Genomic DNA, 53,473 nt, shown 5'->3' on the forward strand with positions numbered 1-53,473 from the left:
AAAAAATAGACCCAAATAATGACTATTATTACACAACTAATTCAACATATTTGTCCAATTAATAAGGGGTCGGTACACCTGTCTGAATTGGACAGAAGTTAGAATAAATTCGTGTGATGTTCGGTTTTACACAAATAAGTAGTAACTAACTGCCTCAATCACCCTAGTTAAAGTATTGAAGTGTCTTTTTTGCCATTAGCACATCAAAATTCGTCAAAGCATAGATATCCAAAGACGGTCAATCCCAAACTCCCAAGTATGGATTATAATTGCACTTTAACGGTTTGCCATACACTTCACATTCCTTGGTGTAGGTGTAATATACAAAACGATCTCAAAGTAATACAATATGTTTCTCTTAATTGTCTAATTTATTTTAAATTAGACAATCAAATTCAGATTTATATGAGAAAATTGTTGATGCTGTTTTTTATGATAATTCCACTTCAGATTTTTGCCGTCGAATTCTTTAAAGGCACTTATGCCGAAGCTTTACAGAAATGCAAAGGAGAGAATAAGTTGTTGTTTCTGGATTTTACAGCGGTATGGTGTGGCCCCTGTCATCAAATGGAGCGTGAAATTTTAAATGATGTAGATGTATCGGCTTTGCTTGATGAGAAATTTGTAGTCATTAAGATAGACATTGAAGAGCCCGAAAATTACTATTATACTGACAAATATATCCAATCAAATGGTATTCCAGATTATACCATTTTAAATGCTAATGAAGAACAAATAGGAAAACACCATGGAGCATGTGATAAGGAAGTCTTAATGCAATTTTTTAATGGAGTTTTAAATTTTGAGAAACCAAATGCTGTTAATATCAATACAAAAATTGAAAAGTATAAGTTGGCTTACGAAAAGGAAAAATCTTATGGAGCATTATATATCTATATAAACAATCTTTTGAAATATAAGCAAAACGATAAGCTAGCCTTCGAGTTGTATCGTAAGTATATTGCAAATGTGAAAAGCATCAAAAATTATGTCTTATTAATACCTTCATTATTTGCACAATATTATGGTCAAGAGAATAAAGCAGAAGCTTACGCTAACATGGTACGTTTCATTAAGCAAGTTGATAAAAATAATGAAATAGAAAACAAGTTAAATCTAATAGCCTATTTTTATTATTCATCAAGCAATGATTTACAAAACTCAAAAAAATATTTAACGAATTATCTAAATATAATAGAGAACCAAGATTGGATAGAAGCATCTACCAAAATTGGTTATATCAAAAAAAACACTTACCTGTACAAAGACTACAAATGGGGTATCAGTGCGTTAAAGGAATTTAGAGTTAATTACGCAAAAGCTTTTTCGAATAAAGAGAGGGTGCCAATAACTGGATATTATTACCAATTGGCAGTTATGAATTTTTTAGATGGTAATATTAAAAAAGCAAAGGAGATGGCTTCGCTATATGATGCTGAAAAGAACAAACAAAGTCATACAAGTATTTTTAAGACCGAAGATCAACAATGGTTAAAAAGGATTAGAGAGGCTGATTGAACAGATTTAGCCTATTAAAATTTTCTTTCATTCTCGGAGATTGAATTATGCATTTGGTGTCTTAAAGTCTAATTTAATAATTTAGAATGTGAAAATTATTATTCTTTTTCATTACAGTAATTGTTTGTTGATGTTAATTCCTCTCAGATTAATTACTCATTATCAACCAAATAACTTATATTTGATTAACAAAAAATTGTTCTTTCAAAACTAGTCAAATCATATCAAAATAACTGGTGCCCAATTTGGTGCCCACATTGAAATAATGATTATATAAATTTCACAACTTGCTCATTTAGTGCCGATTGGATTAATAAGTCATTATCCCAGCGGGATCACAGAAATTCAAAAACCATCTTTATTTAGTTTAAAGATGGTTTTCTGTTTTTAAGGTAATTTGCAATGTTGCTTAAAAACTAATTAAACAAAGATTTTGTGTTCGATGTCGGTAAGGTCGACCCTATGGGATAATAAAAAGTGAAACGTTGTGTGCCTAGCTTTATATTTTATTGATTAGTTTCAGTGTTTTCAAATCGTAAATTCCAATTTCGTTTTTATCTGTTTTGTCGTGTTTGCCATTATTGTTTGTGTCGTAATGGCCGGTAATAATGATAATTCCTGTCGTCTTATTAACTACCCAAGTGCTTACAAATAATTTACTGTCAGTTAGTTGTGTTTTTTGTTTTCCGTCTGTTGATAAAACTATAATTTGAATTGGGTCATCCCAGTCAATTCCTTTCTTTCCGTCTAGGTCAACAGTCTGTGCTGAAACAAGTAAACAATTAATTCCTAAGCTGTCAATTTTTATTTGTTCAACTTTCTGAAAATAACCTTCGTTTGGAAAGTCAACTTGGTTTGTCTGCCCATTTTTTGTGTCAATAAATAAAAGGTATCTACTTTTCAAGCCTTCCATTTTACCCCAATTTTCAATTCGAGCAATCACATATCCAGTTCCTTCAACTTCTGTCAGCTTGTTAAAACTTACATAGTTGTATTTGTCTTGTCCATACGTGGTCAAGGAGAAAGTTGTCAAGATAATTAAAAGTATGTGCTTCATTTTTTTAGTTTAAGTCTTTTATACTATTTTAAATATACAAAAGATAAATCCTGTCACTTTCGTTAAAGTGTTAAACATGGTAAAGAAAAAAGGTTTTATTTATATATAAGTGATAGACAGGACGCCCTTATAATATCCAGAGTAGTGAAATCACAAAAAACTCTACTAGAGAACTTTTATTACTTGTCATCTAATTCATCTACCAAATTAATTATACGTTTTAAATCTGACACAAAGTTGTGAAGAAAGTTAATAAATTAGATATTGGTCATAATACTCTTATCTGCAACTATTACACACAAAATTTTAGGTTTAAGTGACCGCTGAAGAGCGAACACTTAAACCAGATTGGGCTATAATCCTTAATATTCACTTACATCATCTAGAAGATGGGCTCAACTGAGGTGGTAATCTGCAGCACAATCCTCAATCTGCCAACACAACCGCCTATAAATGTATTTTAACCTCTAGATTTTATCCGTTCTTGCTCTTCAGTTTTTCCTTTCTCACTGCCCTGAGCCCTATTTTTTTTATTGCCAAAATTATAATTTAAACCAAGATATAAACCACGGCTTTCCCACTTTCTAGAATTACGTTGGTTAATTTGGCCGATTACAGCAACCTGTTCCCATTTCTGGGTATTGAAAATATCTCTCATGGCTAGGCTCAGATTTAACCTTTCGTTGAATACGGGTTTCTTCAAAGAAAAATCAACACTGTAAATGGCTTTTGTGCTGTAGATGGAAGAACGACTGGCATAATTAAACCAGGCACTTAATCCCGCTTTCCAGCTTTTTCCCAAATCAACTGTGTTGCTCAAATAGCCATTAAAACCTGCTCCACCTTGTTCAATACTCGCTAAACCTAAATATTTACTCAAATCTGCTTTATAAAACTGATAATAAGGTTCTGCCGAAAAATACCCAGTCCATGCCTTAAAAATTTTAAAAGGACTGTTAAAACTAACATTTAGAAAACTTCTCTTCCCAGCATTAACGGGCAACTCTAAAGTTTGATCACCTTGTTGGGTACGGATCACCTCGATTAAATCTGCAGTAGAATTATAACTAATTTTTAGTTGTCGCTGCCCATCAAAAGTGTAATCTAGCTCAAGGCTATTGGTAAATTGCGGTAACAAAAGTGGGTTCCCCCTCGATGCATAAAAGAAATCGGTACGGTACACATAAGGATTTTGATCTTGAAAGGACGGCATGTTGATCCTTTTACTGTAGGCAAACCCCAGACTATTTTTTTCGCTAACCTGATAGCGGATAAAGAGCGTTGGAAATAAATTTAGGTAGGCAGTATCTGGAAGCGCTGTTTTTAACCCGGTTTCATTAATCGAAAGCCCTTTCATTCGAGTATATTCACCGCGTAACCCCGCCTGTATATTTAATTTACCCACATTGCGTTCCAAACTCAGGTAGGCCGCTGCTATTTGTTCTGAATAGTCGAAATCGTTAGATTGATTGGCAACTGAAACATTGCCCCCGCTCTGTTTTGCCAAAAGTGAATTATCTGTTTTACTGGAAGAAAATTTCAGACCCGATTCTAGATTTACCTTTCCTAATTTTTGGCTGTAATCTGCCTTAGTTGAAAATAGATTGATCTTCGTGCTGGTGTTATTTTCAAACCCATTTACCAAGCCAGACGATGTAAAACGATTATCTACATAATTTCCAAGCCTGGAGCCATAATGCATCCAATTTGCCTCAAGCAAAAGCTTACTTTCTTTTTCTCCCACGTATTGATAGTTTACGTTGGCAGATAAACGATTCTCCGTTAAGTTTGCTTGTGTAAAGGTAGAGAGTAGATCTGGAAAATTGCCAGATACTTCCGTCTTTGCATCCGAAGGAAAATCATCCCATGTGCGCTGGTAAGTTAGTATCGTACCTATGCGGTGCTTTTTATTTAAATCGTAATCTAGGCCAGTACGAAACATCGAATTACTGTAACCCTGCCGTTCAACACCATTTTGATTCAACACTTTATCCAAAAGAATGCGGTTGCTCGTAACTTCGGTAAACTGCAGGCTGTTATCTAAATTTCCGTTAAAGAAAGCGTTAACCTTTTCTCCTTTGACATTTAAGTTTAGGGCTGTATTTTGCTTGTAATGTTCCATTTGCTGATAACCTGCAAGTAGATTTCCACTTATGCCGTGAGTAGTAGATTTTTTGAATACAAGATTGATGATTCCCGCATGGCCTGCAGCATCATATTTAGATGAAGGATTCGAAATGACTTCTATCGTTTTTAGACTGGCGCCGGAAGTGCCCTTTAAAAGTGTGCTCAGCTGTTGTGCACTTAAGGTTTGAATGCGGCCATCTACCAGCACTTGTACACCATTTTTACCACTGATCTTAACATTATCCTGCCCATCAACAGTAATCCCAGGTACCAAGCGCAGCAACTCAAGCGCATTTAAACCTACAGCAGTTGGCATAGCCTCTACATTGAGCAATATTTTTCCAGATTTAATCTGCACTACCGGCACAGTGCTTTTGATTTTTACCTCATTTAACTGATAGGTTTTTAAGGTATCTTTCCTTTTACGGATGGCAGAACTATCCTGTTGTTGCCCAAGAGCGGCCAAACTAAAAATCATCAGCAACAAAAAATTGAAATGGTGTTTCATAAACGGATTTTTTTCTTTCAAAACTCCGAATTATGAATGCTACAGTCGCCTCAGATTATAATTTGAGGCAACATTATGGGGTATCACATTATAATTTGCAACTCAGCTGGTAATATTCAGAAAATCTTTGGGATTTTTTCCGGTAAATTTTTTAAAGCTTCTGTTAAAAGTAGCTTTCGAATTAAATCCAGCATCAAATGCAATGGCCAATAAGGTCTGGTTCTTAAATTCCGGCATCGCCAGCCTTTTTACCACTGCATTTACCCGATATTGATTGATATAATCATTAAAATTAAGTTTAAATTGCTGGTTCACTGCTCTACTCAGAATCACCGAATTGGTATTTAGTTTTTTGGCAACTTCGCTCAAGGTCAAATCAGGCCGTTCAAACAATAGGCTATCTTCCATAAGTTTCATCAGTTCCTTTTTAAGCAGCAACATTTTTTCATCTATTACTACAGGTATTTGATCTTCCAATCCGAGGTTTAGAACCCCTATTTCAGCATCAGTTTCCAAGGTATCAAAGCCAACAAGCAAACTCGGGTTAAACTGTATTTTATGGAGGGGAAGATGTACCGCATGGAACGCATTAATTGCGATATAATAAACCACTATGGCAAAACCCAGATAATAATACCATGGCCCAAAATAGCGCATGCGTTCAAAAAAGTCGAAATTGGAAAGTGCCGTTCTGATGATGGGCATGATACTCAGCAGAAAAAAAGCATAAAGAAAATTTCTGAGCCATTTCAAACTGGCCTGGTCGGCAAAAGAAGTCGCAATAGCGGTATATTTTTTATACTGATTGTAATATCTAATCGATAAAAAAAGATAAATGAGCACACTCAGCATTGATAATATAGTGTACCAATTTGCAAAGTCGGGATCTTCAGATTCGTTGGTTAGATGATAGCGTTTGTAAATAAAAATATCAATCAAGCTTATCGCTACATTGACAATTAAATACACAAAGCCTGGCATTAAATGCACCCAGGCAAGGCCATCTATCCGGAAACTATAATTAAAGATAGATTTGGTATAAAAGCACAGCAGCGGACCAATAAAAAGGCTGTGCACAAATGGAACGAAAAATAGAATATCGCGGTAAGGCTGGTTATCGTACCACCCTGCGAAACCAACCATAAAAGGAATAATCAGCAAGGCGGCAACAATCAAAAACCAGCCCATTAATTTGTCTGCATAATTTTCCTGTTTAATACTTCTTCTAAAAAACAGAAAAGCATATACGAGGATATGGAAGAAAAAAATCAACAGCAGACAACTCTGCAGACCAAATTCGAAAAGCATACCGGAAAATTAGAAAAAAAATGCCGCTTTTCTATGGCGTCAACGGGATTTTACATACCCTATAATTTTTGATCACCTTTTGCTCGCTCTTTGTTATTCTAAACCGATAAATTATGTGTCGTGATGCCCTCGCCTATTGCTTCAACAAAACGTTCATCCAACTGATCCATTGTTCTCCATTGTACACCCCTTTCGCCTGCCTCTGCATAAATAACACCAATCTTTTCCCCTTTGTCGAGAATCCTATAAGTGCCATTTTCTTGTGGTTCTATTGTAAATTTACCATCTTGTGTATTAACCTCAAATGCTTCAAACTTATCGGCAACTTGGTGATCATTATCACGATTAGTTATTTGGTTAGTTCCTGAATGTTCAATGAGCTCATGAATGGTATTAATCTCTTCCTCACGATTATCGGAGGGAACTGTTTCATTATGCTCAGCAGTATGAGAATCTCTACTTGCAGATAATCTTCCGCGATCAAAATGATGGTGGTTATAGAATTCAGAAGGATCCATCTCCGAAATTTCTTCTTCAATCCTCAATGCAGCTGGGCTTCCAATAGCCGTCCTGATTTTCATTTCTGTTTCTCTGGTTATTTCTCCAATAATGTATTGAGGCAGGGCAGCATATTGGCTTTCATGCAAAACCGGAATCACGACTTCCTTTTTATCAATTCCAAGGTTGGCAAAACCAATAGGCATAAGCACAGCCTTATCTTCCGTTCCTACTATGCTCTCATCAAGATCAACGATGATATACCGAATCGCATTTTGTTCTGGATCAAATAACAAATCCCTTACCTTGCCAACCGTATTTTCGCTTTCATCTATCACTGGCCATCCTGTAATGTCGGTTTCGCCATCAATAATTTTGTAATCTCCTCGAGATAATTCCTCTAAATTTATGTACTCAATAATTCCTGTATTCATAATTTTTAATTTAAGGACGATTTGTCACGTCCTTATTTTAAACAAGAAGTAAATGAAATGGTTTTCTATTGTTATTAGAAAGAGGGAAATTGAGGCTGAACTAAATTGTTAAGAAATACACCAAAATCATTTATCGTTTTACGAAAAGATATTAGATGTATTTAAAGTTAGTTGAAAATTTAAATAAGTAAAACTTAGTTTTCGATTTTAGCTGGAGGGTATTCAAATGGCAACTGTTCGCCCATCCGCCTTTCTACCTGATAATTTAATAAAAATTAACGGCAAACCTATATGACTCAGAATGACTTTATTGTCGGTTTATTTTTTTAAAACCCTATTCTTCCAAATGAGGCTGTATCAAAAAGAAAAATCGTTATGTCAAAACAGAATAAAATTTTGTTTTGACAGCGACTTCTTAACCTCTCCCTATGGAAGTTTGTGGTTTTTATGTTGGCTCGCATCCCTCTCCTTGAAGAGAGGGAAACGGAAGACTGTTATTTGAACCCTTTGGGTTTCTCTCAAAGGCCATTAAATCCCTCTCTTCAAGGAGAGGGACAGAATAACACTAGCCAAAGCAAAAAACCTTAACAGGGTGAGGTAAAAATCAATTGAAAAATTTAATTTGGTAACTCTTCCTGAATTTTGATTTATGAGATAGTCTCCTAAATACTTTGTTTATAAATACAAACTGAAAATTTAATCGGTCTTTCTGAAAATGCTCACTATTTGAGTTTAGCTTTGATCCGTTTTGTCGTACATTTTTTCGTAATATTCATTGGCCATCCGTGTAGATTCGAATGCTGGAATAACGTCTTCAACCCCTTTTTTAATCATCTGGAACCATTTTGTTGGATTGTTATAATACGTAGGTAAAACCTTCTGCTCCAAAACATCCATTAGGTTGCTGTTTTCTTTGGCATCGCGATCAGCTTCTGGAAGATCATCAGAAGAGGGTTCTATAATAAAACAGTTTTCACCATCCACAGCAAACTCCGGAATCCAGCCATCAGGGATGGAAAGATTTACACCTCCATTCATTACAGCCGTCATACCACTTGTTCCAGAAGCTTCCCGATACATTTTAGGGTTGTTGAGCCATACATCTGTACCTTTTTTGAGCAGTTCTGATAAGCCAAGCTCATAACCAACCAATACCGCACAATTGGCAAAGGTTTTCGTTTTACTAATGATGCTGTTAAAAATTTTATTTGCTCCAGTATCTTCAGGATAGGGTTTTCCAGCCCAAATGATTTGTACAGGTTGTTCTGTATTCTTTAATAATTCAAGAAATCGATTCCAATCATGCATCAATAAATCTGCTCTTTTGTAAGCCGCAAAGCGCCTTGCCCAAACCAAGGTTAAAATATTTTCATCGAACAACTTTCCTGTTTGGTTCGCAACCTCTTTAAATAGTAAGATTTTCATCTCCTTTTTACGGACTTCTAAACCTTGCTGATCGTTTGCTTCGAGCTTTTCAGCGAAGTTTTCGTCTTGCCAGTAATGCTTATTTTGTGCATTGGTAATCGAAGTAATTTCGCAAATGCCTGCATAACCGCCCCACATATCTCGGGCAACTTCTCCATGTAATTTAGAAACGCCATTCGCTTTGCCAGAAAATTTCAGCGCAGCGAGTGTATAATTAAATTTATCACCCTCTAAGCCCAGTACAAATTTCACTTCGTGATCTTGCATGTGGTAGAAAAAAGACATTTCTTTTAAAAGCGCAAAATCGTGTTCTTCATTACCGGCAATTTCGGGCGTATGCGTGGTAAAAACCATTCTTTTCTTAATTTCTTCGAGATTTTTGAATTTAGAATACAGGTAAAAATTAAGCGGAACGGCATGGCCTTCATTCATGTGGTAGATATCTGGCGTAATGTTCAATTGCTCCAAAAGTAAGCCCCCACCAATACCCAAAATAATAGATTGTGCAATTCGAGTGGTCTCATTTGGATCGTAAAGGCGATGCGTAATGCTCTTGCTTACCTCGTCATTTTCGGGCAAATCCGTACTCAATAAGAATAAGGGCGCCGAACCAAAAGTTTCTGGTCTTAACAAATAGGCTTTAACCTGAACTGTTGTGCTGTGTACCGGCACCGAAAAAACAATCCCGGTATCTTCCAGAAAGGAATAATCCTTTTCAATAAAGGTGGCAACCATATTATTGTCGCGATCTCGAACCTGATCGTAATAGCCATACTTCCAAAGCATTCCAATCCCAATTAGGTTTTGTTTTAATTCGTAAGCACTCCGAAGGTGTGAGCCAGAAAGGAAGCCCAAACCACCACTGTAAATTTTAAGTGATTGATCGATGGCAAACTCCATAGAAAAATAAGCGACTGATGTACTGTATTTTGCGTCGGGCGTGTACCCAAGGAAATCTGTTGTAGTCATAAAAAGCGTGATATAGATTAAATGGATTGATCATTTAAATAACAGCTTAAGATACACAAAGTTTTATCCTTCGATAACAAATCAAAAATCACTGAAGATTATGATAGCCTAATCTTCTTACTTACAATCAATAGCGTGACCATAACCGCTTATATTTTTTGGGGATAAGAAAGGAATTCCCAAATCAGCCGAACGTAATATGAACAATAAACCCATAAAAAACATAAACCACGGCACAAGTTTATTGGTATTGAAATGGATATATTTTTTAAGAAAGATTCCGCCCAGGGAAATCATCATCATCAATGGTGCAGTACCCAAACCAAATAAAAACATAAATGTTGCACCAGATTTTACAGTACCTGTATTTAAGGCAGTTGCAAGTGCCAAGTAAACCATTCCGCATGGAATTATGCCGTTCAGCATCCCTGCAAACAAGCCCCACATAGGCAAATTGAAAACCTTACCCATCAGTTTGCTGATTGGATTCAAGACTTTAAACTGAAGTTTTAGAAATTGATTTTTATAACGTTTGCTAAACTCCAAAGCCGTAAATAAAACCAGAACAATTCCAATAACCAAACTTAATGTTTTCTGATTGCTGAATATTTTAATGCTATTGCCCAATGCACCCACAAGTATTCCCAAGAGCGTGTAAACCAATATCCGTCCGAATTGATAGAGCAAAAGCTGAAATCCCGAGGCTAAAAAGTTGCTTTTCTTAAAGGGCATTCCGAGCATAATCGGTCCGCACATTACCGCACAATGTAGGCTCCCGAAAAGCCCCATTAAGAAAGCTAGAGGTAAATAATCCATCACAGGGTGATATTATTTTTATATAGATAATCTTTGTTTCCAGAGCGCCACTGCAAGTTTAAGAACCACATTCCCTTGGGCATTTTTGTTTTATCAACCAGAATTAGGTTAGAGCTGCCAGTTGTTTTTCCTTTCAATTTAACATCATCCAAACTATTTGATGGACGCATTAAAACAAGTTCGTAATTGGCACTTTCTTTTATTTGAATGATCATTTGATTTTTGGTGATGGTAATTGTCGGTTTTGCATCATCCTTAAAAACGTTTTGTTTGGCGTTGTATTCGGCGTTGTAATTGATGCCTTTTTCGTAATAATTCTCTTCAATTAAAGCATCTCTTCCATGTACATGAAACATATAAGCCACCATGCAAACGATAAATAACATGAATGCGAGCATCCCAAGCACTATTTTTGTTCCCCAGTTCATATATTTTTAGATTTATACAGTTAATTTTATTTAAGCCATGCCATATTTCCTAGCTATGCCGTCCTTCCCGCGCAGGCGGGAATCTTAATGCAGAGCAAAAGCCGACCTAAGCATTAAGATTCCCATCCGATAGCTATCGGATCAAGCTGAGAATGACGGCGTTTTATACGTTTTGCCTAACCATGCCATATTTCCTAGCCATGCCGTCCTTCCCGCGTAGGCGGGAATCTTAATACAGAGCAAAATCCAGCCCAAGCATTAAGATTCCCATCCGATAGCTATCGGATCAAGCTGAGAATGATGGCCGTTTTAAAATGAAGACCGTTTGAAAACTCATTCCCCTTTTGGCGGTGCAAAAAAACTCGTTGTTGCCGTACTTAAAACCTCTCCATCAACTATGATTTCAAAAACTACATCGCTTTTATATTTCGCAATAGAGTTGTTTTTCTTAATCAAAAAGAACGTCAAATGAGCTGAGCCTTCCTTTGGTAAAACATTTGCCTTTTGGATAAAATCAATTTGATCATTCTGATCTTTAGACCTAAAGCTAAACTTAAGCTCTTTATTAGTTTTGTTCATCAGCTCAGCATTATATAGATTACTGGTTTGATCGATTCCTCTACTTTGATACAAAGTTCCACTGGCTCTTAATACCGTAGTTTGAATGTCTTCTCTTTTATAAATAAGCGAAGAAAAAACCATTAAAACCACAAACAAAACCGCAGCATAGCCGTAAGATTTTAATCCAATTTTGTAGGGTTTTCTTTCATTAATGAAATCCTGATTAAAGAAACCGATCAGATTTTTTGGTTTACCAATCTTGAGCATTACCTCATTGCAAGAATCGATACAGGCCGTACAGTTTACGCATTCGAGCTGTGTACCTTGTCTAATATCAATTCCTGTGGGGCAAACCTGTACACATAAATTACAATCTATACAATCGCCATTTTTTAATGATGAAGCTTCTTTTTGCAATCGGCCTCTAGGTTCTCCCCGGGTAAAATCGTAAGCTACAACTAAGCTTTGATTATCTAACAAAACACCTTGTAGCCTACCATATGGACAAATTACCGTACAAACCACTTCGCGGACGTAGGCAAAAACACCATAGAAAATGAGTGTAAAAAGCCAAATGGAAATAAATCCAGAAACATGACCAGCAATGGGTTCGATTATAATTTTAACCAATACGTCTGAACCAATCATATAAGCCAGAAAAGTATTGGCAATGGCAAAAGAAATGATCAGAAAAATTAAATGCTTAGCTCCTTTTTTAAATATTTTTTCAGCATTCCATTCGCCCTCATCTAATTTGCGCTGTTTGTTTGCATCGCCTTCAATCCAATATTCAATTCTTCGGAAAATCATTTCCATAAAAATGGTTTGTGGACAGGCCCAACCGCACCATAATCTACCCAGCACAACAGTAAAGCACACAATGAACATAATGAAAATGAGCATCGCAAGCGCAAAAAGGTAGAAATCCTGTGGAGTAAAAATCAATCCGAAGAATACAAATTTCCGCTCGATAAAATTTAAGAGCACCAATTGCTCTCCATTAAGTTTTAAAAATGGACAAGAAAACAAGAACAAAAGCAACACATAACTTACCCATTTCCGTTTGGTGTATAATTTGCCCGACGGTTTTTTGGGATAGAGAAAATTCCTGCCTCTATTCTTAGTTTCAGTTTTATTTTTTGGTAACATCATCTTTTTTCACCGTATCTTTCACCGTATTCATTTCGTTATCCTTTAAGCTCTTTTCTTCATATTTTTCACCCTGTGGCGCTTTTGCACCTGCCGGATTTGATCCTTTTAAAGAAAGTATGAAATTGGCTACAGCACTAATCTGTTTAGGATTTAAATTCTTTTCCCAACTGATCATCCCCTTTTCTGGAACGCCATATTTTATCGTTTTAAAAACATTGTTGATCCCGCCACCATGCAACCAATATTCATCCGTTAAATTAGGGCCGATAATCCCCTGCCCCTTATCGCCATGGCAAACCACACAATTTGTGGTAAAAACGGTTCTGCCCTCTTGTAAAACGGTTGGCGTATTATCAAACTTCACGGAGTTCTCATCAATGGTATTGGCAGATTTTTCTAAATAGGCCGCTTTCTCAACCTGTGCTTTTACCATTTCGTGTTCGTATTCCTGATCTTGCAAATCTCCATATCCACCAATGTGATAATAGAATAGATAACCAACTGCAAAAATCATCGTACCAAAAAAGAGCACATTAAACCAAGTAGGAACAGGATTGTTCAGTTCTTTAATCCCATCGTAAGCATGGTCAATAACTAAATCTCCCTCCTCTTCAATTGGTCTTAGGCTTAAAAGTTTAGTCCAAATGGAAGGCTTTTTAGGCTGAAGGCTCAACCATTTATCGTAATCCAAAACCGGTTCTTTTAGCTGCTTGATATATGGCGTTGGGTTAAGCTGTTCCGCATACATCACCTTAAATGCATTAAGAAGGGTTATGGAAACAAAAAGCAGAACCAATACGAAAAGCAATAAAATGGCCAGGAGCATTTCGGAACTTGTTAAACCCAAGCTTGGTTCTGCTGAAGCAACTACAGCCGAAACTTTTTCATCCGCAGCAAAAGCTGTAATAGATAAAAAAAGAGATAAAACAGTTAGATTAATCTTCTTCATTTTCTTGAGGATTATTTTCTTGAATGGGAAGTGCACTCATCACTTCGATATGCTTTTTGTTTAATTTAAATAGGTATAACCCAACTATTACAAAGAATACCATGAACATGAGCAATGAAGTGATTAGGTAAATTTCACCTCCAGCTAAATCTTTTATCTGATTGAACATATTTTATTGATTTGAAGGAATAGTTTCTTTATTGGCTTTTATATCGGTGCCCAAACGTTGCAGATAGGCGATGATGGCCACAATTTCTCTGTCGCTTTTAACCTTGATGTTGTTCTGTTTCAAATCCAAAGCAATTTTTTCCGCCTGAATTTTAAGGTCATTATTGGCTTGCTGATCATATCCCTTTTCATAAGGAACGCCCAAAGTTTGCATCGCCCTAATTTTACTTGCTGTGGTTGTGGTATCCAGTTTCTGCTCCACCAACCAAGGATAAGGAGGCATTATACTTCCCGGCGACATTGAAGTAGGATCCAGTAAGTGATTGTAATGCCAAGCATCAGAGTATTTTCCGCCAATGCGATGTAAATCTGGTCCGGTACGTTTACTTCCCCATAAAAAAGGATGGTCGTAAACAAATTCGCCAGCCTTGCTATACTCGCCATAGCGCTCCGTCTCTGATCGGAAAGGACGAACGGTTTGCGAGTGACAGTTTACACAACCCTCTCTAATGTATAAATCTCTTCCTTGAAGCTCTAACGCTGAATAAGGTTTTACGCTTGCAATGGTCGGAATATTGGATTGAATCGTAAAGGTTGGCATCATTTCCACCATCCCACCGATTAGGATAATAATTAAAGAAAGCACCATAAATTTCATTGGTTTTCTTTCTAAAACTCGGTGCCAAGCTTTATCGGCAGGGGAACTATCTACAATAATTTTGCTTAAAGGCATGGCTTCTGCAGGCTCATTTGCAACTAACTTGGCGCTTAACATCGTTTTGGCCAAGTTGTAAGTCATTGCAATTACGCCTGTTAAATAAAGTGCTCCACCAATAGAACGTAAAATATGCATTGGAATAATTTGCAAGGTGGTTGCCAAGAAGTTTGGATATTTCAACAAACCTTCAGGGGTAAATTCTTTCCACATTAAACCTTGGGTAAAACCTGCCCAATACATCGGCACAGCGTAGAACAAGATTCCCAAAGTGCCAATCCAAAAATGGAAACCAGCTAATTTTTTAGAGTACAATTCCGTTTTATAAATGCGTGGAATTAACCAGTATAACACCCCAAAGGTTAAGAAACCATTCCAGCCTAATGCGCCAACGTGTACGTGTGCCACAATCCAATCGGTAAAATGCGCAACGCCATTAATTTGTTTAAGCGATAATAGAGGCCCCTCGAAGGTTGCCATTCCATAGGCAGTAAGCGCAACCACCATAAATTTAAGGGTTACATCTTCTCTAACCTTATCCCAAGCACCACGCAGGGTTAACAAACCGTTAATCATCCCGCCCCAACTTGGTGCAATGAGCATAATGGAAAAGGCAACGCCTAAAGATTGCGCCCAACCCGGTAAGGAAGTGTACAATAAATGGTGTGGCCCAGCCCAGATGTAAATAAAAATTAGCGACCAAAAGTGAAGAATACTTAATTTGTAGGAATAAACGGGTCTGCCCGCCATTTTCGGCAAGAAGTAATACATCATCCCCAAATAAGGGGTAGTTAAGAAAAAGGCTACCGCATTGTGTCCGTACCACCATTGTACCAGCGCATCCTGAACTCCGGCATACACATAGTAACTTTTCATAAAGGATATTGGAAGCTCAAAGGAGTTTACAATATGTAAAACGGCGATGGTTACAAAAGTGGCGATGTAAAACCAAATGGCTACATATAAATGTCGTTCTCTTCTTTTAATAATTGTACCGAACATATTTACGCCGAATACTACCCAAATGATAGTAATGGCAATATCAATCGGCCATTCGAGTTCTGCATATTCATGAGAGGTGGTAAAACCTAACGGAAGTGTAATGACTGCCGAAACGATAATGAGTTGCCAGCCCCAAAAGTGGATTTTGCTCAGTACATCGCTAAACATTCTCGCTTTAAGCAAGCGCTGAAGCGAATAATACACACCCATAAAAATGGCATTGCCTACAAAAGCAAAAATTACTGCATTGGTGTGTAAAGGTCTAATCCGTCCGAAAGTAGTGTACTGATTGCCCAAGTTCATGGCTGGCTTAAACAGTTGCATCGCTATAAGCAAACCAACGGTCATGCCGATAATGCCCCAAACCAATGTGGCAATCCCAAAGTTGCGAACAATCTTGTTATCGTAGGTAAATTTTTCTAACTGCATAATAGAAAAGAGGTTTTGTTTGTTGTATGTCTCAAAGGTATCTTGAACAACTTGCGCAAAGGATGATGGTGGTTAACTGGAAAAGTGATCTTCTTCACTTTTTTCTTTTATAACTTCATCATCAAAAAGCATTCTTATTCCTGGCGTATGGGTATCATCATTCTGACCAGTTTTATAAGCCCATACAAAAGCACCAAGAAAAATGAGCGCCATTAAAACGCTACAGCCCACCAAGAAGTAAAGAATGTTCATATCAGTTTATTTTTACGGGCAAACCATCTGGTTGCCAATGTGGTAAAGGAAATAATCGTGATGGTGCTGATGGGCATTAACACCGCCGCAACTAATGGATAAAGCGTTCCTTGTACCGCAAAGTAAATCCCAATACAGTTGTAAGCAATTGCGATGGCAAAGCTGATTTTTATAATTTTCAGTCCATCTTTACTTAACTGAATAAAGTTTGGCAGAAGACTGAGCGAACTGCCCTTCAAAATGGCATCACAACCGGGTGTAAAGTTGTTGATGTTATCGGTAATTGCGATCCCGAAATCGCTTTGCTTTAAAGCTCCGGCATCGTTTAAACCATCACCAAGCATTATTACCTTGTTTCCTGCCTGCTGAAGTTCCAAAACACTGTTCAGTTTTTGATGCGGACTTTGCTTGAACCTGATTTTTGTGGAGTTAGAAAAAATGGTTTGAAGCATCCAAAAATCTTTATCGGTATCGCCAGATAAAACCTGTAAACTAAACTTTTGAAGTTTTAAAATAAGCTGCGTTAAACCCAATCTCCATTGTTGTTTAATTTCGAAATAACCTTTGTAAGATCGATCGATTAAAATGTGAACGCCAGTTTCGCTATCCGTATGGATTCCAACAGGAAGCATAGATAAATGACCTGCGTAAATGTTGTGGTTATTGATCACAGCGGTTAAACCTTTGCCAATTACCTCTTTGTAATCTGTAAGGGAATAATATTGATCTACATTTAAAGCTTTTAAAATATGCCTACTCAATGGGTGCGTAGAATTGCGCAATAAGGAAGCAACAATGATGCTTTCCTCCTGATTTAATGCCCCGCTAAATCGAATTTCTGCGTTTTCACTGCTGGTTAATGTTCCAGTTTTATCAAAGATGATGGTATCGCATTTGGCCAATTCCTCAACGGCATCGGTATTTTTTACATAAAAACCCTTTTTATCCATCACAGATAGAATGGCTGATAAAGTGAATGGTGTACTTAAAGCCAACACGCAAGGACAAGCCACAATAATTACAGCCGTAAATGCCGACCACGCTTTATGGCTATCGTTTTGAAACAACCAATAAGCCGTTGCAGAAAAGGCAATTATAAAGACACCGAGACTAAAATATTTGGCTACGCCATCGTTAAAGTTTTGTTTGCTATTGTTGCTTTTGTAATGTTCGTTGTTCCACAATCCGGTTAAATAACTTTGAGAAACTGGCTTAATTACTTCAAGTTCAATGGCCTCGCTCGTTTGCCTACCACCAGCATAAATAATTTCGCCCAAAACTTTGTGCACAGGTTCAGACTCTCCGGTAACAAAGCTCATATCCATCCAGGCATCGCCTTTCATTAAAATCGAATCTGCAGGAACCAGCTCACCATTTCGAATCCATAATCGATCACCCACATGTATCTCGTTAATAGAAACGGGTTTTTCCTTCCCATTTTGTAAAGTGGTTACCGCAATCGGGAAATACGAACGGTAATCTCGATCGAATGAAATGTGGTGGTAAGTGCGTTGCTTTAAATATTTACCCATCAAAAGCAAAAAGACCAATCCAGTTAAGGTATCGGCAAAACCGGGCCCAACACTAAAAATAACTTCAAAGGCTGTCCGTAAAAAGAGTACAGCGATAATCAGAGCCAATGGCGTATCCAGATTGACGTGTTTGTGTTTAATGCTTGTGATTGCTGAAGTAAAATAATCCTTACCACAATAAAAAGCTACGGGAATACTAAAAGCTAAATTTAACCAGCCAAAAAGCGACTGAAAAGCTTTCTCAAAACTCGAAAGGCCAAAATATTCAGGGAAGCTAAAAAGCATAACGTTGCCCATACAAAATCCAGCCACGGCAATTTTTAAAACCAATGCTTTATCTACCGAACTTTTATGTTCTTTTACAACATCCTGTAGACTGATTAAGGGTTCGTAGCCAATCTGATTTAGCGTTTCTACCAGTTTCCGCAGAGAAATCTCCTCATGATTGAAACTAATGGTAACCTGTTTTTTAAGAAAATCTATCCTCGAACTGAAAATTGACGGATTAATTTTATAAAGATGTTCTAACAACCAAATGCAAGAACTACAATGAATTGCTGGAATGTAAAAAGTAACGATACTCGAACTTTCATGCCGATAATCGAGCAATTGTGTAATGATTTTTGGTTCATCAAGGTATTCCAAATGGCTTTCACTTTTAAGTTGCTGACCAGGATTACTGTTGTAAACATAATAGTTGCAGAGATTATTTTCTGAAAGAATTTTAAAAACGCCCAAGCAACCTGCACAGCAAAATCCTTTATCATCCATCTGATAATTCACCTTGGGCAGATCTTCTCCACAGTGATAGCAAACGGCTTTTATCGTGGTTTTATGTTGATCTTCCATAATAAATAATTTAAACTGATGAACTGAAAAGTTGAGTTTGAGGTTGCTTAAGCCACAATTTTTCATCGAATGCCATACATACATTTCTCAAGAAAGACTTACCTCTAGTTGTGATTTTGATTTCCTTTTCATCAACAGTTATTAATTGGTCTGCCAATAAAGGTTTCAATCGTGCTTGTACTTGATCTGGAATTCCATCATGATAATTGGTTTGTTCTCTACACATAATATTTAAAATGTGCTTCCTAATTTCCAAGTCTTCATCCGTTAGTAAATGTCCTTTTTCTATGGGAAGCACTCCGCGTTCTATTTTATCGAGATAACCCTCTACAGTTTTTGGGTTTTGGGCAAAAGCAGTCCAACCATCGCTAATAGATGAAACCCCCAAACCAATTAGCAAATGCGTATGTTGATTGGTGTAACCCATAAAATTGCGGTGAAGTTTTTGTTCAGTCAAGGCCCGGAATAGAGCATCGCTTTGTAATGCAAAATGATCCATTCCAACATCTTCATAGCCAGCCTCAGCAAGTAAATGTCTGCCCATTTGGTAAAGCGCAAACTTCTCATCACCTATCGGTATATCTTTCTCCGTGTAATGTCTTTGTCCGGGTTTTAACCACGGCACATGCGCATAGCTGTAAAAAGCAATCCGATCGGGTTTCATTAAAATCGTTTCTTTAATGGTTTCGCTCAAACCAGAAAGCGTTTGCCCAGGCAAACCATAAATTAAATCGAAGTTGATAGAGATGTAACCAATTTCTCTGGCTTCTGTAGTCACTTTAGCCACTTGTTCTGGCGTTTGAAAACGGTTAATTAGAAATTGAACTTTTGAATCAAAATCCTGAATTCCAAGACTTAATCTGGTAAAACCAAGATTGTTCAAAATCTTCAAATGCTCTGATGTTGTATTGGCTGGATGCGCTTCAAAAGAAAGTTCAGCATCTTTGGTCAGCTCAGCATTTTGCAAAATCACACTAATTAACACTTCCAGATTTTCTGCACTGAAGAATGTAGGTGTTCCACCTCCGAGATGAAGTTCTTTAATTTTTGGCGTTTGGCCTAAAATAGCAACATACATTTTCCATTCCTTAAGCAAGGCATCTATATAAGGTTGCTCCACCTTATGGTTTTTGGTTATACGGGTATTGCAACCACAATATGTACAAAGGCTTTCGCAAAAAGGAAGATGGATGTATAAGCTTATGCCCTCTTTTTTATAATCTGAATATGTTTGAGCTACGATTTTTTGCCAGTCTATTACATTAAAATTTTCATTATCCCAATATGGAACCGTGGGGTAACTGGTATACCGTGGCGCAGCAACATTGTACTTTTTAAGGAGCGATGCAGTTTCCATTATTTTAATGTTTTAACTGCGGCGCAATCATTTTGGCAACAACATGCTTTACCTACGCATTTACCTGAAGCCCATTGATCCAGATTTTTAATTACCTGTTCCATCCGAAGTTTAGGATCTGTATTTCCAGCTTCTAACGGTACATTTGCAACTTTTATTCCTGCAAAACCCGCGGCCTCTAAATCTAGATGATCTGTTTCGAAAGAAGAAGTTGTAATGTATTTAATGCCCAGCGTTTTAAGCCCTTGGATCATGGCTTCGCTTAGGTAATCATTATTAAAAACCAAAAGTGCTTCTTTACCCACGGCAAATGAAAGTGTATCTGCAGTTAAGCTATTGGCAATTATGGTGATGTCGTGTTTTTTATAATTGGCAAGAACCAACCATTCCTTTTCATCGGGCTTAATGTTGTAAGCTATAGCTTTCATATACAGAATTTATATATACAAAACTATGGCGTTGGCGCTGAACAGTAGATGAGGATGCTTAGGCTAAAAAATGATTGTAGTTATATTTTGGAATTTTTACCACCATGGGAAACCCTTTTTATTCGCCATAAATATTAAATAAGCGGAATCTTAAAGTTTAAATGCATTACGATTCCCATCCGAAAGCTATTGGATTTAGTTGGGAATGACAACCAACGTAGCTGAACATATTAAGATTAATATTCGCAATAATTTGACTTTGAAGGATCTTGCTATTTAAAGCCAATCTCAAAATATTTCAGAATAGCTTTGTAATTATCCTGTGCAGTTAAGCAAGTATCAATTAAATATTCTCTAATTTTTGGCCACTCTTGTAAACCTCTATAATAAAAAAGCTTCAAATCTTCATCAATAATAAAGGGCACAACATTATTGTTTAAGCATTCTTTAAGTATAATTAATCTACCCACACGACCATTTCCATCTTGAAAGGGATGAATAATTTCAAATTGATAGTGAAAGGCGATAATATCTTCAATAGTTTTTTGCTCAATTTTATGATAGTTGGAAAGTAATTCTTTCATTTTCGAAGCAACATCTTTTGGTAGACAGGTTTCATTACCTCCAACTTCATTCGGAAGCTTTTTATATTCCCCCACGTTAAACCAATCTTTTCCACTATCCGATGTGCCTGATTTTAACAATAAATGCAATTCCTTAATAAAAGATTGCGTGAGCTTAAACTTTGCCTGGTCAATAATTAAATCTATACAGCGAAAGTGATTAGTTGTCTCAATAATGTCATCTACATTTATACTTTTATTTGTAGCGCCAATGGTATTGGTCTCAAAAATATATCGAGTTTGGTCGAGACTAAGTTTGCTTCCCTCTATTCTGTTAGAGTTGTAGGTTAAGTCGATTTGTGTTCTGTGATAGATTCCACCTTTCAGCTTCATATCCTTTTCTTCTTTCAGCTTATTAAGCAAAGTATTGTTGCTGAATTTTTTCTTGGTTTCTTTTCCAGCTAGTAAAGCATCTTCCGGAATATTCCATGTCTTGCCTGTAAGAAACGCACCTTTTATTATACCATTGGCACAATAGCTCCTAATAGTTCTATCTGGAATGCCATATTTTTTAGCGTACTCACTTACCGAAATATAATTCATAACATTTGTTATTTGCCTGTATCGGCAAAATATTGACAGAATTTGTATCTCAAAAATAGCATTTCTTGCCGATATCGGCAAAAGTTAGCTACTGTTTTATATTTTTCAGCCTTTCAATTGATAAAATATTAATGGCATTCCCGGTTTTATCAATCAGTTTTTCATCTTTAAAATCAGCGAGCATCCTACTTACGGTCTCGCTAGCGGTACCCACTAAGGAGGCGAGGTCATCTCTAGAAATTCGAATGGTACAGCTATCTAAAGTGTCATCACCAAATTTTGTTGCTACTTGTAATAATGCTTCAGCAACTCGCTTTCTTACCGATGAATAAGCAAGTTGAAGCATTTGTTTTCCTTTATCGCGAATATTGCCAGAGAGCAAACCAATAAAGGTTTTAGAAACTGCCTGATGATTGAGCAGATATTCCATAAAATCGATTTTTGCAATCTGAATAATCTCTGATTCGATTAAAGTTGAAGCATTATCTGCATAAATTTCGCCGTTGCATAAACTCTCATACCCAAAAAAATCACCATCATGGTACAAGCTATTAGAAAGTTCCCGCCCATCCTTAAAGCGCTTGTAGGTTTTTACCTGTCCTTTTATAACATAGTATAAATGAGTAGGTTCATCGCCTTCTACATAAATAATTTGTTTATTACCGATAGATTTTGATTTACCCTTGCTCCGAAGTTCTTCCAACACCGCTTCACTATTGGTTGCGTTCGTACTAAAACCAGCCGATTGTTGCTTTTTCTTGAACCTACTTTCTATAGCCTTAAACAATTCAAGATCATCAAAAGGTTTAGTTAGATAATCATCAGCACCCATTTCCATACCTTTTCTCATATCCGCTCGTTCGGTTTTCGCGGTAATGAAGATGAAAGGAATATTTGCGGTTTTAGGGTTTTTATTTAAGAGGTACAACACACCGTAACCATCCAGTTCGGGCATCATAATATCACAGAGAATAACATCTGGTAAGTGTTTCAAGGCCATTTCTACCCCAACTTTCCCATGTTTTGCAGTAAAGGTTTCGTAACCAGCCAAATCAAGAACTTCGGCTGTGCTTTCCCTTATGTCGTCGTTATCTTCTATAATTAAAACTTTCTTGTTCATGGGATGGGATGTTGATGGGTAAAATTAAGTGGCGAAATTAAAGGTCAAGGTAAAAACGGTTCCATGATGCTGTTCGCTTTTGCAAGCTACCGTTCCATTCATTAAGCCAACATACCGCTTTACAATATTGAGCCCCAATCCTGTTCCCGGAATATCGCCTGTATTGTGTGCCCTAAAAAACGGCTCGAATAAATTGTCTTGATCAGCCTCGGGAATACCAATTCCATTATCTTTTACTTCTACAACCAATTCTCCATTTTGCAATAAGGTATTAAATTGAATCAGCGTATCCTCTCCAGAATATTTTATCGCATTGGAAATCAGATTAATGATGCAGTTTTTTAACAAGTTGGCATCCAGAAAAACCTCAGCAATCGTCCCGGTATGTTCGTAAATAATATGCTGATTCTGCTTGGTCATCATCTGCATTTCTTCCGCAATTTCTTCAGCAAAGCTGATGATATTAAACGATTGCGCCGATGCTTCTACTTTGCCTGCCTCCAGTTTTTCTAATGAAAGAAAATCATTTAAAATGGTGGTGAGGTTATTAATTGAGTTTTTAATTTTTGAAGTATGTTTTTCTACACTTGCCACATCCTGCTTGGTGGTGTATTTATCAATCAACGAAGCAGAAAGCTGGATAGAGCTTAGAGGCGTTCTAAACTCATGCGAGGCCATAGAAACAAACCTCGTTTTTAGCTGATTCAGCTCTTTCTCTTTTTGAAAAAGTGCCTGCATATTTTCTTTGGCCATTTCCAGTTCCGAAACCAATTTTACCAAATCCCGAGTGCGCTCTTTTATCTTAACCTCCAATTTTTCGGTATAGGTTTTTATCTGCTCTTCGTTTGCTTTTTCCTTACTTAAATCGTGGATAAAACCCGTGTAAATTTTACGATCGCTAAACTTAATTTCGCTCACACCCAATCTAAAAGGAAAAATTGTGCCGTTTTTACGTTTGCCCGAAACCTCTCTACCAACCCCAATAATATTCTTTTTGCCAGTATTTTCGTACTTGGAAAGGTAGGCATCATGGCGAGAATGATCAGGCTCTGGCATAAGTACCGAAACGTTCTGCCCCACCAATTCTTCCCGATCATAGCCAAAAAGTTCCAGCGCAGCAGGATTTAAATGTTCTATAATCCCCTTATCATCAATGGTTATAATTCCATCAATGGCATTCTCGATAATTGCATCTAAAAATTTCGACCTATCCATTTAAATATTTATGTAGATTGGTAAATATAGAGATTTATCATCAGCACCATTTTTTATTCTATTACGATATTATCCAATTTCCCTTTTGAAATGGCCAGCTCTCGTAACTGAACAGAAGCCTGATCTGTAAGCTCGCTGAACAGGTTTTTATAATAACTTATGCCTTCAGAAAGCTGTAATTTGAAACCGTTTAACTGTTTTCTCTTCTTATCGCTAAAATTTTGAAACTGCTTTTTAATATCCTCTTGAAGATAATCGATGTACAGATTAAGTTCCTTAATAAAAAGATGTGGTCTTTCTACATGCTCTAAAAGATTAATTTTTCCGTAGATATGGCCAACCATTTCATCAAACGAATAGATATCAGAAAAATAGGCAAGATTTGGTCCGGGGCAAATGGCAACTGCCTTATTTTCTTTGGGCTTAGCCATATTGTATTTCAAATAAACCGATGAACATAATCCCTCACAGAGACAAACTTTTTCGGTAACCGAATTAATCTGTTTTTGATATTCCTCTACTGAAAGATTAGCATCCTTTAAACTTTTTATTTTTAAATGCTGATATGCTCTTGAAGCTGTACAAATGGCCTGCTCTGTAAATTCGGTGTTGTTGCATAAGTATTTCTTGGTGCAAGGACTTCCAGGTCTACCTTTTTCAATTCGTTCTATACGCTGAAGTTCTATGGTACTATTTTTAAAATTATTGAACTGGATGCCAAGTGGAGAAGCATTACTTAAATAAAAATCGCTGTGTTTCGCATTGGCTAAATTTGCTAAAGTTTCGGCATCAACATTAGTTACCTCAGGTACTAAGAGAAAAGGACTTCCCCATCCGGTTGCATCTAAGTTATAATATTTGAGCAAAAAGTTGTGTTCTTCTGCCGTACCAATCCCACCCTGCACACTAATTCGTTGCTTCGGTTTAGTTTCAATCGAAATGCCCTTTTGTGCTAAAGCGATTTGATACATTTCAAAAAGCTCAGCAAACATTTCATTTTTTCTGACTTTAAACTCTTCTAAAATAGGACCTAACAAATAGCCTTCAGTCGCAAATGCATGTCCGCCACAGTTTAAACCAGATTCTATCCTAAACTCTGTAACCCATAGTCCCTTTTTCGCCAAAAATTTTGCCTGAATTAAAGCCGATCTAAAATCGCTCACTTTTAAAATGATTTTCTTTTTCAGTTTTTCATGTTCATCAGGAAAGAAATCTTTAAAATTTTCCATGTAACTGTATAATTTTGGATTCATCCCTGCGGATAAAATTACCGAAGCACTTAAATTACTTTCAGCAAAACCACGTAAAGCGGATAATGCATCTGTATTTAAATCGCCAGAATACTCATCATTTATATAGTTCATTTTATCCACCTTCGCCATGATATTCACATCAATAGATCCTAATTTCATCGCATTGCGCAGTACATTTTGAAAGGCTTTCTTGCTTTCTCCTTCCGGATATTCGAGCATTAAATCGTAACCGTGTTTCAGTTTGGAAGTTTCTGGCAACAACTCAAAATAACGTGAAAGATCATTACCCTTTACAAATTCCTGATTTTTTAAGGTTTTAAATTGCGCATTAATCACTTCTTGCAGAAAGTTTAAATAGGCCCTAATTCTCTTTGAGCGATAATCAGCTACTGATTTTGAAATGGGCAGAAACTTATAAAAATTATTTTTCGAATGATATTCTCTCATCCGCTCAATCAATTCATCATCCACAATAGATAAAACGGACGAGATTCCATAGCGGGAAACTTTTAGAGGCGTATCAATAGAATATCCTAAACCTAAAACTGGGATGTGAAAAGTATGCGACATAAGGTTGATTATTTTCTAATCGCAAACCTATTCAAACTGCTTAATTCTGCTAGAAACTAAGGTTACATAAAAAAGTGATTGAAATCATTTTTGATCAATCGTTATTCTAAAATCAACTCTTTAGTTGGAAGATGTAACATCTAAAAGTATTAAACTAAAAATTCAATAGCCTAAAAAGATTTAGGATAAAATCTCTAGTGTTTTTATCTTTAACACATGAATGAGTTATACCTTTCAGAAATAAATATTTACCCGATAAAATCTCTTGGAGGTTTCCGTGTGCAGAAGGCTCAAATTGAAGAAAGAGGCTTACAATATGATCGCCGATGGATGCTAGTTGATGAGGAATGCATATTTATTACTCAACGTAAATATTTTGAACTGTCGCAATTACAGGTAAATATTGCCGAAGGTAGATTAACGGTTAGTCATAAAACAGATCTAGATCAACACATTTCTTTTGATTTAAACGAGCAAACAGGAGAAAACATTATCGTAAAAATCTGGGATGATGTTGCTGTTGGGTTAGAGGTAAGCAAACAAGTGAGCGATTGGTTTTCTAACTTCATGAAGATGAAAGTAAAATTAGTAAAAATGCCTCTTGATGAAAAAAGACTTGTCGACCCTAAGTATGCCTTAAATGAGGAAATTGTAAGCTTCGCCGATGGTTATCCATGTTTGATTATTGGTCAATCTTCCCTAAATGCGCTTAATAAAAAACTTGAAGAAAAGATTTTGATGGATCGTTTTCGCCCTAATTTTGTTTTTACTGGTGGAGAACCTCATATTGAAGATCGCTTTGGTACATTTAATTTGGGTGAAATTACTTTTACAGCTGTTAAGCCTTGTGCCAGATGTGTATTGATTACCATTAATCAACAAACTGGAATTAAAAGTAAAGAACCTTTAAAAACCTTGGCAACTTATAGAACTATAAATAAAAAAATCATGTTTGGCCAAAATCTAGTTCATAAAGGTTCTGGAGAAATCTCAGTTGGAGATGAACTAAATATTGTATCATGGAAAGAGGGCAATTAATACTTGGTAAATAAAAATTCAAGTCACAGCTATTCGCTACGACTTGAAGATTCTAAAATAAAACTAATTCATTACCACCTCATCAAAGCAGTTTAAATTGGAAATAAACTTGAAAAGTTTTTTTAAAAACGAAACTCCGTGATCTCCAATTTTTAGGTTGTAATCTAAAAAATCATCATCAATCTTGCTTTCCCAACCATGTGTAACCGCATACTTTGGATCTTTTTTCTCAGTTTTCTCGTTAATCTCTTGAATAAAATTATCAATCTCAACCAAATAACTTTCAGCATCAGCTAAACAGTTTGTTTTTATATGCATACGTATGTTAGCATCTAAATCCATACGGTTAACTTTTAATTCGTAAGTTAAATTTTTAAACTTAAAAGGGGTATCTATTTTTGGATATAGTGCTTGATAAACCTTTTCTACATTAAGGTTATCAAACCAAAACTCAATGTCATCGCAATCTATATCTTCATCTGCAATATCATAAATCCTACCCGATTTCGATTGCCACATAATATCCTGATGGTAGGCGAATATATTTTGGGCTATCCAAAAGTATAAAGCAATAGTTGATACTGTACCTTTTTGATATTGAAATTCGGGATAATTGCTAGTGGGTTTGCATTTTTCAAGATAATCTTCAAATGCCTCATCATCCAATTGCGGAAATAATCCCATACTCCGTTGTAATCTGACCATTTTATCCGATTCGGCTATCATTTCTGGAGTGATCGGATCAATTTTAGGTATGCTACCCAAAACTACTCTATTGCTTTTATTGATGGTAATACCTGTTTTTTCTTCAAAAATGGGCAGTAGCTGGCTATTCATGCATTCTACAAAAGGCACGGAAAAATCTACCGCCCAAACCTTTTTGTGCACATCTATAAAACCTGGTGTATAAACCAAACGGTGCCAATCTATTATAGGGTTTATCATTCTTAAACATTCTTCCTTATCCAAATTTTCAAACCAAAAGATTAAATCATCGCAGTCTATATCCTCATCGGCCATATCATAAACCCTGCCCGATTTTGATTGCCAAGTTATGCTAACATTCATGCGTCCATATAGCAAAGAAAGGATTGCATCTAGTTTTGATATTTTGCCTTTTTCATAATTAAATACACCACCATCAAGTGGGCCATACCAGTGCAAACGAATTGGGTAATTTGGGGTAACACCAACAGTTTCTTCAAAAAAATGCACCAATTGTTGGTTACCACAGTTCAAAAAATTTAAGCTGGCAGTAACATCAAAATCTTGTTTAAATAGAATAGACCATGTTGCACCATCCCAAAAAAACTCTGTGTTGATTTTATTCGCTTTTTTCATCATTACATATTTGCTATGGCACCAACCGTAGTTGCATTAGAAAGGATCCACATATTTCGGGCAATAACATAACAAGCCCAATCATCAGCTATACCTGCACCACTTGTAGCAAAATCTTCGGCAATGGTTGCAATTATAAGTGCTATGCCAGCGGCCTTCAAATAGTCTTTCACTCTTGGGTTATCAATTATAAATTGCTTTATTTGTATATCCATTGCAATTGCACCTTCGTACGTAGAAGAAACGCTCCCTGCTAACTGCCGAAAAAAATTGGCAATTTTTCTCGAAAATTCTCGATCCACTACAGGAGCATTTACAGGTGGGGTATATTTACCTGGGCCGTAAAGTACAATTCCTGGCATCTCGCTCAAATACGCTTCTACAGGATGTGGCGTAGGGAACAAAACGTGAAAACTCATTCTTCTAAAATTTTTCCCGTGACCCCAGCCACCCCCACAAAATTTTTTCGCTGATGCGACGTATTTATCTATTTCTGCCATAGCTTGTTGTTGAGGACCATTATACATTCCAATACCGGTAGAGTTAAAAATTTTTTCTGATTTTATTTCGAAAATTTCCTTTGTAGCTATATCTACCAGATCTGCATAGCCCGGACCACGAGGGTTCCAGATATTAGATGAGCTTTCTGGTATATAATATTCACGTCTATGGTTAGCTACATTTCGCATAATGTAGTCAAATTGTATCATCCAATGCTCCATAGTGCCTTGAAACCTAATGTTGCCTAACCTTGCTGTGCCATGACAAAGACTGTAACTATGATCTGCATCTGCCTTTTGATTTAAATACTCAAGCTCACGAATTATTTGCATATCATTACTTGTAAATGAGCTTGACAACGGAGCTGTACCCATTAACTTATCTTTCAATACTAATTCCGCATTCTTAGCAACAGGTGGTGGTATAACTTCTTTTTTACAACTGTTAGCGATAAGCATCCCACTCGCCAACAAGGTAATAAAGCCATGTTTAGGCGTAAATTTTAATTTTTTCATTTCTTATTAGTTTAGGTTTATTCCTAAAAGTAGTAAGAAAATTATTGATAATGAACAGAAATATAGATTTTATCTTACAATATTTATCAACATAGTTAGATAATATGAAAAGTTACACTACAAGATGAAATGAGATCTTTGGATAGAAATTGTAAGGTTTATAATATAGAAGTTGAATTTGATAAAAGAGATCGAGAAGAAAGTTTCAAATTATCAAGCTATAATTTTATGCTTGCTGGAACTGAAGGAACCATATTAATTTTAAAATAACGTTAAATAATCTCTCAAAAAAAATGCAGATACTACTAAAAGTACCTGCATTACAATATCTAGGGATGTGAAATAACAATTAGTCAAGCATTAATCTTAATGCATATCTGTTTTACTTAATAAAGTTAAAATCTAAAATCTTACCACCCTAACCTCAAAGCCTTAAAACAGATTTAGAATTTAACGTTATCTCGTCACCTGTTTAAATGTACATTAATTTATTGATAATCTGTTAATTAAAGTATTTCAGTTAAATAATTAATTATTACCTCTATTTTTATCCTCGTTATTTTTAACTACTGCAACAGTTACCATTAATTGACCAACGTGACGCATGGTGTGTTCGGCGGCGTGAAATAGCAATCCAATTACTGTTGAAGGCAAACCCGCCCGCCCGATTCCTCTAAAATCAGGCAAGGTAGATTCATCTGTATTTTTAATTTGCTCGATTGCTAAATCTACCTGATTGTTAAAGCGGTTAACCAGCGCATCTACCGAATACCCCTCTACTGAATCGCTCCCCTCTTCTTTTAACTGCTCAAACTGAAACTCTGAAAGGCTTTCTGCCCTAGCGTATGTGAAAACTCGATCGAGCACTCCGCTTAGGTGTTGCAAATGAAAACCTGTAGAAGCCATTCCAGCTGGCCTTTCCCAAAGCAAACTCGCCGGAAATTGATTCATATATTCATTAATCTCTTCTCTTGCCTGGAGCAACGCATGTGCTACAGGTTGTAATACGGGAATAATTTTGGGTAATGGTCCTCTTTGCCAAACTTCTAGTTTTTGCGACATACTTTATGCGTTTTAAATAATCTAAGGAAAATGATTTAATGATCAATACTAACAAACATAAAATTAAAATGCTATTAATTAAATGCCTGTCTAAAAGCCATTGGAGATTGATTGGTTTTACTTTTGAATAACTTGCTGAAGGATTGAGAATGTTCAAATCCCAATTCAAACGCAATTTCACTTATTGTTAAATCTGTTGTAGAAAGTCTTTCCTTTGCTTTTTCAATTAATTTATCGTGAATATGTTGTTGAGTACTTTGCCCGGTTAATGTTTTAAGTATGCCACTTAAATAGTTGGGTGAAACGTTCAAAGCATCAGAAACAAATTGTACTGTTGGCAATCCCCCATTTCCTAAAACATCACGATTAAAATAATCATTAAGAATTTCTTCTAAGCGATTTAGAATGGTATGATTAGTGATTTTACGAGTTAAAAACTGGCGATTGTAAAATCGTTCTGCATAAGTAAATAACAACTCCAATTGAGCAATAATAACATCTTGACTAAACTTATCTATTTTGGATTGATACTCCTGCTCAATATTAAACATAATCTGTTCAATTGCTTTCTCCTCTTTATCCGACAGAAATAAGGCTTCATGTACAGCATAACTGAAATACTCATACTGTTTTATTTTTTTTGCTAAAGGGGTATTCCATAAAAAATCGGGATGGATTAATAAAGACCATCCCGTATGTTTTATTTCTCCATCAGCCTCAATAGAAAAAACTTGTCCTGGTGCAATAAAAAGCATTACTCCCTCATCAAAATCATAGCTTTGTTGGCCATATTTCATTTTCGCATTAAAACTTCTTTTAAGCGAAATGGCATAAAAATCGTTCATGATGCTCCTCGGTTCCTCTTGGCGTAATCGGGTTACATTTTCAAAGTTGATTACACTAATAAGTGGATGTTCTGGTTTTGGAAGAAACCTAAACTGATGAAATTCACTAATCGTTTTAAGGCGATGAGGTTGTATGTTTGCCATATTACAAGGTAATTGTTTTTAATTAAATGCAGTTGCAAATTCTTTGGCAAAATCTTTAAGCTTTACCTTTCCCATAAGTTCTGGCTTGTGCTTATTATAATCTTCAGCTAATAAACCGCCGTATAAACTTGCATACATTTCTACTAAACCAGCCGAAATTTTCGGATTCATCCCTATTGAAATCAAGCCATTTAGTGTTTCTTCATCAGTAGTAATTACCCATTTTAAATCGGGTTTACCAATAGCTTCACCTAAAATTATGGCCGTTTCGTTGCCTGTTAGTTCTTCACTCGCCACATATCTAAATTTTCGGCCTACAAATGGTGTTTCAATTTCATCGGCAATTGCCGATGCAATATCCATTGGAGAAACCCATGGAATAATTCGGTCGGCTCCGTAGTTTGTAGCAATCATGCCAATATTTTTGATCATATCTACATAACTATACAAATTATAAAAGAAAGAAGTGGGGCGAATGTGTGTAATAGATACTTCTTCTGGCAGTTCGTTTAAAATTTTTTCTACGTTATGTGCACCAATCAAAATTCCCGATCCTTTTTCTAAATGCGCCCCAATTGTGCTTAAGTTAATAACCTTTTTAATACCAGAAGTTTGAATGGCTTTTGAATAATTTATTCCAAGCTGGCGGTAATAAGCTAAAAGATCTAGATCCTGATTAAAGTAATTATTTGGAGGTACCATCGTGTAAACTACATCAGCACCTTCAAATGTTTTTATAAGAAACTCCACATCTTCCAATGATCCGATTTTTGCTTTTGCACCCAATTCTTCTATTTCTTTTTGCTTTTCAGGTTTACTGCTTACTACTGTAACCTGATGTCCTTTTTGTACCAACTCTTTCGTTAGCGGTTTTCCAATATGTCCTAACGAACCTGTTACTATAATTTTCATGTTGAGTATTTTTTGTTTAACAAATATCCCATCTTCATAATAAACTGATGTAGCTAAATCTCTGATAGTTGTAGCCGTTTCCTCAGTGTGAGAAACATATAAAATCAAGCCATATTTGGAAAATTATTGTTAATTTAGTTAAACACCTAATTCTAAACGATATGGAATTCATCCTTCATTTACTATTCGTAGCCCTAACAACAAACTGGACAAAAGCTAAAAAGCTTGCAGAAACTTCATTAAAGAAATAAGTTTTTGAGTTTAGGTAATGAATATAAGTTCAGAGATTCAGGAAAAAGCCAGATTGCTAATTAAGGGCAATAGAAAAATTGAGGCCATTAAGCTAGTTAAAGATTATTCGAAATGTGGGTTAAAAGAAGCGAAGGATTATGTAGATCAACTTCCGCAACCCATTTCAACGTCAAAAATTTCTTCCGATAATCTGGATAATCAGCTATTGCAGTTTTTAGCCGAGGACAAAAAAATAAATGCTGTAAAATTTTACAAGGATGAAACCGGTTTGGGCTTGGCAGAAAGTTTAGCGTATGTTGATGGGCTAATCAATAATCAACATAAAGAAATAAAGCCTCAAAATATTCGTGAAACAGATATTCAGAATTTAGTTGAGCAGTCTGCTGAAGGCAATAACAGTAACTTAAAAAGTTTTCTTCTAAAACTTACTATGGGCTTGATCCTAGCCATTGCCCTGATTTATTTTATACTCAAATGATATTATGCAATATCGAAAAATTTAATTTCTCCCAATTTAATCGGGAGAAATTAACCAGATTTTAAACCACGCGAACGTTTACTGCGTTTGGTCCTTTTTTACCATCTTTTACTTCATACTCCACAGTATCATTCTCTCTAATCTCATCGATTAATCCTGATGCATGAACAAAAAGTTCTCCCCCATTGTCTTCCTTTATAAATCCAAAACCTTTTTCTGTGTTAAAAAATTTTACTGTACCGTTTTTCATTTTAATAGATAATTTTTAATTAGCGATTTTTTCAAGAAACTAAAATATAAAAATTGTTAATTAAAAAGAAGCATATGCCTAAAGAAGTTGATTTATTCCTTCAAGTTGTTTTTCACTAGATGTTTCTAATATCTAAAACAAATCGTTTCTATTTGATGTTAATCTGTCGATCTTAAACCGGATAATCATGAACGCACTCAACACTTACGAAGAATACAGGCTTACAATTGATAAAATTAATTCTTTATCACAAAGTGAAAATAGCGATTCGGTAAATCTAGAGATCGAAGCTTTACGTAATCTTGCTAGCACTTTTGAAAAGGCTAAATACGATCTTACCGGAAAAATATCAAATCAGCAAAATATTGGTTTAAGTCAGCCCTTTCAATATTTCCTATAGTCGATTACCTTAAAATTGTTAAGCTTCCTGATATTATTTTACGCTCATGTTTAGGGTTTTATTGTTCGTAATATGCCCGAGAAGCAAAACTAAATGCTAATCATTTCTATCAAACTTATATTTTCGCGGTATAATTTATATTGGTTTAAACAGCCATGCTCAGTTAGTTCATTTTTGATCTCTATCAAAAAACTTATTTCAATAGTAGAATTAAAATCTTTACCAGTTACAGAATTTCGATAGATGGTTTTACCCATTTATAATTTATATTTGGAACACACACAATCAAACCCGACCAAATGTTTCCATTTTTGAAATGCGCTGTATTTTCCCTTTGCCTTTTAGGATTATGTTTTTCTTCACCTCATCTTTTGGCTCAGAAAAAAAGCAAACCAAATGCTATTGATGATTTAAAGTTATGGGATGATCAGCCTGCCAAAACTTGGATGACGGAAGCTTATCCTATTGGAAATGGCAGAATTGGAGGAATGGTTTTCGGAGGCGTAGATCAAGAACATATTCAATTTAACGATAATTCTCTTTGGAGTGGAGATGAAAATGATCGTGGTGCTTACCAAGCTTTTGGCGATTTATTTATCGATTTTGACAATAAAGAGAGTTCATTTACAAACTACCGAAGAACACTTGATCTTGGCAAATCCGTTCAACAAATTTCCTTTACCAAAAACAATGTTGATTACAAGCGTGAATATTTTTGCAGTTTTCCAGATAAGGTTATGGTGTTGCGCTACACGGCTAGCAAAAAAGGTGCATTTTCTGGAATAGTTAGCCTGAAAGATCAGCATGGTTCGCGGGTTTCTGTAAGCGGAAATCAATTAATATTTAAAGGAACTTTGCCAAATGGATTAACTTATCAAGCTACTGCTTCTCTAAAAATAGAGAACGGAACAAGTAAAATAGTAACGGATGAAAAAGGTAATTCACAGTTAAAAATAGATCACGCAGACGTTGTAACTATTTTATTAACAGGCGCTACGAATTATTTAAACGTTAGAGAAAAGAATTGGAAGGGTGAAGAACCTGAATCTAGAATTCAAAAGATTTTAGCCGAGGTTTCTACTAAACCTTATTCAGTATTAATGGCTCGCCATATTGCCGATTACCAAAATCTATTCAATAGAGTTTCTCTAACTTTAGGATCAACGCCTAACTCAAACCGTTTATTACCCACTCATTTACGGCTAAAAAACTACAAAGACGCACCAGATCATGGCCTGGAGGCGCTTATCTTTCAATATGGGAGATATTTGTTAATCAGCTCTTCTAGAAAAGGTGGTTTACCTGCAAACCTTCAAGGACTTTGGAACGAGAGTAATAATCCACCTTGGGGAAGTGATTATCACTCCAACATCAACATTCAAATGAATTACTGGCTGGCCGAACCGACCAATCTTTCCGAGTGCCAAATCCCCTATTTGGATTACATCAACAGCATGCGTGAAGTAAGTAAAATTAGTACACAGAAACAATATCCCGGAGTTCGTGGCTGGACGGTTAAAACTGAAAATAACATCTTTGGCGGACAGAGTTTTTTATGGAATACTCCGGGAAGCGCTTGGTACGCACAAGCACTTTGGGAACACTATGCTTTTACTAAAGACACAAAATATTTAAGGAATTTTGCTTACCCAATAATTAAGGAAATTTCCGAATTTTGGGATGATCACTTAAAACGTAGACCAGACGGCACTTTGGTTTCGCCATTGGGCTGGTCGCCACAGCATGGACCAACCGAAGATGGTGTAACTCACGATCAGCAAATTGTTTATGATCTCTTTACAAATTACATCGAATCTGCCGATATATTGAAGATTGATAAAGCATACCGAGATCATATTCTTGATCTTAAAAACCATTTGTTAAAACCTAAAATCGGCAAATGGGGTCAATTACAAGAATGGGAAACCGATAGAGATGATCCAAAGGATAACCACAGGCATGTTTCTCACTTATTTGGTTTGCACCCTGGAAGAGAAATCAGCACGATAACTACCCCAGAATTGGCGAAAGCCGCTAAAGTAAGTCTTCTTGCCAGGGGTGATGCATCTACAGGTTGGTCTATGGCTTGGAAAATTAATTTCTGGGCGAGATTACAAGATGGCGATCACGCATACGTAATCTTGAAAAACTTTATGACTCCAGTTGGTGGATCCGGAATGGATTACAATAATGGAGGCGGTATTTATGCCAATTTATTTTGTGCACATCCTCCATTTCAAATTGATGGCAACTTTGGTTATACTGCTGGTGTTTCGGAAATGCTCTTTCAAAGCCAGACTGGAGAACTTCAATTTCTACCTGCCCTGCCCAAAGAATGGGCAAATGGAAATATTCAGGGATTAAAAGCCAGAGGCGATTTTGAAATTACGAATTTGGAATGGAAGAATGGCAAAATCGTAAAGCTTTCGATTAAATCATTATCTGGGGGCAATTGTACAATCAGAATTCCTAATAATTTAAAATCAATTCTTAAATTGAAAAACACGAATAACTCAGGTTCTGGTTATCGATATAGTTTTAAAACTGAGATTGGAAAAGTTTATAATTTTTCGGCCTAACTAACAAAGTCAAAATGCGAAGTCTCGAAAACCAAGAGTGTGTGGAAGAGACTTCGCAAGTTTAGAATTTAGATTTTACATAAAGGGTTACAAAACCCTAAAAATTCCTAAATTCGACTGCCCTGTGGAACATATCGAATAGCCAAAACTCGTAACAGGAATAATTCTAAACTAGAATCATATTCTTATAAGCGCCAACAATGTTTTAGTTTTGTATTCACAAACAAAACATTATGTCTAAAACAAAACTAACGATCAATAATAATGGATCGGTTAAAATAGAAGGCGATTTTGAAATCGTTGATAGAAATGGAAATGAATATGGATTACAGGGTAGAACTGTACTTTCTATCTGTCGCTGTGGACTTTCAAAAAATAAACCTTTTTGCGATGGTGCGCACAATGGCCACTTTGAACATGAAGCCATTGCATTTGATCTTCCTCCAAAAAAGGTTTAAGATTAAAAAACAAAATACATAAGCCTCACAAACGTGAGGTTTTTTGTTTTCATTAAAAACCTGCCAACAAAAAATCATAAATCTTTTTTTATTGTTGTTACAATCCCCGATGTAGATTAATTTGCATAAACTTTAGGCAATTTGTGGTTTGAGGGTAAGCTTTTTAATAATCGATTGAAAATCCCTCAAATATCTATTAATTATCATCATTCATCTATTCCATTCTATTTACCAGATTTTAATGCTTAGTTTAGATTAACAAAAAAATAAAATGAGTAGGCATAAAGGAATTGTAACGCTATTTGATGAAAAATTTGGAAGCGGTTTAATCACATCTTCCATCGGAGATAATATTTTGCTCAATAAAAAGTCTATAGTTGCAGGCAACACCATCCGTCCAGGAAAAATTGTGACTTTCTTGCTTAATGCTAAATCTCGTTATGCCTATAAAATATTGGTCGAACAATAACTTCATCTCTAAAATCGGTCTCTTTATTTTGATTAATTCCGCAAAAAATTAGATTTTAAAATCGTTTAAAAATAGTATTAAACCTATTTTTGAATCATGGCAAATACAAATAAGGAACTTATCGAACACAATTCAAAAGTTGTAATATTAGATTTTATAAATGCGCTTAACGCTGAAGATTTCGATTTGGCTAGGCTACAGCTTTGCGATGATATGACTTTTAAGGGCGTAATGGGCGAGCGCAATGGTGCAGATGTCTACATGGAGGATATGAAAAAAATGAAGCTTAAATACGATATCAAAAAAATCTTTACCGATAACCAAGAGGTTTGTCTCTTTTATGATATTGAAATGAGTGGAAAAAAGATTTTTTCTTGCGGTTGGTATGTAATTGAGGATGAAAAGATTAAAACATTTAAAGTAATTTTTGATCCCCGTCCGATTTTAGCTTAACAGATTTGCTTAAGTTTTCTGATCTCGATTTCTGATCCATTGCTTAAGCCAAATAAAAACATCAAGTATTCGTCTGTTTCCTGAATATTTATGACCGATACTTCGCCAGATTTACCTTCACCATTATCAATTTGATCAGTAACTTTGATTTCTAATAAAGTTGAGGTTGGAAGGTTTTTGTTTACGTTAATCATAGCACAAAGTTAGTATTCAATTCCTTAGATAATTATCTTTCTGTTGGAATACTTAATGTGAAACAGGTTTTCTCTGAATTAGAGGATACATTTAATGTACCACCGTGAGCATTTGCAATTTCGGAAGCGATGTACAAACCCAATCCCAAACCTTGTTTATTAGGTTCTACCTCACCTCGAGAAAATGGTTGAAAAAGGCGTTCGATTGTAGCATCAGGAATTTGTTTTCCAGAATTTGCTACACACAAATTAAATTCGGCTTCGTTACTCCCTGCGCTAATTTCGACAACAGAACCATTTGCACTGTAACTTAAAGCATTGCCGAGTAAATTAGAAAGTAATTGCGCTACTCGTTTTCCATCTGCATTAACTGGATAATCAAAGTTAAACGTCGTTTTTATAGCCCTATTTGGATACACAACCTTCATTTCTTCGATTACTTGTGTCAATACTTTTTCAAGATCCTCATCAGGTGTACGCGTAATTGTAATGCCCCCGCCTAAACGGCCACTTGCAAAATCAAGCATGTTTTCAATGAGGCCATTCATCCGAAAAGATGAATTTTTAATCACATCTACTAAACGCTGTACCCTTTCCTCTTGATCTAATCGGGCCAGCAGCTGCGAGCTATTTGAAATCGCGTTTAATGGATTACGTAAATCGTGACCCAAAATTGCAATAAATTGTTCTCGCAGCTGTGCAATTACCAATTCTTCTTGAAGCCTTTTTTCTGATTTGTTTACCTGATCCAAAGCATCCAAATGAAATGCAATAAGATCGGCAAACATGGTAAACATGCCAATAGTTTGTGGTGTGTCTACTTTATGCGGACTTGGATCTATTGCACATAGGGTACCAAAGAATTCACCGGATTTTAAAGTAATGGGAACCGAGATATAGCTCTGAAAACCATACATTAAAGGCGTGTGATGATGGGCAAATTTCTCACTTTCTGCAACATGATCAATAACTACTGCGTTTTGATGTTCTCTAATCTCGTTACAAATTGTAGTTTCTAAAACCAGTTCGCCCCCAGGAACTAAACCAAAATTAATTTGATCATGAGTGGCGCAGGCAACCCATTTTTCAGTGGTTACTCGAGCCACCGCCGAAAAACCCATTCCTGTAGATTGGCAAACAATTTCCAAAATATTGGCAACAGCAGGAATTTTGCTTATCGCATCAATATCTGATAGAATGTTTAATGGAGGATTTTTCAAGCGGATTAAATAATAAATTGTACTAATTTACATAATTCTAAATGAAAATAAGTCATTCACAACTATAAAATTACTAATACAAACTAATTAATCCTAAAGGAATAAGTTAAATTGAAATGAGGATTAAAATGTATTTCGGCATATTTTTAAATAACTCAATTAGTTAATAATTTACAGAAAAAAAATCGCCTTGATTCCTTTAAGAAACAAAGCGATTTGTAAAAATGAAGACTATAATTTCAATATAAACTATCAAATTGCTTGAAAAATGGCAATTTGGCTTCGCCTTTTGGTTGTACGTGGAGACACATACCACGGCTCGAGCTGATGCCTTGGTTCGTGTCTCCACGAACCAAAACAAATTAGTACCAGAATTTAAACACTTTCTAAGCTTTTAACAGAGCTGGTTTTTCGTGATAAGTCCTCCAAAGTAATTCTCCAAACAAAGTATTCGACCATGCGAACCAGGCTCTAGTAAAGTTGGCAGGATTATCTTTGTTAAAAGATTCATGCATAAAACCTTTGCCAGCATGGGTTTTCCGCAAAGTATCAATACAATATTTAATTTCGGCATCATCTTTCGATGTTAAAGCTCGCATGGTAATGCTCATTGGCCAAATCATATCCTGACCAGCATGTGGACCACCAATGCCTTCTGCTGCAGTTCCCTTAAAGAAATATGGATTATCTTTTGATAAGGCGAATTTTCTTGTATTGATGTAAATCGGATCATCCAATTTAATCGCACCCAAATAAGGTAAGCTCAATAAACTAGGCACATTAGAATCGTCCATTATATAAGAACTTCCAAAACCATCTACTTCAAAAGCATAGATTTTACCATATTTTGGATGGTTTACAATGGCATATTTTTGAATGGCTGCATTTACTTCATCTGCCAAATTAAGCAAACTGCTTTCCAAAGTTTTGTCGCTCTGCAAAGCCTTAATCATTTCTGCCGCTTGCCTTAAGCTCGTTACTGCAAAAAAGTTAGATGGGATTAAGAAAGGAAAAATTGTTGCATCATCACTAGGGCGGAAAGCCGAACAAATTAAGCCTACCGGATTTACCGGAAAGCCATATCCAGCCATTGGTTGGGTATCCGTTTGTTGGGTTGTTTCTCTTTGGAAATGATATGGCCCCTTATCTGTTTTACGTTGTTGCTCTTTAAAGGTTTTTAAAGTTGCTTCAATTCCTTTCTTCCAATCGGCATCGAATGGGGTCTTGTCTCCTGTTTTTTTCCAATAATGGTAAGCCAATCGAATTGGATAACATAAAGAATCTATTTCCCATTTACGCTCGTGAACGCCTGGTTGCATAGCCGTTTTATCAGTCTTCCATTCTCCTACTTTTGTTGGATCACCATAGAAAGCGTTGGCATAAGGATCTTTTAAAACACATTGAGTTTGATGAATAATTACGCCTGCAATTAGTTTTTTAAGTGGTTCATCTTCATTAACAAATTGCAAGTATGGCCAAACCTGTGCAGAACTATCACGTAACCACATGGCATCAATATCGCCAGTAATTACATAAGTATCTGGTCGGCCATTTTTTTCAGAATGATAAACCGTTGTATCTAAAGTATTCGGAAAACAGTTTTCGAACAACCAGCTCAATTCAGGATTTTTAACATTAGCTTGAAAGGTTTTTATCGCCGCATCAACAGCTTTACTTTCAAAATGTCTTTTACCAGCAGCAACTCTAACTACCGGAAATTCTGGAACTAAATCTGCAGCGAAAGAGAATTTCGATGCCACTACTCCGGCACCTAATAAACCCGTGTTTTGTATAAATTTTCTTCTTTTCATTATTTATGTGTATTTCAATTTGGTTAAATCTTGTGCCCAGCTTTTACACTGGAAAGTTTTGTTTATATTTTTACTAATCTAGCAACGTAGCCCCCGCCAGTTGTCATTTTAATGGTTAGCTTGGTATTTTTATCTACCTCAATGGTTTCTTGCTTAAAATCTTTGGCGTTCTTATCCGCATTTACACCGTCTTTCCATACCATCATTTTATATTTTCCATCGCCTAAAAAAGAAAGGTCAAGGTTTAAATCTCTTGCCGTCCAATCTGTCATTGCGCCAATATACCAATCATTGTTTTTAGCTTGGCGGGCAACAGCAACATAATCGCCAACTTTAGCCTGCAACGGCACTGTATTTTTCCAAACTGATGGCACTTCTTTTAAAAATTCCATCGCTTCTGGCTCTTTATAATAGTGTGTTGGAATATCGCACAACATTTGCAACGGACTTTCAAAAACTACATACATGGCCAATTGATTACAGCGTGTACCTAAAGTCATGGGTTCTGATGGAACACCTGCAAAAGCATTTTTTTGCACATTCAACATTCCGCCTGGTGTAAAATCCATCGGGCCAGCAGCCATTCTGATAAAAGGAATTGTTGTGGTATGATCTGGTGTGATGGAACCTACGAATTTGCTAATCTCATTACCTAGAACACCTTCTGAGGTCATAACATTTGGATAAGTTCTATTCCAACCTGTTGGTTTAAATGCACCATGAAAATCGACCATTAGTTTTCTCTTTGCTGCTGCTTTAGAAACTTTTTCATAATAGTTAACCATGTCCTGATCATCGCGTTGCATAAAATCTACTTTTATACCTTTAATGCCCCATTTCTCGAAAACATCTAAAGCTTGATCCAATTGTTTATCCAACACGAGCCAGCTTGTCCACAATAAAAGATCTACGTTTTTGCTTTTAGCATATCTTGCTAATTCTTCCACATCAATACCAGGCGATTGCTTCATTAAATCTCTCGTATCGCACCAACCTTCATCCAACAAAACGTATTCTAGGTGATATTTAGAAGCGAAATCAATGTAATATTTATAAGTGTCGTTGTTTATGCCAGCCTTAAAATCTACCCCATATAAATTATTGTAATGCCACCAATCCCATTGTACTTTCCCTGGTTTTACCCAAGAATAATCTCCTGTTGCTGGTTTGGCCAATTGATAAACCAATTGATTACTTAGAATATCTTTATCAGCTGTGTTGATCATTAAAACTCGCCAAGGAAAAGACTTCGCTCCGTTCAAATCTGCAATGTAGGTATCGTATTTAGTAACCTGTTCATCTCGATCGCTGGTTACTTTCTTCTCTTTGGGATGATGTGGAAAAACGCCATTTATCTTACCATTTCCGCCTCCTCTAATCCACATGCCGGCATAATCCCATAAATCAGATTCGGTTAAGATTATTTTAGTGCTGTCAACATCAAACAAAGTTGGTAAACTGGCCAGTTTGGTAGAATCCAAATCATTTACATTGAAAGGCTTATATTCTCGCTCATTATGTGAAAAAAATTGATCTTCCTTTGGAAATAAAGATTTTGCTCCAGAAGCAAACTGAAACGAGGCTGTTTCAGATAAAACTTTGTAACTGCCCTTTAAATCAGAAAGCCAATGCCATGCAACTCCATTATTAAATGCTCTCCATTCTAAAGATAATCCATTAGAAAACTTTAAAACAATTGCGTTATAGTGATTATCAATTGTCTCTGTTTTTACCCAAACTACTGGTTTTAAAACATTTTGAACTGAACTAATTGTTTTCTTAGAAACCCTCCATCCTATTTTATTCTTATCAGTTTCTAAGCCAATAGCAGATTCTTGGATTAGGCTTTTTCCATTTTGTTGAACGTTATAGGTAATTTCTTTGCCAATATTTAAGCTGACAATAATTGATTTATCTGGCGACTCCAGCTGATACTTTTGGGCTTTAACTGATAATTGAATCGCGATTAAGAGTAACAGCGTATAGAATAAATTTGGTTTCATTTGCTTAGGTTGTGAGTTATATGTGGTTAGTTAATAAAACGATCTAAACAGATTTAAAATTTGAGAGCGTAAGGAGCAATCATTATGTGCAATTTCATCATAGTTATATCTGGTTAGCAAAACTTATCTGCAATTGATTTGACTCAAAGCACATCACAACTCGAAAGTAGTAAAACGTTTAACTAAACCAAAAACATTTATGATTTTATTTCAACTCTCCTATCAATTTTACAAAAGAATTCAACACCGCACTTCAACACATTTCAAATTAATAAAGTTAAAAATTAAGCAAAAAACAATCCTCAAGATGAGCTTTTAAACAAAGTATTTATTACTGAATATCTTTATAATTAACTGTTAATCAATAATTTTTTAATTTTAATTAATGTAATTAAGTAGGTTTAAATATTTACAGCTTTGTTTTAATTAAATTAGTAAAAAAGAAGCGTTTACTTAAGATTCTTGCATCTTTTGATTGATGGAGATTATTAAAAATTCGGCAGGACGAACAACCGCCAGCATAATTTGTAGAATTAATCTTCCTTCCAAAATATCTAAATTGGTCATTGTTTTATTTAAACCTATCTGCACAGCAAATGCTTCCTCTGGCTTAGCACCTTGCAGTGCTCCCAGCCTCCATTGGTTGGATAAAAAATTTTCGCACATTGCCTCAACTCTTATCCAAGTATTTGCATCATTAGGCTCAAAAACCAAGTGTTGTATCCCTTTAATGATCGATTCTTCTATCATATTTACAAATCTTCGTGTTGAGATGTAACGATATTCGTTATCATTTCCGTTCAACGTTCTTCCTCCCCACACCAATATGCCCTTTCCAGGAAATTCCCTTATTGCATTAATACTTTTTCCGCTAACAGTTACATTTAGGTTATCTTGTTCTACATTATTGATTTTTATTAGCGGTTTAATTACACCGTTTAAGCTAATATTCGCTGGTGATTTCCAAACGCCTCTTGAGGAATCTACTAAAGTATAAATTCCAGCAATTGCGCCAGAAGGATAAATTGAAACAAGATTATTAGATAATTCTATCTTAATTTTATTATATAGATGCCTATTTTTAAAGTTTTGTAAATCAGATAGTTTTAGCGTTTCATTTACTCCATCCAACTCTAACTTAACCGTTTGTTGATCATCGATTGTAATCAGATGATCTCCCACTCTATTGTACGCTAAAGCCGTTTGAAATTTGGGTGAATAGGCTGCGCCAAACATTAAATTTTCAGTACCAACCAAGTCACTTTTAAATTTATCGGCAATCAAACTAATATCGCTTTCATTTTTTTGTGGAACATCCAATATCGCAAAACGATCTCGAAGCAAATGACACTGAGCAAGCATGGCATCATTTATTTCTTTAATAGCCTCATCATCACTTAAACTTACAATTTCGGGGATAATTAGTAATGAAACCTCATCAATAGCCTTGCAAACTTCCAATCCTTCCAGTAGCGCCATCTTATCTATTGAAAATGCAGAATCATGATTTCCAACGGGGATGATATAGCATTGTCCTCCTCCATTGGCATAAAACATTGAAATTTGGTAATGAAGAATGTATGGAGAACAGTCGGGAATATTTATTTGAATTACGGGTAAATCTCCCAAAACTAATGCATTATTTAAAGTTACCTCCACCATTTCAGGATAAGCGGAACCAAAAAATTGTTCAAACTCAACCAAGGAATTAATTCTCTTACTTTTCAAAAGTCCATCCAATGATTTTTCTGTGTATCCAATAAAAGCTGGAATAGCTGTTTCAACTGTTGCGATAGATGGCGGAAAATTATTGATCTCATTAATGTAAACTCCTGGAGTTTTATAGTCTGGCATAATTGATTAAGTTCAGGATAATTAAAATTCTATGAAACAGATATTTATATTAAATTTATAAGAATAATAACGAAAGCACAAATAATGAAAGATTTTACAGAAGCCACTTACCAAGCTTTAACTTTTATTAGAGAAACCGTTTTGGAATTACCAGCAGTTACGGAGAAAATATGTTTTGAAACTCCAGGATTTTACGTGGGCAAAAAATTGTTTGCCAGAATGAAGGAGGATGGTGAAAATTTAGTACTCTACACCGAAAACAGAGCATTTTGGATGAATAAAAATCCAAAGACATATTTTATTACACCACATTATGAGAATTTCAAATATATGCTTGTATCTTTAAACCTCGTTGACCCTCAGGAGCTTAAGGAATTACTAACCGAAGCTTGGAAAAACAGGGCACCGAAAGCACTGACCAAACAAACGAATTAGATTAACCAAATCCCTATTACAATGACTTCTGGTAATGCACAACTATCTAAAAGGATATTATCTATTGATATTCTTAGAGGATTAGTCATGATTATTATGGCACTAGACCATACTCGTGATTTTTTTCATATCGAAGCCATGACAGGCGACCCACTAAATCCAGATACCACAACGGGAATGTTATTCCTTACTCGATTTATTACACATTTCTGTGCGCCAACTTTCGTTTTCTTATCTGGACTATCTGCCTACCTTTCTGCTCAAAATAAAACTTCTTCGGAGGCAAGTAAATTTCTCCTTAAACGTGGAATGTGGTTAGTCGTAGTAGAAATCGTAATCATTTCACTCGGGCTTACATTTAACCCAATGTACAACTTCATTATTCTTCAAGTAATTTGGGCCATTGGTTTTAGTATGATCTTTTTAGCATTGTTCAGTAGGATATCATATAAAACAGTTTTAATTACTGGCTTCATTTTGGTTCTTGGTCATAACTTATTCGATTTACTTCCAGCGCCTAATAACGAATCAGTTGGAGTAATACTAAAGATATTCTTTACTGCTTCAGGAACAGTAGTGCCATTAGGCAACAACCATTTAATTGGCGTATTTTATGCAATTTTACCATGGACGGGAATCATGTTTCTTGGCTATGGAGCAGGCAAATGGTTTAGCAAAGATTACGATCCTAAGAAAAGAAAAACCAATTTATTAAACTTTGGGGCAGTGGCGCTTATATTATTTGTGGCACTTAGGATTTTAGGGATTTATGGGGATCCAGCACCAAGAAAAGAATTTCAAGATGTTTTTAAAAATCTATTGTCGTTTTTCAATGTCAGCAAATATCCACCATCTCTCCAATACACCAGTTTAACAATCGGTGTAGCGTTGGTATTATTGGCAATTTCAGAAAAATTCAAAAACAAGTTTACCAAAGTGCTCTCGGTTTATGGAAGCGTTCCGTTCTTCTATTATGTCATTCATTTTTATCTTTTACATACCATTTTGGTAATCGTATTTTTTGCCTCAGGTTACGAATTAAAAGATATTATGAGCATTCCCTTTTTCTTCCGTCCTACTAAATTCGGATTTGATTTATGGGGTGTTTATTTAATTTGGATGGTTGTGGTTCTGGCGCTATACTATCCTTGCAAATGGTTTAAAAAGTATAAAGAAACACATTCGCAATGGTGGTTGAGATATATATAAATTAACCACTTGTTTATGAAATAAATTTTGAAATACCGATTTTTAAAAAAACTTACATTGTTGGCGATTGCTCATAAATTGTCCAATATTGATCTTTTGTGTTGGTTTTTTTAGCCAGAATGATGTTCGAATTGGTGCTTCCTTTTTTATCTTCTGGAGTTAAGAAAAGTTCAGTTCCCTTTAGCTTTATCAGATAAGCTTTGCCAACTGCAATAAATTCATATTGTTGATTGGTATCACCAATAACCAATGGCTGTTCTTCTAAATTAGCCAACATCTCCGGATCTTTTTTAGGCTGAAAGGTTTTGCTGGTGAAGAGATTTAGGAGTTGATAAGTATTTCCATCTACATTTTTAAAATCCCAAGTCATGCATTTCCAATTCTGAGGATCGTAAGCTACCAAAGGTGTTCCATTTTTGCCACTGGCATCTTTAACCCTTAAAAGCATCCCGGTTTGAACATTTTTAATGGCATAATTACCTTTGATAATTTGGGCTTGAACCAAGCTTGCCATTAATAAAATAAAGCTGAAAATTAAAAGTGATTTTTTCATAACTCAAATATAGCCAATTTGTTAAAGAACAGCAATTGAACTAAATTGTTGTAGCGAAGTATCTTTTTCGAAACCAAAAAGCGAGATTTACCAGCGCAATAAGCGTAGGTACTTCTACCAATGGCCCAATTACACCTGTAAAAGCTTGGCCAGAATTAATCCCAAAAACTCCAATTGAAACCGCAATAGCCAGTTCAAAATTATTTCCTGTAGCGGTAAAAGCGATGGAGGTACTTTTAGAGTAATCCGCCCCAAAGTATTTTCCTGCAAAAAAGCTAATTACAAACATAATGGAGAAATAAATAACAAGTGGGATGGCAATTCTAAAAACATCTAGCGGAATTTTCACAATGGTTTCTCCCTTTAAACTAAACATAATTACTATGGTAAAAAGTAAGGAAATTAGGGTGATTGGTGAAATAAATGGAATAAATTTTTCCATAAACCAGGCTTCGCTTTTTAGTTTAATTAAGGTAAATCTACTTATAACACCCATTGCAAAGGGAATTCCTAAATAGATGCCCACGCTTTTTGCTATTTGCCAAATCGAGATCTCAATAGCTAAACCTTTTAACCCAAAATAAGGCGGTAAAATAGTGATGAAGATATAAGCATAAACGCTATACAATAAAACCTGAAAAATACTATTTAATGCAATTAAGCCCGTTGCATATTCCCTATTGCCCTCTGCAAGATCATTCCAAACGACTACCATTGCAATACATCTGGCCAGGCCGATTAAAATTAAGCCGATCATATATTCTGGATAATCCCTTAAAAAAGTGACGGCCAAAAGAAACATGAGGATTGGTCCAATAATCCAGTTTAAAACCAAAGAGGTTACTAAAACTTTAGTGTCTTTAAATACTTCGCCAAGGTTTTCATATTTAACTTTGGCCAGCGGAGGATACATCATTAAAATTAAACCAATTGCCAATGGGATGTTCGTTGTTCCACTGGAAAAAAAATTGATCCATTTTGATGATGATGGAAACAAAAACCCAATTCCCACGCCTAAAAACATCGCCAAGAAAATCCAGAGTGTTAAATATCGATCAATAAAACCCAGCTTTTTTCTATTCGATGCCGGGGCACAACTATTTACCGACATCTGTGGAGACTAAGTTTTTATTGATAAAATCCTTCGCATATTCCTTAATCAAATCTCTCACCAGATTAAATTGAGCCATGATTTGACTTTCTGTACCGGTTGCTTTTGCAGGATCCGGAAAATTGTAATGGAATTTAATTGCCTGGGTTGGAAAATATGGACAGCTTTCTTTGGCGTGATCACAAACCGTAATCATAAAATCGAAATCCATTTCCAAATATTCATTAATATGGTTTGATGTATGTTTTGAAATGTCTATTCCATCTGCTTTCATTGTTTCAATAGCTCTTGGATTTACGCCATGCGTTTCTATTCCTGCACTATAAATATTTGCTCTATCACCCGCAAAATACCTTAAATATGCCTCTGCTATTTGGCTTCTGCAGCTGTTTCCCGTACAAAGCACCAATATATTTTTCATCTTAATCAATTAATAATTAACAACAGCCTCCGCCGGGCGTACAACAATTACTTTCTGTAGCTAGATTTATCATTTCTAATTTTTCCTTTACCTGTGGCGCAGGAGAACAACAAGGTTCTTCAGCCTCTGCAGTCCCACAGCTTCCACCTCTTCCAATTGCTTTGCATTGCGTAACATCGGCTATTAGGTTAATGATTAAATTTTCCCCATCCAAAACAAAATCTGCCGGATACATTTGACGGGTATCAAAATCCGAATTGCCAAATTCTATCTTAACAATCGCATTCCCATCTAAAGTCATTTTTCCTTCTACAACATTTACGATGGCTAGTGCCTTGTTAACTTCCATAGCACGAGTTTGATCATTCACATTGGGTTCCCATAATTGAACAATAATTTCCGTCCAACGATCTAGCTTTCCGCCACAATCAACGGAAGTAACTTCCGCCTGTTTTATTTCTGTAATATGATAGTTGGCATTTACTAATTTGTGCTCCGCATATTTAAACTGTAACAATTGATTAGGATGTTTCTCTAGCTGTGCTTTAAAACTATTCCATTTTAATAATTCTGTATTTATCATAATATTGCGATTTAACGATTGATTTGATCAAAAAATTTTAACAGCAGTTTACTTCGCCTTTATAAGAATCGAAAAAACCGCCAAGTTTACTTTGCAACAATTTCCAAGTTGTTGGATTTATGCAATAACAAACGCTTACCCCTTCTATTGTACCTTGGATAATGCCTGCGTTCTTCAATTCTTTTAAATGCTGTGAGATTGTTGCTTGAGCCAAACCCAATTCATCAACCAAATCTCCACAAATGCAAGTATTTGAGATTAAAATCCGCTGTAAAATTGCAATCCGAGCTGGATGAGCCATTGCTTTTAACCAAGATGAAAGTTGGTTTTGTTCTTCAGTAAATATTTCAGTTCTGGTAAGTCCCATAATTAATATCGCAATATTACGATTAATAATTTATAAATTCCAATTTTTTCAATATTCTTATTAAAATGAAATACAGAATCTCTACAGATTTGGTTCTTATTTTTGTAAAATGAAAATGTTGGTTGTTAAAAATAATCAAATACTATCTTCAGAATTTTGCAAAAATCTTTTGGCGAAAAATCTCGAATGTTATTGTACTCCAGCACCTCTACATAATGATAAGGGAATCGAAGTAAATAATTCTATTGATCTTGCAGGTTTATCCATCGATTTAAAAAACAGATCTGTCCGGGTTGCAGATAAACACTTCGTTCTATCCAAAACAGAACTTAACCTACTGATTATTTTTTTATCCAATTTGGAAAAGGTGATTACTATTGATCAGCTCAATGTTGCTCTGGAATCGAAAAGACTTGGAAAATCGGATGAGAATCCAATTATTGTAAATCACATTAGGCGCTTAAAAAGAAAATTTCTTGATGTTGGACTTTATTGCGGACCAAAAAGCATTTACACCAAAGGTTACATCTGGAATCCTTTAATTACCGAGCGAAATCTTACTGTTTAAGTTCTTCGAACATGAAGAATTAATGAAGAAAGTAATAAGCTCAGAATCTCTACAGAATTGACATGGATATTGTTTAAAAATTAACATTCATCGATACATCTTTGGTATTTATCGATATGGCAGATTAATAATTCGTTATTGTATGTAATTTTTAAAGAAAAACGATGGACAGAAAAGATTTTTTTAATAGCCTTGGGATGAGTGTAGCAACTTTAGCCGTAATAAATTGTATTGGATGCAAAAAAAGCGCCGATAGTAGCAACAGCGATACTTCAGGACCAACGAATGTTGATTTTACTTTAGATTTAAGTGCTTCTGCCAATTCTGCATTGCTCACAAATGGCGGTTATTTAATCTCTAATGGAGTTATTGTAGCTAGAACTACCACCGGAACTTACATAGCTGTACAAAGATCTTGTACGCATGAAAGCTACAACCTCAGTTACCAAGCTACTAATAGTCGTTTTTATTGCCCGAATCATGGTGCCACATTTTCTCAAAATGGAGCTGTTACAAATGGTCCGGCTACAAAATCATTAACAACCTATAATACCTTACTAACAGGAACATCATTAAAAATATATTCATAAAATGAAACTACTTCTTATCACTTTATCATCTATCTTATTTACATCTGCAGTTTGGCTAGGAAATTTTAACGAAGCGAAAAAAGAAGCTATTGCAAGTCATAAGGCGATTTTAATTAATTTTTCAGGCTCTGATTGGTGCGGTCCATGTATAAGATTAAGATCTGAAATCCTTGAATCTGCTGTTTTTGAAAAATATGCTTCCCAAAACCTGGTATTGGTTAGAGCTGATTTTCCGCGACAAAAAAAGAATCAACTCTCAAAAGAACAAATAAAGCTTAACGAAGCATTGGCAGAACAATATAATCCTGAAGGAAAATTTCCCTACACGTTATTGGTAGATGCCAATGGCAAAATTTTAAAAGCTTGGGATGGCTTTCCAAATGAAAGTGCAGAAAATTTTGTAACTGATATAAAAGCAACTAAGTAGTATGGCTGTAAAGGTTTCTAGCATTCAAAAATTAATGGGCAATCGTTTTGAGTTTACGGTTATTTCCGAAACTGAAAAGATTGGCCAGGATGCTATTGATAAAGCTATTGAAGAGGTTAGCAGGATTGAAAACTTGCTCTCTACCTTTAAAGCAGACAGCCAAACTAATTTAATTAATAATTCTGCAGGAATAAAGCCGGTAAAGGTTGATGAAGAAGTAATTGATTTAATTCAGAGATCGTTAAAAATATCGGCAATTACACAAGGAGCTTTCGATATTACTTATGGATCGATTGATAAAAACCTGTGGAACTTCGACGTAAACATGACTTCCCTACCCGATCAAGAAACTGCCTTACAATCTGTTAGCTTAATCAATTATCAAAATGTACTGCTCAACATTAGGGAAAGTACCGTTATGCTAAAACATAAGGGTATGCGGATTGGATTTGGTGGTATTGGAAAAGGTTATGCCGCCGACAAGGCAAAAAGTGTTCTTAAAAAGATGGGGATTGAAAGTGGAATTGTGAATGCTGCTGGCGATTTAATAACCTGGGGCAAACAGCTCGATGAAACAGATTGGACGATTGGAATTGCAGATCCTGATCAGAAAACAAAACCTTCTTCTGCATTAAACATCAGCAACATGGCTATTGCGACTTCTGGTAATTATGAAAAGTACGCCACCATAAATGGCAAAAAGTATTCGCATACCATTGATCCAAAAACTGGCCTTCCTGTTTGTGGGATAAAAAGTGTAACCATTATTTGCCCGAGTGCCGAATTAGCTGATGCTCTTGCTACGCCTGTTACTGTAATGGGCGTTCAGGTAGGATTGGATATGATTAATCAACTTCATAATGTAGCCTGCATTGCTATAGATGAGGATAATAGAATATATACTTCAAAAAATATTAATATAAAATAAAATGAGACAATCAAAAAAAGCAGTATTAATAATGGTCTGCGGTTTAGCTATCACAAGCCTATTTAGTGCTTGTGCAACTGTAAAGCCTTACCAAAAAAATCGTTTAAACGATTCGGAAATGTCTCTTTCTTCTAGGTCATCACAAAAATTCGAACAGAGTTTTCAGCTATATCGAGAAGGTGGCTCGGGTGCAAATGGCGGTAAAAGTGGTGGTGGCTGTGGTTGTAATTAATCTGTGGTAATATGAAAAAAATATATCTTCATGTCGCATTTTTATTCTTGGGCATTTTTGGTTCCTATGCTCAAACAAAACCAACTTCTGCTTCTGATAGTAGCGCATATCACACCAGAAAATTAAAGTTGGAAGAGGTTAATCTTGTTTCGGCATATTATCATCAAGAGGGTAATAATTCTGCCGTAACAGGTGGAATTGGTACAGAGAAACTGAGTGATTTTGCCAACACGATTGATCTGCAATTCTCGAAATATAGCCTGAACGGGAAAAAGAACTTATTTACATTTGAACTTGGGGTTGATCATTATACTTCTGCATCATCTGATAAAATTGATCCTTCAACAATCTCGTCTGCTTCATCTGCAGATACTCGCATATATCCATCCTTAAACTGGACCAGAAGCAACGAAAAAACAGGAAATAGTTATGGCTTTACGGGCTCTTATTCTACAGAATTTGATTATCAATCGGTTGGAGCAGGGTTTAACTTAACTCGAGTATCAAAAGATAAAAACACGCAATTCGATTTTAAAGCACAAGCTTTTATAGATACTTGGACAGTAATTTTACCTGTAGAATTGCGTACTGGAACAACAGGACAAGGAAATCATGATAATTATGATTCTGCCCCACGAAATTCCTTTAGTACAGGTTTCTCCCTGTCGCAAGTTATAAACACGAAACTGCAGGCATTAATCATGGTAGAGCCTTCCTATCAGCACGGCCTATTAGCAACAAAATACCAAAGGGATTATTTTACTGATGGCTCTTTAAAAGCAGAAACACTTCCCGATAAAAGATATAAGTTGCCCATCGCTGTAAGATTAAACTATTTTCCAGATGACCACTTTATCATTAGAACATTTTATCGCTACTACATGGATAATTGGGGAATTAGAGCGCATACAGCAGAATTAGAAATTCCAGTAAAACTGAATTCATTTTTTTCTGTAAGTCCGTTTTATAGATACAACAATCAACAAGGTACCCGTTATTTTGCTGCGTATGGCCAACATAATCCTTCTGCACAATACTTTACTAGTGATTATGATCTTTCTACTTTGAGTAGCAATTTCTTTGGTGCCGGAATTAGATTAGCGCCACCAAAAGGCGTTTTTGGCTGGCAACATTTAAACGCTCTCGAGCTAAGATACGGTCACTATAATCGTTCAACAGGTTTGGTTTCGAATATTGTTACCTTAAATATTAAAGTTAAATAAGCTCCATTAAATGAGGACGATCAAAAGTCAAAATTCAGGAAGTTTTACCAAATTAATTTTTGTAATTGGTTTTACCTCAACCTTTTAATGTTTTTTGCTTTGGCTAGTGTTTTGGCTGTCCCTCTCCTTGAAGAGAGGCCTTTAATGGCCTGTGAGAGAAACCTAAGGGCTCAAACAACAATCTTTCGTTTCCCTCTCCTTGAAGACTGGGATTTAATGGCCTGTGAGAGAAACCCAAGGG

General features: G+C 35.7%; 52 protein-coding genes. 17 read left to right on the forward strand and 35 right to left on the reverse strand.

The features are described from left to right. Nucleotides 1-405: 405 nt before the first annotated feature. On the forward strand, nucleotides 406-1,518 hold the full coding sequence (locus tag H7U22_RS20665) for a thioredoxin family protein (protein ID WP_187073247.1): 1,113 nt from the start codon (nucleotides 406-408) through the stop codon (nucleotides 1,516-1,518). 499 nt (nucleotides 1,519-2,017) lie between these two features. Here H7U22_RS20665 and H7U22_RS20670 read toward each other — a convergent pair whose 3' ends face one another. From H7U22_RS20670 to H7U22_RS20760, 19 genes are all read right to left on the reverse strand, one after another. Further along, nucleotides 2,018-2,575, reverse strand: a complete 558-nt coding sequence (locus H7U22_RS20670; RefSeq protein ID WP_187073248.1) for a hypothetical protein — start codon at nucleotides 2,573-2,575, stop codon at nucleotides 2,018-2,020. A gap of 460 nt (nucleotides 2,576-3,035) precedes the next feature. Then, nucleotides 3,036-5,210, reverse strand: coding sequence for an outer membrane beta-barrel family protein (locus tag H7U22_RS20675; protein ID WP_187073249.1), 2,175 nt, complete (start codon nucleotides 5,208-5,210; stop codon nucleotides 3,036-3,038). Nucleotides 5,211-5,312: 102 nt separating this feature from the next. After that, nucleotides 5,313-6,518 carry a helix-turn-helix domain-containing protein gene (locus H7U22_RS20680; protein ID WP_187073250.1) on the reverse strand — a complete coding sequence of 402 codons (1,206 nt, stop codon included), beginning with the start codon at nucleotides 6,516-6,518 and terminating at the stop codon, nucleotides 5,313-5,315. 98 nt (nucleotides 6,519-6,616) lie between these two features. Continuing rightward, on the reverse strand, nucleotides 6,617-7,450 hold the full coding sequence (locus tag H7U22_RS20685) for a PRC-barrel domain-containing protein (RefSeq protein WP_187073251.1): 834 nt from the start codon (nucleotides 7,448-7,450) through the stop codon (nucleotides 6,617-6,619). A 732-nt stretch (nucleotides 7,451-8,182) separates the two neighbouring features. Further along, on the reverse strand, nucleotides 8,183-9,844 hold the full coding sequence (glgP, locus tag H7U22_RS20690; protein ID WP_187073252.1) for an alpha-glucan family phosphorylase: 1,662 nt from the start codon (nucleotides 9,842-9,844) through the stop codon (nucleotides 8,183-8,185). Between the two features lie 117 nt (nucleotides 9,845-9,961). Further along, complete coding sequence (locus H7U22_RS20695; protein WP_187073253.1) at nucleotides 9,962-10,660, reverse strand: sulfite exporter TauE/SafE family protein; 699 nt, start codon at nucleotides 10,658-10,660, stop codon at nucleotides 9,962-9,964. Beyond that, nucleotides 10,660-11,088 (reverse strand): FixH family protein, encoded by a 429-nt coding sequence (locus tag H7U22_RS20700; RefSeq protein WP_187073254.1) that lies wholly within the window; start codon nucleotides 11,086-11,088, stop codon nucleotides 10,660-10,662. Before H7U22_RS20700 ends, H7U22_RS20695 begins: the two co-directional genes overlap by 1 nt. A gap of 333 nt (nucleotides 11,089-11,421) precedes the next feature. Beyond that, nucleotides 11,422-12,801: a cytochrome c oxidase accessory protein CcoG gene (gene ccoG / locus H7U22_RS20705; protein WP_187073255.1), complete on the reverse strand. Its 1,380-nt coding sequence runs from the start codon at nucleotides 12,799-12,801 to the stop codon at nucleotides 11,422-11,424. Continuing rightward, entirely contained in the window at nucleotides 12,782-13,750 is a 969-nt protein-coding gene (locus H7U22_RS20710; RefSeq protein ID WP_248284821.1) for a cbb3-type cytochrome c oxidase N-terminal domain-containing protein, read from the reverse strand. The genes ccoG and H7U22_RS20710 overlap by 20 nt, the downstream gene beginning before the upstream one ends. Beyond that, entirely contained in the window at nucleotides 13,737-13,919 is a 183-nt protein-coding gene (locus H7U22_RS20715; RefSeq protein ID WP_187073256.1) for a hypothetical protein, read from the reverse strand. The genes H7U22_RS20710 and H7U22_RS20715 overlap by 14 nt, the downstream gene beginning before the upstream one ends. 3 nt (nucleotides 13,920-13,922) lie before the next feature. After that, entirely contained in the window at nucleotides 13,923-16,064 is a 2,142-nt protein-coding gene (gene ccoN, locus H7U22_RS20720; RefSeq protein ID WP_187073257.1) for a cytochrome-c oxidase, cbb3-type subunit I, read from the reverse strand. Between the two features lie 72 nt (nucleotides 16,065-16,136). Beyond that, a complete protein-coding gene (gene ccoS / locus H7U22_RS20725; protein ID WP_187073258.1) occupies nucleotides 16,137-16,316 on the reverse strand; it encodes a cbb3-type cytochrome oxidase assembly protein CcoS in 180 nt (59 codons plus the stop codon). Next, entirely contained in the window at nucleotides 16,313-18,697 is a 2,385-nt protein-coding gene (locus tag H7U22_RS20730; protein ID WP_187073259.1) for a heavy metal translocating P-type ATPase, read from the reverse strand. The genes ccoS and H7U22_RS20730 overlap by 4 nt, the downstream gene beginning before the upstream one ends. A gap of 10 nt (nucleotides 18,698-18,707) precedes the next feature. Beyond that, the gene (hemN, locus tag H7U22_RS20735) at nucleotides 18,708-20,054 is read right to left on the reverse strand and encodes an oxygen-independent coproporphyrinogen III oxidase (RefSeq protein WP_187073260.1); all 1,347 of its coding nucleotides are present in this window, start codon (nucleotides 20,052-20,054) and stop codon (nucleotides 18,708-18,710) included. Then, complete coding sequence (locus H7U22_RS20740; RefSeq protein ID WP_187073261.1) at nucleotides 20,054-20,482, reverse strand: Rossmann-fold NAD(P)-binding domain-containing protein; 429 nt, start codon at nucleotides 20,480-20,482, stop codon at nucleotides 20,054-20,056. The genes hemN and H7U22_RS20740 overlap by 1 nt, the downstream gene beginning before the upstream one ends. Nucleotides 20,483-20,754: 272 nt before the next feature. Next, complete coding sequence (locus H7U22_RS20745; RefSeq protein ID WP_187073262.1) at nucleotides 20,755-21,648, reverse strand: Fic family protein; 894 nt, start codon at nucleotides 21,646-21,648, stop codon at nucleotides 20,755-20,757. Between the two features lie 88 nt (nucleotides 21,649-21,736). Beyond that, complete coding sequence (locus tag H7U22_RS20750) at nucleotides 21,737-22,768, reverse strand: response regulator (RefSeq protein ID WP_187073263.1); 1,032 nt, start codon at nucleotides 22,766-22,768, stop codon at nucleotides 21,737-21,739. 24 nt (nucleotides 22,769-22,792) lie between these two features. After that, nucleotides 22,793-23,983: a PAS domain-containing sensor histidine kinase gene (locus H7U22_RS20755; protein WP_187073264.1), complete on the reverse strand. Its 1,191-nt coding sequence runs from the start codon at nucleotides 23,981-23,983 to the stop codon at nucleotides 22,793-22,795. Between the two features lie 53 nt (nucleotides 23,984-24,036). Further along, nucleotides 24,037-25,806 carry a hypothetical protein gene (locus H7U22_RS20760; RefSeq protein WP_187073265.1) on the reverse strand — a complete coding sequence of 590 codons (1,770 nt, stop codon included), beginning with the start codon at nucleotides 25,804-25,806 and terminating at the stop codon, nucleotides 24,037-24,039. A 216-nt stretch (nucleotides 25,807-26,022) separates the two neighbouring features. On the opposite strand from H7U22_RS20760, the gene H7U22_RS20765 reads away from it, so the two are divergent. Continuing rightward, nucleotides 26,023-26,844, forward strand: a complete 822-nt coding sequence (locus H7U22_RS20765) for an MOSC domain-containing protein (RefSeq protein ID WP_187073266.1) — start codon at nucleotides 26,023-26,025, stop codon at nucleotides 26,842-26,844. A 63-nt stretch (nucleotides 26,845-26,907) separates the two neighbouring features. Here the strand turns inward: H7U22_RS20765 and H7U22_RS20770 are convergent, their stop codons facing one another. Then, entirely contained in the window at nucleotides 26,908-28,188 is a 1,281-nt protein-coding gene (locus H7U22_RS20770; protein WP_187073267.1) for a hypothetical protein, read from the reverse strand. Next, nucleotides 28,188-29,201 (reverse strand): hypothetical protein, encoded by a 1,014-nt coding sequence (locus H7U22_RS20775; protein WP_187073268.1) that lies wholly within the window; start codon nucleotides 29,199-29,201, stop codon nucleotides 28,188-28,190. Before H7U22_RS20775 ends, H7U22_RS20770 begins: the two co-directional genes overlap by 1 nt. A 129-nt stretch (nucleotides 29,202-29,330) precedes the next feature. Here H7U22_RS20775 and H7U22_RS20780 point away from each other — a divergent pair, with 129 nt between their 5' ends. After that, entirely contained in the window at nucleotides 29,331-29,471 is a 141-nt protein-coding gene (locus H7U22_RS20780) for a hypothetical protein (protein WP_187073269.1), read from the forward strand. 258 nt (nucleotides 29,472-29,729) lie between these two features. Here H7U22_RS20780 and H7U22_RS20785 read toward each other — a convergent pair whose 3' ends face one another. The 3 genes from H7U22_RS20785 to H7U22_RS20795 form a co-directional block, all read right to left on the reverse strand. Next, nucleotides 29,730-30,263: a DinB family protein gene (locus H7U22_RS20785; RefSeq protein WP_187073270.1), complete on the reverse strand. Its 534-nt coding sequence runs from the start codon at nucleotides 30,261-30,263 to the stop codon at nucleotides 29,730-29,732. A gap of 74 nt (nucleotides 30,264-30,337) precedes the next feature. Then, the gene (locus H7U22_RS20790; protein WP_187073271.1) at nucleotides 30,338-31,252 is read right to left on the reverse strand and encodes a helix-turn-helix domain-containing protein; all 915 of its coding nucleotides are present in this window, start codon (nucleotides 31,250-31,252) and stop codon (nucleotides 30,338-30,340) included. Between the two features lie 18 nt (nucleotides 31,253-31,270). Then, nucleotides 31,271-32,164, reverse strand: a complete 894-nt coding sequence (locus H7U22_RS20795; protein WP_187073272.1) for an NAD(P)H-binding protein — start codon at nucleotides 32,162-32,164, stop codon at nucleotides 31,271-31,273. A gap of 268 nt (nucleotides 32,165-32,432) precedes the next feature. On the opposite strand from H7U22_RS20795, the gene H7U22_RS20800 reads away from it, so the two are divergent. Continuing rightward, entirely contained in the window at nucleotides 32,433-32,894 is a 462-nt protein-coding gene (locus tag H7U22_RS20800) for a ribosomal protein L7/L12 (protein ID WP_187073273.1), read from the forward strand. A gap of 61 nt (nucleotides 32,895-32,955) precedes the next feature. On the opposite strand, the gene H7U22_RS20805 is transcribed toward H7U22_RS20800, so the two are convergent. Next, the gene (locus tag H7U22_RS20805; protein ID WP_109924190.1) at nucleotides 32,956-33,144 is read right to left on the reverse strand and encodes a cold-shock protein; all 189 of its coding nucleotides are present in this window, start codon (nucleotides 33,142-33,144) and stop codon (nucleotides 32,956-32,958) included. A gap of 187 nt (nucleotides 33,145-33,331) precedes the next feature. On the opposite strand from H7U22_RS20805, the gene H7U22_RS20810 reads away from it, so the two are divergent. The 5 genes from H7U22_RS20810 to H7U22_RS20830 all read left to right on the forward strand — a co-directional run bounded on the left by H7U22_RS20810 (nucleotide 33,332) and on the right by H7U22_RS20830 (nucleotide 37,503). Then, nucleotides 33,332-33,544, forward strand: a complete 213-nt coding sequence (locus H7U22_RS20810; protein ID WP_187073274.1) for a hypothetical protein — start codon at nucleotides 33,332-33,334, stop codon at nucleotides 33,542-33,544. A gap of 371 nt (nucleotides 33,545-33,915) precedes the next feature. Then, entirely contained in the window at nucleotides 33,916-36,123 is a 2,208-nt protein-coding gene (locus tag H7U22_RS20815) for a glycoside hydrolase family 95 protein (RefSeq protein WP_187073275.1), read from the forward strand. A 233-nt stretch (nucleotides 36,124-36,356) separates the two neighbouring features. After that, nucleotides 36,357-36,581: a CDGSH iron-sulfur domain-containing protein gene (locus H7U22_RS20820; RefSeq protein ID WP_056087622.1), complete on the forward strand. Its 225-nt coding sequence runs from the start codon at nucleotides 36,357-36,359 to the stop codon at nucleotides 36,579-36,581. A gap of 271 nt (nucleotides 36,582-36,852) precedes the next feature. Further along, nucleotides 36,853-37,050: a hypothetical protein gene (locus H7U22_RS20825; RefSeq protein ID WP_187073276.1), complete on the forward strand. Its 198-nt coding sequence runs from the start codon at nucleotides 36,853-36,855 to the stop codon at nucleotides 37,048-37,050. Between the two features lie 96 nt (nucleotides 37,051-37,146). Further along, nucleotides 37,147-37,503, forward strand: a complete 357-nt coding sequence (locus H7U22_RS20830) for a nuclear transport factor 2-like protein (protein WP_187073277.1) — start codon at nucleotides 37,147-37,149, stop codon at nucleotides 37,501-37,503. Here H7U22_RS20830 and H7U22_RS20835 read toward each other — a convergent pair. From H7U22_RS20835 to H7U22_RS20855, 5 genes are all read right to left on the reverse strand, one after another. Beyond that, nucleotides 37,500-37,697, reverse strand: a complete 198-nt coding sequence (locus H7U22_RS20835) for a hypothetical protein (RefSeq protein ID WP_187073278.1) — start codon at nucleotides 37,695-37,697, stop codon at nucleotides 37,500-37,502. The genes H7U22_RS20830 and H7U22_RS20835 overlap by 4 nt on opposite strands. Before the next feature lie 32 nt (nucleotides 37,698-37,729). Then, on the reverse strand, nucleotides 37,730-38,917 hold the full coding sequence (locus H7U22_RS20840) for a GAF domain-containing sensor histidine kinase (protein WP_248284822.1): 1,188 nt from the start codon (nucleotides 38,915-38,917) through the stop codon (nucleotides 37,730-37,732). Nucleotides 38,918-39,303: 386 nt separating this feature from the next. Then, nucleotides 39,304-40,728, reverse strand: coding sequence for a glycoside hydrolase family 125 protein (locus H7U22_RS20845; RefSeq protein ID WP_187073279.1), 1,425 nt, complete (start codon nucleotides 40,726-40,728; stop codon nucleotides 39,304-39,306). 62 nt (nucleotides 40,729-40,790) lie between these two features. Beyond that, a complete protein-coding gene (locus tag H7U22_RS20850) occupies nucleotides 40,791-42,731 on the reverse strand; it encodes a glycoside hydrolase family 97 protein (protein WP_187073280.1) in 1,941 nt (646 codons plus the stop codon). 453 nt (nucleotides 42,732-43,184) lie between these two features. Then, nucleotides 43,185-44,585 (reverse strand): phage tail sheath family protein, encoded by a 1,401-nt coding sequence (locus H7U22_RS20855; protein WP_187073281.1) that lies wholly within the window; start codon nucleotides 44,583-44,585, stop codon nucleotides 43,185-43,187. An 84-nt stretch (nucleotides 44,586-44,669) separates the two neighbouring features. Between H7U22_RS20855 and H7U22_RS20860 the strand changes: the two genes are divergently transcribed. Continuing rightward, on the forward strand, nucleotides 44,670-45,020 hold the full coding sequence (locus H7U22_RS20860; protein WP_187073282.1) for an MmcQ/YjbR family DNA-binding protein: 351 nt from the start codon (nucleotides 44,670-44,672) through the stop codon (nucleotides 45,018-45,020). A 21-nt stretch (nucleotides 45,021-45,041) separates the two neighbouring features. Further along, nucleotides 45,042-46,229, forward strand: coding sequence for a DUF1624 domain-containing protein (locus H7U22_RS20865; RefSeq protein ID WP_187073283.1), 1,188 nt, complete (start codon nucleotides 45,042-45,044; stop codon nucleotides 46,227-46,229). 52 nt (nucleotides 46,230-46,281) lie between these two features. On the opposite strand, the gene H7U22_RS20870 is transcribed toward H7U22_RS20865, so the two are convergent. Genes H7U22_RS20870 through H7U22_RS20890 form a run of 5 tightly spaced genes read right to left on the reverse strand, consistent with a single transcriptional unit; the run spans nucleotide 46,282 to nucleotide 49,264 of the window. Continuing rightward, the gene (locus tag H7U22_RS20870) at nucleotides 46,282-46,782 is read right to left on the reverse strand and encodes an RICIN domain-containing protein (RefSeq protein ID WP_187073284.1); all 501 of its coding nucleotides are present in this window, start codon (nucleotides 46,780-46,782) and stop codon (nucleotides 46,282-46,284) included. 40 nt (nucleotides 46,783-46,822) lie between these two features. Then, a complete protein-coding gene (gene arsB / locus H7U22_RS20875; RefSeq protein WP_187073285.1) occupies nucleotides 46,823-47,893 on the reverse strand; it encodes an ACR3 family arsenite efflux transporter in 1,071 nt (356 codons plus the stop codon). Beyond that, nucleotides 47,880-48,314 carry an arsenate reductase ArsC gene (locus H7U22_RS20880; RefSeq protein WP_187073286.1) on the reverse strand — a complete coding sequence of 145 codons (435 nt, stop codon included), beginning with the start codon at nucleotides 48,312-48,314 and terminating at the stop codon, nucleotides 47,880-47,882. The genes arsB and H7U22_RS20880 overlap by 14 nt, the downstream gene beginning before the upstream one ends. A 16-nt stretch (nucleotides 48,315-48,330) precedes the next feature. Continuing rightward, nucleotides 48,331-48,897 carry a DUF6428 family protein gene (locus H7U22_RS20885; RefSeq protein WP_187073287.1) on the reverse strand — a complete coding sequence of 189 codons (567 nt, stop codon included), beginning with the start codon at nucleotides 48,895-48,897 and terminating at the stop codon, nucleotides 48,331-48,333. A 37-nt stretch (nucleotides 48,898-48,934) separates the two neighbouring features. Next, entirely contained in the window at nucleotides 48,935-49,264 is a 330-nt protein-coding gene (locus H7U22_RS20890) for an ArsR/SmtB family transcription factor (protein ID WP_187073288.1), read from the reverse strand. A gap of 109 nt (nucleotides 49,265-49,373) precedes the next feature. On the opposite strand from H7U22_RS20890, the gene H7U22_RS20895 reads away from it, so the two are divergent. From H7U22_RS20895 to H7U22_RS20920, 6 genes are all read left to right on the forward strand, one after another. Further along, complete coding sequence (locus tag H7U22_RS20895; protein ID WP_187073289.1) at nucleotides 49,374-49,832, forward strand: response regulator transcription factor; 459 nt, start codon at nucleotides 49,374-49,376, stop codon at nucleotides 49,830-49,832. 164 nt (nucleotides 49,833-49,996) lie between these two features. Beyond that, on the forward strand, nucleotides 49,997-50,422 hold the full coding sequence (locus tag H7U22_RS20900) for a QcrA and Rieske domain-containing protein (protein WP_187073290.1): 426 nt from the start codon (nucleotides 49,997-49,999) through the stop codon (nucleotides 50,420-50,422). 1 nt (nucleotide 50,423) lies between these two features. Then, nucleotides 50,424-50,849, forward strand: coding sequence for a thioredoxin family protein (locus tag H7U22_RS20905; protein WP_187073291.1), 426 nt, complete (start codon nucleotides 50,424-50,426; stop codon nucleotides 50,847-50,849). 1 nt (nucleotide 50,850) lies between these two features. Further along, entirely contained in the window at nucleotides 50,851-51,777 is a 927-nt protein-coding gene (locus H7U22_RS20910; RefSeq protein ID WP_187073292.1) for an FAD:protein FMN transferase, read from the forward strand. Between the two features lies 1 nt (nucleotide 51,778). Next, on the forward strand, nucleotides 51,779-52,009 hold the full coding sequence (locus H7U22_RS20915; protein ID WP_187073293.1) for a DUF4266 domain-containing protein: 231 nt from the start codon (nucleotides 51,779-51,781) through the stop codon (nucleotides 52,007-52,009). An 11-nt stretch (nucleotides 52,010-52,020) separates the two neighbouring features. Then, entirely contained in the window at nucleotides 52,021-53,232 is a 1,212-nt protein-coding gene (locus tag H7U22_RS20920; RefSeq protein WP_187073294.1) for a DUF3570 domain-containing protein, read from the forward strand. Nucleotides 53,233-53,473: the final 241 nt, after the last annotated feature.

This window comes from Pedobacter fastidiosus (genome assembly GCF_014306625.1).
Taxonomy (GTDB): domain Bacteria; phylum Bacteroidota; class Bacteroidia; order Sphingobacteriales; family Sphingobacteriaceae; genus Pedobacter; species Pedobacter fastidiosus.

Excerpts from the sequence above, each read along its gene's own strand:
- H7U22_RS20740 (WP_187073261.1), bottom strand. The coding sequence starts at position 20,482 with ATGAAAGCTATAGCTTACAACATTAAGCCCGATGAAAAGGAATGGTTG.
- H7U22_RS20685 (WP_187073251.1), bottom strand. The coding sequence starts at position 7,450 with ATGAATACAGGAATTATTGAGTACATAAATTTAGAGGAATTATCTCGA.
- glgP (WP_187073252.1), bottom strand. The coding sequence starts at position 9,844 with ATGACTACAACAGATTTCCTTGGGTACACGCCCGACGCAAAATACAGT.
- H7U22_RS20895 (WP_187073289.1), top strand. The coding sequence starts at position 49,374 with ATGAAAATGTTGGTTGTTAAAAATAATCAAATACTATCTTCAGAATTT.
- H7U22_RS20855 (WP_187073281.1), bottom strand. The coding sequence starts at position 44,585 with ATGCCAGACTATAAAACTCCAGGAGTTTACATTAATGAGATCAATAAT.
- H7U22_RS20830 (WP_187073277.1), top strand. The coding sequence starts at position 37,147 with ATGGCAAATACAAATAAGGAACTTATCGAACACAATTCAAAAGTTGTA.
- H7U22_RS20845 (WP_187073279.1), bottom strand. The coding sequence starts at position 40,728 with ATGAAAAGAAGAAAATTTATACAAAACACGGGTTTATTAGGTGCCGGA.
- ccoS (WP_187073258.1), bottom strand. The coding sequence starts at position 16,316 with ATGAACATTCTTTACTTCTTGGTGGGCTGTAGCGTTTTAATGGCGCTC.
- ccoN (WP_187073257.1), bottom strand. The coding sequence starts at position 16,064 with ATGCAGTTAGAAAAATTTACCTACGATAACAAGATTGTTCGCAACTTT.
- H7U22_RS20870 (WP_187073284.1), bottom strand. The coding sequence starts at position 46,782 with ATGAAAAAATCACTTTTAATTTTCAGCTTTATTTTATTAATGGCAAGC.
- H7U22_RS20805 (WP_109924190.1), bottom strand. The coding sequence starts at position 33,144 with ATGAAAAACGGTACAGTAAAATTTTTTAACACAGAAAAAGGTTTTGGA.
- H7U22_RS20900 (WP_187073290.1), top strand. The coding sequence starts at position 49,997 with ATGGACAGAAAAGATTTTTTTAATAGCCTTGGGATGAGTGTAGCAACT.
- H7U22_RS20675 (WP_187073249.1), bottom strand. The coding sequence starts at position 5,210 with ATGAAACACCATTTCAATTTTTTGTTGCTGATGATTTTTAGTTTGGCC.
- H7U22_RS20775 (WP_187073268.1), bottom strand. The coding sequence starts at position 29,201 with ATGAAAAAATTAAAATTTACGCCTAAACATGGCTTTATTACCTTGTTG.
- H7U22_RS20890 (WP_187073288.1), bottom strand. The coding sequence starts at position 49,264 with ATGGGACTTACCAGAACTGAAATATTTACTGAAGAACAAAACCAACTT.
- H7U22_RS20885 (WP_187073287.1), bottom strand. The coding sequence starts at position 48,897 with ATGATAAATACAGAATTATTAAAATGGAATAGTTTTAAAGCACAGCTA.
- H7U22_RS20695 (WP_187073253.1), bottom strand. The coding sequence starts at position 10,660 with ATGGATTATTTACCTCTAGCTTTCTTAATGGGGCTTTTCGGGAGCCTA.
- H7U22_RS20880 (WP_187073286.1), bottom strand. The coding sequence starts at position 48,314 with ATGAAAAATATATTGGTGCTTTGTACGGGAAACAGCTGCAGAAGCCAA.
- H7U22_RS20750 (WP_187073263.1), bottom strand. The coding sequence starts at position 22,768 with ATGAACAAGAAAGTTTTAATTATAGAAGATAACGACGACATAAGGGAA.
- H7U22_RS20835 (WP_187073278.1), bottom strand. The coding sequence starts at position 37,697 with ATGATTAACGTAAACAAAAACCTTCCAACCTCAACTTTATTAGAAATC.
- H7U22_RS20850 (WP_187073280.1), bottom strand. The coding sequence starts at position 42,731 with ATGAAACCAAATTTATTCTATACGCTGTTACTCTTAATCGCGATTCAA.
- H7U22_RS20730 (WP_187073259.1), bottom strand. The coding sequence starts at position 18,697 with ATGGAAGATCAACATAAAACCACGATAAAAGCCGTTTGCTATCACTGT.
- H7U22_RS20755 (WP_187073264.1), bottom strand. The coding sequence starts at position 23,983 with ATGGATAGGTCGAAATTTTTAGATGCAATTATCGAGAATGCCATTGAT.
- H7U22_RS20670 (WP_187073248.1), bottom strand. The coding sequence starts at position 2,575 with ATGAAGCACATACTTTTAATTATCTTGACAACTTTCTCCTTGACCACG.
- hemN (WP_187073260.1), bottom strand. The coding sequence starts at position 20,054 with ATGGAAACTGCATCGCTCCTTAAAAAGTACAATGTTGCTGCGCCACGG.
- H7U22_RS20745 (WP_187073262.1), bottom strand. The coding sequence starts at position 21,648 with ATGAATTATATTTCGGTAAGTGAGTACGCTAAAAAATATGGCATTCCA.
- H7U22_RS20715 (WP_187073256.1), bottom strand. The coding sequence starts at position 13,919 with ATGTTCAATCAGATAAAAGATTTAGCTGGAGGTGAAATTTACCTAATC.
- H7U22_RS20710 (WP_248284821.1), bottom strand. The coding sequence starts at position 13,750 with ATGAAGAAGATTAATCTAACTGTTTTATCTCTTTTTTTATCTATTACA.
- H7U22_RS20780 (WP_187073269.1), top strand. The coding sequence starts at position 29,331 with ATGAGATCTTTGGATAGAAATTGTAAGGTTTATAATATAGAAGTTGAA.
- H7U22_RS20860 (WP_187073282.1), top strand. The coding sequence starts at position 44,670 with ATGAAAGATTTTACAGAAGCCACTTACCAAGCTTTAACTTTTATTAGA.
- H7U22_RS20865 (WP_187073283.1), top strand. The coding sequence starts at position 45,042 with ATGACTTCTGGTAATGCACAACTATCTAAAAGGATATTATCTATTGAT.
- H7U22_RS20765 (WP_187073266.1), top strand. The coding sequence starts at position 26,023 with ATGAATGAGTTATACCTTTCAGAAATAAATATTTACCCGATAAAATCT.
- H7U22_RS20800 (WP_187073273.1), top strand. The coding sequence starts at position 32,433 with ATGAATATAAGTTCAGAGATTCAGGAAAAAGCCAGATTGCTAATTAAG.
- H7U22_RS20785 (WP_187073270.1), bottom strand. The coding sequence starts at position 30,263 with ATGTCGCAAAAACTAGAAGTTTGGCAAAGAGGACCATTACCCAAAATT.
- H7U22_RS20680 (WP_187073250.1), bottom strand. The coding sequence starts at position 6,518 with ATGCTTTTCGAATTTGGTCTGCAGAGTTGTCTGCTGTTGATTTTTTTC.
- H7U22_RS20700 (WP_187073254.1), bottom strand. The coding sequence starts at position 11,088 with ATGAACTGGGGAACAAAAATAGTGCTTGGGATGCTCGCATTCATGTTA.
- H7U22_RS20665 (WP_187073247.1), top strand. The coding sequence starts at position 406 with ATGAGAAAATTGTTGATGCTGTTTTTTATGATAATTCCACTTCAGATT.
- ccoG (WP_187073255.1), bottom strand. The coding sequence starts at position 12,801 with ATGATGTTACCAAAAAATAAAACTGAAACTAAGAATAGAGGCAGGAAT.
- H7U22_RS20820 (WP_056087622.1), top strand. The coding sequence starts at position 36,357 with ATGTCTAAAACAAAACTAACGATCAATAATAATGGATCGGTTAAAATA.
- H7U22_RS20910 (WP_187073292.1), top strand. The coding sequence starts at position 50,851 with ATGGCTGTAAAGGTTTCTAGCATTCAAAAATTAATGGGCAATCGTTTT.
- H7U22_RS20810 (WP_187073274.1), top strand. The coding sequence starts at position 33,332 with ATGAACGCACTCAACACTTACGAAGAATACAGGCTTACAATTGATAAA.
- H7U22_RS20790 (WP_187073271.1), bottom strand. The coding sequence starts at position 31,252 with ATGGCAAACATACAACCTCATCGCCTTAAAACGATTAGTGAATTTCAT.
- H7U22_RS20770 (WP_187073267.1), bottom strand. The coding sequence starts at position 28,188 with ATGATGAAAAAAGCGAATAAAATCAACACAGAGTTTTTTTGGGATGGT.
- H7U22_RS20795 (WP_187073272.1), bottom strand. The coding sequence starts at position 32,164 with ATGAAAATTATAGTAACAGGTTCGTTAGGACATATTGGAAAACCGCTA.
- H7U22_RS20915 (WP_187073293.1), top strand. The coding sequence starts at position 51,779 with ATGAGACAATCAAAAAAAGCAGTATTAATAATGGTCTGCGGTTTAGCT.
- H7U22_RS20760 (WP_187073265.1), bottom strand. The coding sequence starts at position 25,806 with ATGTCGCATACTTTTCACATCCCAGTTTTAGGTTTAGGATATTCTATT.
- H7U22_RS20825 (WP_187073276.1), top strand. The coding sequence starts at position 36,853 with ATGAGTAGGCATAAAGGAATTGTAACGCTATTTGATGAAAAATTTGGA.
- H7U22_RS20920 (WP_187073294.1), top strand. The coding sequence starts at position 52,021 with ATGAAAAAAATATATCTTCATGTCGCATTTTTATTCTTGGGCATTTTT.
- arsB (WP_187073285.1), bottom strand. The coding sequence starts at position 47,893 with ATGTCGGTAAATAGTTGTGCCCCGGCATCGAATAGAAAAAAGCTGGGT.
- H7U22_RS20905 (WP_187073291.1), top strand. The coding sequence starts at position 50,424 with ATGAAACTACTTCTTATCACTTTATCATCTATCTTATTTACATCTGCA.